The sequence below is a fragment of the Asaccharospora irregularis DSM 2635 genome (genome assembly GCF_900129815.1).
Classification (GTDB): domain Bacteria; phylum Bacillota; class Clostridia; order Peptostreptococcales; family Peptostreptococcaceae; genus Asaccharospora; species Asaccharospora irregularis.
Map to the genome: position 1 here is coordinate 1 of NZ_FQWX01000009.1, position 57671 is coordinate 57671.

Genomic DNA, 57671 nt, shown 5'->3' on the forward strand with positions numbered 1-57671 from the left:
TCAAAGGATTTAAAAGACTGTCCTTCATGCTTTAGAACAAGCCTTAAATCTTTGAAGGATAAAAAACAGTACGTATTAAATGCACTAATTACAAAATATACAAATGCTAGAGTTGAGGGTAAGAATAATACCATTAAAGTACTCAAAAGAGTATCCTTTGGATTTAGAAGTTTTAAAAATTTAAGATTAAGAGTATTACTAAGAGAAAAAATACAAGTAATTTAAAAACAGCATCTATACATGAAAACTGTATTAGATGCTGCCTTTAAAAATTAAATATTGACTTCATCAACGTTATTTGACAAAGAGCCTTAAATTATACAACTTTAGAGCAATACTTTTAATATTTAAAATCATAAAATAAATCCCCCTATATCTTTTTATATAAAAGTTATAGGGGGTAAAATAATCCTATTTATATTCCTCTGATTCATAATTATTTACAATATTAACAAAGTCAGTTATAGTAATATCTTTTTCACTATTATCCTCTAACTTATGATAATACCAGTTTGCAAACTCTGAATCTGCTAATTTAGCATTCATTTTTTCAAAATCCAAATTATTTTGATCTAAATTGTTATCCATTCCTATCACTCCTTAAATTAAACTTATTATTTATCATATAAGTATAATTTATACTAAGATCAAGCCATTCCCAAATTTTATATTACTTGTTTATCTCAACTTGGTTAGATTTAAGGTCAATTGATACTTTTACCTTTTCATCTGGGTTATCATAAGAATATCCTACAATTTCAACCTTGTCAGCCTCACTTGAACTAATTATATCTATATTCTCTTCTTCCGATGGTTTCAATACCTCATAAAAAGGTATATGATTTATCATTATATATTCTCCAGATTCGTTTAACTCTGCAACCTTTAATACTACATTTCCTAGTTCTTTTGGAAGTAAATTTTTAATCTTAACTGTATATGCATTACCTTCGTTGGATTCATTGACTTGCTTTACATCTGAAATAGCCAAAGCTTCATATGTTTTACTATCGTCCACTTCAATATTCTTATCTTTTATTTCTATAGTATCTTTATTTAAATTTACTATTACTATTTTTCCTCCTACCCTATATTGGTATCCTGTTACTGAAGCACTGGTAGCATATTTTTGATGAGACATATCTATGTAAGCTACTTCCCCTGGAGATAAGGTTACATCTAAAAAGGATTTTGATTTAAATATAACATTTTTATTTTTATCAAGCTCATCATAGTGTATATATATATTGGATGTATTAAAGTTAGAAGTATTTTCAACCTTAGTTATAGTATTTAGCTTTCCATTGTCTTTGCTTGTATCTTCTGGTTTCCCTATATTTAAAGCCTTCGCATTTTTTTCATTTATTTTAATTTCCTTTTTTATCAACGGAACTCGTTGTTGTATTTTTTCTCTTTTATTGGTTACACAACCTACTAAAACAAGTGTGGTTGATAGAATTACAATTAAAAGTAGATCTGACTTCCTTAGTAGTTTATTCATATTAACACCTCATAATAATTAATGTATAGTAAATATAGTTAATGTTATATTAAGTTTTTATATTCTTTCATAAAGTCTTTCAAGGCCTGTGTTATTATTTGTTGCTTGTTAAAAGTTGAATTACTGCATAGCCTCTCAAAATCCTCCCAAGTCTTCTTATCTACTCTTATATTTATAGATTTTAGGTCTTTTAAGTTTTCATCTTCTAGTAAAATATCTTTTTTTCTAGTAGACTTTTTAGGTTTCATATTTTTAAAATCTTTGACTTGCAAATACCAATCGTATACTTCACATAATTTGTCCAAATCTTCTTCGGTTATGTTTATTTTTCTATCTCTTTTAGGTTTTACATTTTTTTGGGATTTTTTAGTGCTTTTTTTATCATCTTTATTATCAATTTTGCGGTCAATAACTTTGTTATTTTCTTTTTTAAAATTATTTTCCTTTTTTAATATGTACTTTCCATTTTGCGATTTATAGCCTTTTCTATTTAAAAAATTTCTCAGAGTTCCTGGAGTTATACTTAATTTTTTAGCTATTTGATTAAAGTTAAATCCTTCATCTTGAAATTTTAAAAAATCTTCAATTCTTTTATTACTATTCATCTATATTCCTCCGTCAATTTCTATATTAGCCTTTTCTTTTCATGCTTCTTATAAGATCTTTAGTATCTTTATCTACTCTATTAGATTCTATTATCTTTTGTAAAGCCTTATTATAAGTAAAGTTGTCCAATTCATTACTAATTAAGTATATCATAGTTTTTTCCTCAAACTTGACAAAGCATACAGAGATTAACCAAGCTATAGCCATTTTTACATAGTATTCATCACTATCTATATCATTACAATACTTAAAAATTTCATCTATATAATCATCATCTACAAAATATTCCAGCATCATAACTACAGAAAATCTTACTTCCCATGGATTTTTTGAATATAAATATTGTTTTAGAAACTCAAACATATTTTCCTTATATTTCTTTGTTTGTTTTAGTCCTGAGCAAAATGTATCACAGATACTCCAATTATTTATTTTAGGTACAAATTTTCTTATATAACCTTCGAGTTCAAAAAACTCCACCTTCATATTGCCAATTACCATTCCTTGTAGAACAATTTCTTCAAAATAATCATCCCTGGATATTTCCAAGTAATCACGCCAGTTTCCCTTTGATATATCCTTTGATATTTTTCTTAGATATGGAATTCTTACACCTATCAAGTCCTTTACTCCTGGTATAATTTTTTCCTGAAAACCTATATATTTAATATCTTTAAGAGATTTGATGTAATTTATTAATTCAAAATAATCTTCATCATCCCAACTTTCTTTAATAAGTATCATCTCGTATCTCCTTATAATTACAAAATATAAAATTTAATAGTCTTGTTATTTATTGTATCATAATTTTAGTAAAAAAAAAGGTTCAGTGAATAATCGGACATACTAGTATATAGATATAATTTTATTGTATGTAAATACGCTGTAGCATATAACTATTTAAATCCATAAATTATAAAAAACTCTCATTTTCTATGTATATATATAAATTTAAACTTAAGTTGCATTTTTTGTCTAAATTAAGGAAAATATATTTAATATTAACTTAAAAGAATAATTTTTTTATAAATTTTTTTAAATTTGTATTTACTTTTTTATTTGTTTATTTTATAATCATAAGTATTCTAATCATTCTTATAAAATTATGTAGTCGGGGAAAACAATACCCTTTAAGTCTGCATAAAATTTTTACATCTAGGAGGAAATAAGACATGGTACAGATTTTAACAGGTACTGCATTACTATTAGTAGTACTGGCATTATTCACATTATTTAGTTACAAAGCACCACAAGGTATGAAGGCAATGGGTGCACTTGCAAGTGCTGCTTGTGCAAGTTTCTTAGTTGAAGCTTTCCACTTTTCATTCTTTGGTGAAGTATTCGGAATCAAATTTTTAGAACAAGTTGGTGGAGCAAACGGTTCTATGGGTGGAGTTGCAGCCGCTATATTAGTTCCACTTGCACTTGGTGTTTCTCCAGTATATGCTGTATTAGTTGGTTTAGCATGTTCTGGTTTTGGTATACTTCCAGGATTTATCGCTGGTTACATAACAGCATTTGTTGTTAAATTCTTAGAGAAAAAAGTTCCAGCTGGACTTGATTTAATAGTTATAATAATAGTAGGTGCTCCTTTAGCAAGAGCTATAGCTATGGGAATGGATCCAATAGTTAAAGGTACTTTATTACAAATAGGACAAGTTTTAATACAAGCTGCTGATGCATCTCCTATAGTTATGGGTCTTATACTTGGTGGTTTAATAACAGTTGTTGCAACTGCTCCACTTAGTTCAATGGCTTTAACATCTATAATAGGTTTAACTGGTATTCCAATGGCAGTAGGTGCTTTATCAGTATTCGGTTCTTCTTTCATGAACTACGTATTCTTCTCAAAGATGAAGTTTGGTTCTAAGAAAGATACAATATCTGTTGCTATCGAACCTTTAACTCAATCAGATATAATATCAGCTAATCCAATACCAGTATATGTTACTAACTTTATCGGTGGGGCTATGTCTGGTATAATAGTAGCTATGATGGGTCTTGAAGTAAGTACTCCAGGTACTGCTACACCAATAGCAGGATTTGCTATATCTTTAGCTCAAAACGGTACTCCAGCACTAGTTGCAGCTGCAGGATGCGTTGTTGTGAGTGTATTAGCAGGATTTATAGGATATGCAATATTCAAAAATACTAAGATAAAGACTGCAGCAGAAATACGTGGTATAAACCCTGAAAACGACGCTGCTTAATTACAAAGTATTTTAAAAAACTTTATATATAAAAAAATATATAAAAAATAAACTCGATATCTTCTAATGGTACCGGGTTTATTTTTTATATTAACTATAATTATTTTAGTATTAATTAATTTTTTTCATTTTTATTAAATATTATTATCCTTTTTATTAAAAAGTCTAGAAAATAATGTTATAAATATATATAATATACTTGTATACTAATATACATATAAAACTAGGGAGGTATTAACATGAGTGAATTCAAAAATGTAACAGCTGTAAAAAAGGCAAACGTATACTTTGATGGAAAAGTAAGTAGTAGAGTAGTTATTTTCCCAGATGGAGAAAGAAAAACATTAGGATTAATGCTACCAGGAGAATATACTTTCTCAACTAAAGAAAAAGAAATAATGGAAATGTTAGCTGGAAGTATGGATGTGAAATTACCTGGAAGCAATGAATTTGTTACATTCAAAGCTGGAGAACAATTTATAGTTCCTAGTAACTCAAGTTTCGACTTAAAAGTTAATGAAGTGGTAGATTACTGCTGTTCATATATAAATGAATAATTATACTATCTAAATATCTTTAGACTTTATTTCAATAAAATTAATCTAAGAAAACTATGTTTATAGATTTAAAAAATAACCTAACTCATATCGAGTGAGTTAGGTTATCACTTATTATCAATTCAACTTATATTTTACTGTCTTTGACTCCAAGTTAATATAGGTTTTTTAACTGCTCTAGCATCATCTACTCTTCTTACTATAGTATTATGAGGAGCTGATTTCAATAGTTCTGGGTTATCTTTAGCCTCTTTTGCTATAGTCTTCATTACACTTATAAATTTATCAAGTGTTTCTATACTTTCAGTTTCAGTAGGCTCTATCATAAGAGCTTCATGTATTATTAATGGGAAGTAAATTGTAGGTGGATGATATCCATAATCCAACAATCTTTTAGCTATATCCATAGTTTTTATATTAGCTTCTCCTCTTGGAAGTCCTCCTAATACAAACTCATGTTTACATACAGTGTCTATTGGTAGTATATAATCTTCCCTTAAATTTTCTTTTATATAATTAGCATTAAGTACTGCCATTTGACTTGCTTCCTTTAATCCTTCTTTTCCCATAGTTAATATATAAGAATAAGCCCTTACCAAAATTCCAAAGTTTCCATAGAAATTTTTAACTTTTCCAATGGTCTCTGGTCTATCATAATTTAATATATATCCTTCTTCTTGTTTTTCAATAACTGGAACCGGCAAGAACTGAGCTAGTTGTTTTTTAACTCCAACCGGACCACTTCCTGGTCCTCCACCACCATGAGGAGTTGAAAAAGTCTTATGAAGATTTAAATGTACTACATCAAATCCCATATCTCCTGGTCTTGTTACACCCATTATTGCATTCATATTTGCTCCATCATAGTATAAAAGACCCCCAGCTTCATGAACCAACTCTGCAATTTCTTTTATATTTTCTTCAAACAAACCAAGTGTGCTCGGGTTTGTAAGCATAAGTGCTGCTATTTCATCACTTAAAACTTGTTTTAATTTATCTAAGTCAACCGCACCATATTCATTAGATTCTATCTGAACTATATCAAAGTCTGCCATAGCCGCACTCGCAGGATTCGTCCCATGAGCTGAGTCCGGAACAATAACCTTTGTTCTTTTAAAATCTCCTCTGCTTTCATGATAAGCTCTTATTAACATAAGTCCAGTAAATTCACCATGAGAACCAGCAGATGGTTGTAAAGTAACTTTATCCATTCCTGTTATCTCTGAAAGTTGCTCTGATAAGTTGTACATAAGTGCTAGAGATCCTTGGGCAGTGTTCTCTGGTTGATATGGGTGCATCCCTGTAAAGTGCGGTATAGATGCCATGTCCTCATTAATTTTTGGGTTGTACTTCATTGTACATGAGCCTAGAGGATAAAATCCTGTATCTACACCAAAATTTTTATTTGACAATAGAGTATAGTGTCTAACTAATTCTAACTCACTTACTTCTGGCAAATTTAAATCACTTTTTCTTATCATATTTTCATCTATCATATCATTTATTTTTATGTCTTCTACATCTAGTTTTGGAAGTGAATAAGCTTTTCTGCCCTTTTTAGATATTTCTATTAGTAAACTATTATACTCTCTCATTATATCCCCTCCATAATCCCAACTAACTTATCTATCTCGTCCTTGCTTCTCTTTTCAGTCACACAAAGTAAAGTTGCATTTTCAAGTTCATTATAATTATTGTGTAAATCGTACCCTCCTAGTATATTTTCATCTAGAAGCTTGTTATTTAATTTTTCTACGCTTAAACTACCCTTAACTGCAAATTCCTTGAAGAACTTTCCTTTAAATACTGGTTTATACTTTCCTGTAGCTATAAGTTTATTGTAAGCATAGTGTGCCTTTTTCATTGATTGTTCTGCAACTTCTTTAAGTCCCTCTTTACCCATAGTTGCCATATATATAGAAGCAGTAAGCGCATTTAAAGCTTGGTTTGAGCAAATATTAGAAGTAGCCTTTTCTCTTCTTACATGTTGTTCTCTAGTTTGTAGCGTTAGCACATATGCTCTCTTTCCATCTACATCTAAAGTTTCTCCAACTATTCTTCCTGGCATTTTTCTTGTATATTTAGATTTACTTGCCATAAATCCTACATAAGGTCCCCCATAATTTAATGGATTTCCTAGTGATTGAGCTTCCCCTACAACTATATCTGCCCCTAATTCTCCTGGAGTTTTAATCACCCCTAAAGATATCGGATCTACGCTCATAACTAACATTGCTTTGTTTTCATGAACTATTTTTTCTATTTCCTCCATACTCTCTATTACTCCAAAGAAGTTAGGGTTTTGTATAAGAACGCATGCAGTATCTTTATCCACTGCACTTTTTAGTTTTTCTATATCAGTTATACCGTACTCGTTGCAAAAGTCCACTTCCACTATTTCACACTGCTTAAACTTCATATATGTTTTAAGTACCATTATTGTTTCTGGATGAGTAGTTCGTGATACTACTACCTTACTTTTCTTAGTTTGATTCATTGCCATTATACAAGCTTCTACTGCAGCTGTTGCACCATCATACATAGATGCATTGGCTATCTCCATACCCGTCAGTTCTGCTATCATTGACTGGAACTCAAATACTACTTGAAGTGTTCCTTGACTTATTTCTGCTTGATATGGTGTATAAGCTGTGTAGAATTCAGATCTAGAAGTTATATGTTTTATAAGTGATGGTATATAATGATCATAAGCACCTGCTCCAAGAAAACAAGTCAATTCATCTAAATTAACATTTTCATTAGCCAACCCTTTTACAATCTTAGATACTTCTAATTCTGATTTACTACTCTCTAAGTTTAGCTGTCTATTTAACTTTAAATCTTTCGGTATATCTAAAAATAAATCTTCTACAGAATTAACTCCTATAGCCTTTAACATTTTTTCTTTATCATCAGAAGTAGCTGGTATATATGAGAATTCATTGTTCATATCTTTAGATACCTTTTTTTCATCTTTTTTATATTGTTTTTTATAAAAAGGTTTTTTGATTATTTGTGCTTTAACCAATTTTTTTCTTATCGCTATGTCTATTTCCGTTCCAACTACAGCGTATTCTGCATCAACTATAGCCATACCAAGAATTTTACCTAATGTTGGGGATGCCAGCCCTGTAGTCACAACCCCAACAACCTTATCTCCTACTTTTACCTCGTATCCTTGTCTTGCTATTCCCTTTCCTATCATTTCAAACCCGACTAATTTTTTCTTTAATCCCTCTTCTTTAGCCTTAGCTAAAACTTCTCTTCCTATAAATTTTTCTTTATTTATTTTAACAAAGAAGGAAAGACCTGCATCTAGAGGAGATATATCCTCTGTTATTTCATGACCATAAAGAGGCAAACTAGCCTCAAATCTTAAAGAATCTCTAGCTCCTAAACCTGCAGGTTTTACTTCCTTATATTTTAGAAGTTCATCCCATATTTTAACTACATATTCATTGTTGCAATATATTTCAAACCCATCTTCCCCTGTGTACCCTGTTCTTGAAACCAAACATTCTAAGCCACATACCTTTACACTAGGATTTGCCTTATAAAATTTAATTTCCTCTAAATTTGTATCCGTCAACCTTTGCAGAACTTCCTGAGCCTTAGGTCCTTGTAGTGCTAATTGAGAAATTTCCCCTGACGTATTTTTTATATCGACATCATATCCTTTACTATTTCCAATTATCCATTCTACGTCTTTGTCTATATTCCCAGCATTTATCACCAATAAAAAATAATCTTTCCCCAATTTATATATTAATAAGTCATCTACTACTCCTCCATTTTCATAACACATAGGCGTATATATAATATCATTTATATTAAGAGCACTAATGTCATTGGTAATCAGATATTGAATAAACTTTTCAGCCTCTGCACCTCTTATTTCAACTTCCCCCATGTGAGATACATCGAATAGCCCCGCACTTGATCTGACTGCTTCGTGTTCTTTATTCATTCCTTCGTACTCTAGTGGCATGTCCCACCCTGCAAATCCACAAAATTTAGCATTAAGTTTTTTGTGAGCGTCATACAGAGTTGTTCTTTTTAATTCATTCATCAAATACCCCTCCCTATTAAAAGTGAAATCGAAGCTTTTTAATCTGTTTTATATAAAAAAAAGAATACACTGGGTCTATATAATCCTAGCCAATATATTCTCTGTTTCTATACTAAAAGAACTATTACTTCATGATGATTTCTCTAATATCAACTGGTAAATATTCTATTTTTCAATTCAATTGTATGAATTTTCATTCAAAATGTCAACAATAATTATAAATTTATTTTATGTATAAAAAATTATAGTCTGATACCATATTAATATTTAGTATTATTAAAAATATTTTTTAACGAAATAATTAAATCTAAGTGGTGCTTTATTTTATCATAAATACTATTTCACTAATTTTTTGGAATAAAATAAGCTTTTTCTAACTATTTAAGCAACTAAATTCTGAATATATATACTTTTTTATGTATTATAATAGTTGTTTGCATTTGTATATGAGTTTCATTTTATGATATTTTATTCTCAAACTGACTTCGTAAATATTATATAAATCCACTTTATTTTTTGTATAAAGCTTTAAATAAAAATTATTTTTAACAATCTAAAACAGCAAGAAATAATTTATTTCTTGCTGTTTTAGATTTTACTATACAATTTTAAATTATCTAACTATTTTTCTAGTTAATGTTCCTATACCAACTCCCATCATTAATATACCTATCAGCATTTCAATGTTTGAAAGCATATAACTAGATTCAGTTGGCTTAGCAGTATTAAACCCTACGCCTCCAAACATACCTACACTTAAATTTATAGTCTCATTCAAATCTCTCAAAAGTCTACCTATATTCAAATTTCCTATGGTCTTAAAATTATACATCACTATTTCATTATTTATATCTATACCAGAAAATAAGTATAATACGGCAAATATAATAATTATTGAAATTGATGATAAAAGTGCATACTCTGGTCTTTCACCATATCCACAGGTTATAAAGTATATTCCTGATAATATTTTTTGAAAAAATGGTACACACTTTCGCTGGGTACACTTACATAAATAATAGTACTCGCCGAAGTTGTTATTCAGGCTATTTTCTTTAAACTTATCCGCTATTGCTTGGTATATCATATATATACCTTCATATTCCTCTCTAGTTTTTGTTTTTATTGGTATTTTATCAAAGTATGTTTTTTCATCGAATTTTGTACAATTTTTATCATTAAACTCCATGTTTTCTATATAGGTATTTATAACTTTTAGCCCACAAAAGTCACTATCTTCCACTGTAATCATTTTCAGATAACTATCAGCTATTATTACATTTCTCATGCTGCTTTCTTCAAAATATGTATCTTTTATACTACAGTTATTAAACATGCAAAAAGATATATCTGAACCCAAAAATTTAGCATATATATTACAATCATTAAATTCACAAGAAAGGTTGTCTTTTCTATTTAACGACGGTAATTTTTCACTGTCTTCTTTAATCATTATACAATTTTCAAAGACAACTCCACCTGCACCAAATGAGCATCCCTCAAAAATACAAGCTACAAAACGACAATGAGTAAATTTTACATTATTAAACTTACAATTTGTAAACTTACTACATACTATATCCTCATTTTTTATTTCATAAAAATTATTTTCGTCCAAAACACCCTTTTTCCCTATTTCAGCGTCTACTACATCTAAATAACTATATTTTTTACTTGGAGTATACCCTTCTAGATTGTATCTATTTTTCATAAGCTCTATATATAATTTTGTATTGTTTTTTTTTCTTATTTCTATTTGTTTTCGTGTTACAGTATTCTCTTCTTTAAAATTTATATAAGGCATAAAGTCCTCCTTTTATAATTACATATAAATCACTAAGTTTAGATATAATTTAACTTTTCATAATAAAGTATAAATCTCTATTATCTTTTCCTTATGTATTTAATATTATCCATAAATTTATAAAACAAAAACGCACTTATAAGAAAGTGCGTTTTTGTTTTATAAATTTATGGACTCTCTATCTAAACCTCTACATCTTCTACTTTCTTTCCAAGTATTTGAACTCCTATAAATATAGCTAGTAATGAAATTGGAAGAACTATATATATAGGCAATCCAAAGCCCGCTGGTATATATCCAAATACTACAGTTATAACTGCTACAAACAATGCATAAGGCATTTGGGTATTAACGTGGTCTATATGATCACATCCAGCTCCCATAGATGACAATATTGTTGTATCCGATATTGGCGAACAGTGATCTCCAAATATTGCCCCAGTTAAAACTGCACTCGTACTAACTATTACATAAGACATTTCTGGGTTTGTTGAATGTGCAAGTGGTATCGCAAGAGGCATAAGTATCCCCATTGTTCCATAAGCTGTTCCAGTTGCAAAAGACATTATAGCACCCAATACAAATATTAAGCTTGGTAAAAGGAATGGCGGTAATGAACCTGATAGTAATTTTATTATATATTTAGCTGTTCCAAGCTCCTTTATAACTGAGCTTAATGACCATGCAAGTATTAATATTACTCCTGTCATTATTAGACCCTTCATACCATCTATCCATACTTCCACAGCTTCTGAAACCGTGAATATTTTTTTAGCTACTCCCATAAATATTCCAACTATACTTGCAAATAAAGCTGACTGGAATAACGCTACAGATGCATCAGAAGCACTAAAAGCCTCTTTTATTGCCTCGAATGATAATGGAGAGTTATTAAATAATTGTATTAAAGCTTGATCATCTCCCCCCATAATTGATGAATATCCACTGTAATAAAATGATACTAAAGCCGCCATTATTAATGTACCTATTGGTATAATAGCATTCCATACACTTAACTCTACACCTTCTTTGGGAGCTAAATCATCTGCTTCCTTGAATCCTCCTAGTGCTACTTCTGAACCCTCACTATTTCTAGCTCTTAGTTCTGCATTTCTCATAGGACCAAAGTCTTTTAGTAAAATTGTTGTTATCAATATAAACGCTAATATTAGGATATTATAAAATCTATAAGGTATTGTATTTAAAAATACACCAAATGCATCAACTTCTACTCCTATTGACCCAAATGCATCATGTATTAATCCAACTTCTAGACCTATCCATGTAGATATTATAGCAAGACCCGCTATTGGTGCTGCTGTAGCATCTATTATAAATGCTAATTTTTCTCTAGATATCTTCATTTTATCTGCAACAGGTCTCATTATAGGACCTACTATTAATGAGTTAGCATAATCATCAAAGAATACTAATATACCTAATAGCCAAGTTATAAGTTGTGTTCCTCTAGAAGTCTTTGCTTTTTTTGCAAGTGTTTCAGCTATAGCCTTTGCACCTCCCATTTTCGCAACAAGATTTATAACCCCTCCTATAGCCAAAACTTGAAGAATTATACCTGCATTCCATGGATCTGCCAAAGACCCTAATGCTCTACTTACTAAATCTAAAAATGATTGTATAAAAGCTGATAATACATTTGCCCCAGATATATTTATTATAAATCCTCCAGATAAAATTCCTATAAATAATGAAACTACAACATTTTTAGTTATAAAAGCAAGAATTATTGCAACTAATGGTGGAATTAAAGTTAACATTCCAAACTTTTCAGAGTTTACAATTGCAGGATCTATCTCTTCTGCAAACGTGAGCATCGTCGACATAACAAATATTATACTTGTAATAAAAATTATGTTGATAGTATTTTTTTTCATATAAAGTCCCCCTTTTTATTAGTGAATATTATTAGGGTGATACAAAAAAGCCTTGAGTTAACACTCAAGGCCTGATAAACAAAGCATATTAATATATATAATAAATTTAATATACTACAATAATTCCTTAAATGATAGCTCTTCACAAACTAGTGACAGTGATACACATATTCTATGCACCCCCAGCTATATAACCTTAAAGCATCGGTTATACACTTCGGCAATATTTCCTTTCCTAGTAAGTCAACGTGCTTACCTCGTTACTAGTATTAATAAATACTGCGCCTCTACCCTTTTAATTATTCACTTTTTGATTATTAACTTAGATTATATATCACATATATAAATTTTGCAATCTATTTTTTACGTATAAGGAAATTATAGTTAATCTTAAACTTTGAATAACTTATACAACTTAGATACTTCAATATACTGGTCTTGCAAGTGAAAAAAATTTTGAGCAACGGACGAAGTCGTTGGCGACATGAGCGAATAGTATATCTTCTAACTTAAATAAAAACATATAATTTTTCAAAAATTCAGTATTTTTATATATCATCTTATAGCATTTAACGTTATAATATAATTGTAGTAAATATTGTTATTATTACTATACAATTTTATAGTCAAAAATATGAATGGGGGACTAATATGTTACTAATTTACAACGAAAAAACAAATCCATATTTTAACTTGGCAATGGAAGAATATCTATTAAAGAACTTTGACGAGGATATGTTTATATTATGGAGAAATGAACCATCCATAATAGTCGGAAAAAATCAAAACACACTGTCTGAAATAAATTTAGAATATATTAAAGAACACTCCATCCCTGTTGTAAGAAGACAATCTGGAGGTGGCGCTGTTTTTCATGACTTGGGCAATATAAATTTCACTTTTATAGCTTGTAATAATAATAGTTTTAGTGACTTTAGAAGATTTACTCAACCTATAATAGACTTATTGAATACCCTAGATATTAACGCTGAATTTTCTGGTAGAAATGATTTACTAATTGACGGTAAAAAATTCTCAGGAAATGCACAGTATAATTATAAAAATAAGGTTATGCATCATGGTACTCTTTTATTTTCTTCTGAAATAACTAATTTATCAAATGCACTAAAGGTAAAACCTATAAAATTTGAAGGAAAAGGAGTTAAATCCGTAAAATCTCGTGTTACAAATATAAACGATCATTTAAAGCAACCTATGGATATTTTGGAATTTAAAGATTCTATTATGGAATACCTGTCAAAAACTGATACTAGTAATACATATTATTCTCTAAGCGAAAAAGATATAGATGGAATAAATAGATTATCTGAGGAAAAATATAAAACCTGGGAATGGAACTTTGGAAACTCTCCTGAGTACGCCCTTTCAAGTGAACTAAAATATCCTGGTGGCAACGTAGAGTTTAATATTAATGTAGAAAAGGGAATCATTAAGAAAATAAAATTCTTTGGAGATTTCTTCGGTAAATGTGATGTTTCTTATGTAGAAGATGCTCTAATTGGGGTTAAACACGAAGAAATAAGCCTAAGAAAAGTTCTTGATTCTATAGATATAAATGACTATTTCTTGGGTGCAAATGTAGATATCTTATTATCTGGAATTCTAGGAGTTACAAATAAATAACTTATTTATAAAACATATAAAAATGTCTGCCTAAAATACACAAAGCGTGAATTTAATCAGACATTTTTATTTTTCCTATAAGTTCATCACTACTGTTGAGCTGTTCTCATTTAGTATTTCAAATAGTATTTCTTCTGTTGCTTTCATTCCTTCCTTAGCACTTACTTTTAAGCCACTAATATCTATATCTTGATTTTGATTTAATAATTCTCCATGTTTTAGAATATATCCGGTATCTGCAGACTTAAGCATTCCATAATCCATAGATGAATCGCCTATTGCAAAAAAATCACTTATTCCCATCTCATTTACAACATGGTTTATAGCATTTTCCTTGTTTATACCTTTAGGTAGAAAATAAATCTTCCTACCACTTATATACATTTTCCAATTATTACTGTCTAAATCTTTTATATACTCCTCGATCATATCAATATTAAATTCAAAATAGTCAACTACTATATAAAAAAATAAATCTTCTGCAATTTTAAATGACTTAATTCCTGGTAAATCTTTGTACTTTTCAAACTTTTCTACCATAGACTCTATATCTTCAGATTTTTTAACTATATCTTTTATTTTTTTTTGCCAACTCTCTAAAACTTTATTGTCCTTTAATATTACTCCACCGTTTGAGGTTATCGCCCAAGGAAAGAATATCTTGTTTTCACAAAACCTTATTCTACTGAACTGTTCTTTTGTTCTTGTTGTCGTTGGTATAAACATTCCTCTTTCCTGTATTTTTTTGATCAACTTCAGCGTATCTAGTGATATATAAGAAATCTGCTTACCATTATAGATTTCTATGTTTTTATACTGAGTCTTTGTATCCAAAAATTTATTAGAGTATATAATACTTCTATCTAAATCTGAAAAAATAACCATCTACTAACTCCTCTATTTTTATAAATCCACAATATATCTAACCTATATATTTAGGATTTTTATTTTTGTATTTTTACACATCCTTCATACTCTTTATAACTCCACAGCATCTATATGCACCTAGATTTGTCTGCTCAACTATAACATTTTTTTCATTGGCTAAAACAAATATATGCTGTAGAGATTTATCATTTAAGTCTCTAACTAAAATTTTATCAGGCACTCTCCTAATTAAAACTCTTGTAGTTTCACCTACCCCAGGCTTTATAAAATTTATATCCCTGACATTATATCTTTCTTTAATATTAAATACATCCTTATCTCCGTCTCTAGTTATCAAATCTTCAGACCAATTTATAATACTATCATCTATATGTTTGTACTGACATTCAAAACAAGCTTCTATAGTCTTTATGTAATTCATAGATTCATCTTTATCCTTAAGATGACTATAAAACTTAGCCCCATGAAAATCATTTTCTCCTATTATATCATCGCTTAAAACAGTTCTGCTTATAAGACCAGATACTGTAGAATTTAGACATGCACTAGGAATTAAAAAATCTTCTCTTACACCATATAGACTAGAGTATCCACCTGGATCTGCTAGTACTGCCAGTGTAGAATCAAATTTCTTATCAAACCTTCTTTCTAATTCTAAACAAGCCTTATCCAATTCTCTTGATATTGTTCCTTTGCCAGTCCATCCATCTATAAATTGTATTATAGATGTAGGATGATTCTTGACTATATATCTCATAGCATTCATATCGATTCCCTTGTCTCTGATTATCGATACTGTATAATGCTTTAGATTTAGGTTATATCTTTTTTTCAAATATCTTTTGGCCAAAATTCCTATTGGTGTACCAGCTCTTGCAAGAGATACTAATACAACATCTCTCCCATTTTTCTTGATTATTTTTTCACACATAAGGCCTATTGCAAAAGCTAGCCTTTCTTTTGTTTCATTTAGTTTTTTATAATATAAACTTAAATACTGTTCACTTACTTCATATTCTATTGGTATCATCTCTGAATAATGTCTACCATTTTGAATTTTAATCTCACGCTCTTTGTTACCTTCCTCTTTAATCAAATCAGAAATATCCTTTAATAAAAAAACTACATCATCCTTACAATATGTACTAAATTCTTTATTTTGACTACAACATACTATATTTAGCTTCTTTATTGAAGTTTGCTTAAATATATCTATTATCTGAGAGTAATCTTCTTTTTTGTTGTTAAGTTCTACAAATAAAAAACACTCTGAAAAATCACTTTTATCTATGTTATAAACATAGTTTACTACATCATTATTATAAAAACTATTTAGTGTAAACTTAGATTTTATAGGATAATCTTCTCTACAAGATTCTATAATTGGACTTCTCGTAGTTGAGTGATAATACACTTCTCCTAAATTCTCTTTTTCCTTTGCAAACAGCATGGGTATATACATAAACTCTTCCGTCCCTAAAAATAAGGTTTTTCCACTTACTTTAAGCTTTGAACTCTCTCTTTTTACAATCTCTTTTAATTTTTGTTGTTCATTTTTATCAACTCCCCAGGCACCTGTGTATTTAACATAACCTTTATTTCCAACATACTCATCCATATCTACGCTTATATAATTTATTTCCAATTCATTTGCTATTAGTTTGTCCTTTTTTTCAGGATTTTGTTTTTCAATATTCAACCTATTTTCAGTGCTCTTTATGCTACATTCGTCTATACTAAATTTAAAATCACCCTTAAAAAGATAAATAAAGTCTATTATGCAATCTAATTCCTGTTCAACACCTCTAATTTTTTCTAAATCTTCTTTGCTTACCCAGTTAAATACAGAACATATTGTATATTTTTTTTTAGGGTAAATATTTTGTATTTCTTTAATAAGATTTATACAAGTATTTGCAGTTGTTATTTCATCATCTACTAGTATTACTTCTTCTTTATTTTCTATATTCTTTAAATTCTCAAAATATAGGTTGTGATTAGTTGCATGAGAATGTGTCTCTAAAAAATCTAAACTTCTAAGACCTTCAAGTTCTTCCCTAGTTGTGTGTATAAATTCATAGTCACCATTTAGATAATCGAATACACTATGCCCTATGCAAGTTGCAGTTTCTGCAAATGATATAACAGTCCCGCCTTTTAGGTCTAAATTTTTATTACTATAAATACTAGCTATCATTTTGCCTAAATCATCTACATCAGTAGGTCTACAGGCTAGGTGTTTTCCAAGTGTTTTTGATATAAAAAGAAATCTCCTTTTAGGATTGTTTCTTACTGCTACTTCTAAAAAATCGTCAATATTTAAATCTAGTGGATTATCATTGATATTTATATCACATTTAAAATTTAAGTAATTCATTGTAGTCTATCCCTTCATTTAAAACACCGTATATATTAGATAGTGTTAATACTCTCTTTGCCCATAAAAGATGTGGATTTATTTCATTCATCCTCTCTTTAGATACACTCTTATTAACACCATACTTGCCATCTATGTTTGCTATAATATTCTGAGCATCTATAAAATCTTCGTAATTGATAGTGCATAATGCTTGTGTTATTGGAATTTGAGATGGATGGATTACAGTTTTCCCTATAAATCCATTAAATTTATCCAAAAGTATTTCCTCTGTATACTTACTTTTTATTTCTTCATCTTTCATATTAAAAAACTCTGATACTCCTCCGCTTATAGGTACATCAAGTTCTTTTTTATTTAAATATCCTATGGTATCTCTCATAAAATCTGTACATATTAAGTTATCATATATAGAAAATTTCTTGCTTCTTCTAATACTGTAAATACCTAATATATCAGTAATACCTATTCTTATGCTCAATATTCTTTTTTTATTTTTAAGAAGAACCTTATATAAGTTCTCAAATGCCTCTTTTTTACTTTCAATATTTATAAACTCTGCACTCTCAATTATAGTTATTATATACATAGAAAATAGTCCCATAGAATTTAGAGTTTCTACATATTTTTCAACCAACACACTATTTGCCTTTGGGATCAATATGCCTACGATTATGTCTTTATTTTCTACTATTATATCTTTAATTTTATTCAACTGTTCTACATTTCTAACTCTCAAAAAAATAAGTGGTATGTTATCTATATTAACTCTAAGATCAGTCCTTATGTCCCTAAATATTGACCTTAAGTTATTAATTGCCTCATCTTCTCCTTTGGCTCCTATAGCATCCTCTAAACATATTGCCAAAGGCCTAACTCCTTTTACCTCCCCTATAATACTTTTGTATATCATATTATATTGTGTGGCAGGAACATATAAAAAAGCTCCCAAAGCATACTTTAGCATATCTTTATCAGTATCTTTATTAAACTCACATGGTCTCTTAAAGAAAATTCGATTTAGATTTTCTTCGTCTATATAATCAAAATATCTCAATTTTACCCTCCTTTCAAACTACTTTATTCTATTTTCTATGTATATAATTTCCTATGAATCATAAAAAATCTCAAAATTAATTTACATAGATATTATAACTGATGATAAGCTATGAACCATTAATTTTGAGATATAAATTTTAATTATTTATTGTAAATTATCTTTGTATTTAATTCTTCTAACCTCTTAGTATTATCCTTTATAGACGCTCTACTATTTTCTTCTATTCTCATAGTCTCTTCTATTCCAGTTTTTATTATATTGTATGTCTTTTCCAGAGTTTCAATCTGAATAGAACTAGAGTTTGCCATTTTTGCTATTCTAGCACCCTGTGTACTTACATTTTGTGCATTTCTGATTAAAAGTTCATTTGTCTTATCATCAAGTGCTTGTAAAGACTGTGCTTGTAACTCCTGTTTTTTGATCAATATGGCTTGTGATAGACATTGCTTGAACACAGGTAATGTTACAACAAATGCACTATTTATTTTTCTAACTAAACCATAGTTATTGTGCTGCATCCCACGAAGCATTGGTATAGTTTGAATTGCTATATTCTCTGCTATTTTTAAATCATAAACCCTTTGATTTAGCATATCATATACTTTTAAAAGTTCTTGATAGTTAACTATGTCAAGCTGATCCCCTGTAGTCTCAGATTTTTCCTTAAAGAATGGTAGTATTTCATTGTCCATTTCCTCTACAGCCATCTCTCCAGCTACAATGTATTTTTGAAGCTCATTATAAAAATTAAAGTTTTCATTTAACATCGCTGATATTTGTTTGTTAGATGCTTGTATATCTCTTTCATATTTTTCAAGTTCTATTTGAATCTTCTCAACTTCGCCACCTAATGTTTCGTATTTTTTAAACATTAAATCAAGTGCATTATTTGCTTTTTTGAATATTTTTTGCATTAATGTAGGCTCTTTAGCCTTTTGAAAATCATCTAAATCAAATTTGTCCATTATTTTAGTTAATTGAACTAGCATCTTAGAATTTTCTTCATTTCTATTTAACTTTATCGTATTTAGTAAATTGTCTGAAATTTTTGCTACACCCTCTGATGCACTACGACCAAATTGAAGTATAGTATTTGGATTTTCTACCTCTATAAGAGATGTTAATGCCTCTACTTCCTTTGACTGTCTAAGCTCATTTTTTTTATTATTGGTATATTCTACAATATCAAAATTTTCTTCTTTAATCGAAGGTATATCATCTACAACTTCTACATTATTATTTTTAGATAATCCATTAACGTTTATCCCCATTTAAATCCGCTCCTTTTGCCAAAAATCTTCTTAAATATTGAAGTATCTTCCTCTATAGGTAATAACTTAAAATCATAAACCATTTTATCTAGTCTATGTACATCAAGCAATTGGGTATTTATTACATTTTCTATGCAATTAGCCCCTGCTGGAGATAGTATAACTATATCAAATCCAACCTTACTTAACAATAATATCAAAAAACTTAGTTCTTTCTCTATAACTAAACTCTCATTCATATAGATTATAAGTTTAGGATTTATAAGAGAATAGTCAAAACTATTTATTAGATGTACTAATCTTTTATCCATATTGAGTACGGTATATAGCCCTCTTATAACATCTTCTCTGTTTAGTCCTCCTACAAACATGTCTCCAGCTATAACTTCTTCTATTTTTTCCAAAATCATAGTCTGCTGACTTTCACTTAAGGTAGATATAGGATAAATCTTTTCATCTAAAATTAGTTTTTTGTCTATTATTCCATTGGAATTTATTGCAAAAGACAAGCTAAATGCATCCTTTGTAAACTCCTTTGAAATCTTTCTAAAGTCTCCATCGTATTCTATAAAAAATGCGTTTTCTACATCTCTAAGTAAACGAATAAAATCAAAATATTCTCTACTATCGGAATATACCCCATTTATCTTTGATAAAAATACAGGTGTTTCAACAATATTATTGTCAAATTTAAATCCCGGTCTTAATTTAAGGGGTTGTTTCCAATATATAGATATTTCATCTATTGTTGAACTTAAAAGTACGCTTTTCAATTTTCTATCTTGTAATTGCCAAGGCTTTATAAATCCAGCATCATTTAATAGTTCCTCGCTTATTCTCTTTGATGCCTCTGCACCTACTGTAAAAGCTTTTTTTACAGAAGCTTTATCTATCTTTTCTCCAAGTACTACTCTTTCCTCAAATGTTATTATATCTTCTGCTGTATCATTTTCTATTAACTCTATTTTGTATTTTTCTATATCTATTTTTTCTATTATACTCTTAGAATTAGGGTTAAGATACAAAATATCAAATCCAGCTAGGTAAAGAGATAGTAATAGGTATATCTCATGCTTTTTTATATCTCCATAAAATATTACCTTTGGTGTGTCATTTTTATCTATCTTTAAAGGATCTATATACGTACTTATCCATGACATAATTTTGATTATAAAGTTAAGCTTAACCCTTTCATTGGAAAATTCTTTTCCCTCTTGTTTCAAAACTATATCTAATCCTTCTTTTATTTTATCATTTAAGCTGTGATTTTTCACTATAGATATGTCCAAGTCTTTAATCCCTTTTTCACAAGAACCTAACTTACTCTTAAAATAATTTATAGTATCAAAATCACTAGGATTTGGTATATTCTCAGTAAATAAAGCCGTGTCTTCTCTATTTTCAAAATTGCATTTTAATTTAAATATTTCAAGGTTGTAAAGACCTTCCTCTTCTACTCCTATATAGGAACAAAAATAATTTAAACATTCATTATATAAAGTTGTATTTCCTCTATCATATTGACTGGAGAATATTTTTTCAAATACATATGAGTCTTTCATACTTATCCTCCTTTTAAAACTATATCCCTGTATAGTTTATATTTTTATTATATATATTTTTAGGGCTGTCTAGATTAAAATAAATTTAGACAGCCTCATAAAAAAATTATGCCTCTTGTTTAGATTTTTTATTAGGTTTAAACATTCTTAATATCAGTTTCACAATCTCATTTACTAAAATTACTGAAGCTGAAACTGCCAGTATCTTTAACCACATTCCTACACCTAAAGCTACTGAATTAAAGAAAGTCTGAAATACTTGCGTAAATATTATTTGAGCTACACCTGTTACCCCAATAATTTTTAATGCTAGATCATTCTTAAAGAAGTTTGGAATTATACTATCAGAGTTAAATTCTCTACAGTTAAATGCATTAAACAAAGCACTAAACGCAAATAGTGAGAACATAACAGTTTCATTTTGTTCTGGTGTTGCATTTAATATATTAAATGTCGATTGTATCATCAGTATAGCTGTTATAAATAGCGCATTTCCTATTATCGTTATTACCATCGATTTAGATATAATATTCGCATTTCTATTTACAGGTTTTCTACTAAGAACATGGTCTCTAACAGGCTCTAAGCCCAATGCCAATGCTGGAGGCCCATCCATTATTATATTTACCCATAGCAACTGAATTGTTGTAAATGGCATTTCTTGTCCTACTAATTGAGAGATTATAGCAACTAAAAAGGCTATTACGTTTACCGTTAATTGGAACTGAACAAATCTCTGGAAGTTGTCATAAATTCCCCTTCCCCATTTAATTCCTTTAACTATTGTAGAGAAACTATCGTCAGTTAATATAATATCAGCTGCATTTTTAGAAACTTCTGTACCAGATATTCCCATAGCTACACCAACGTCAGCTTTGCTAAGGGCAGGAGCATCGTTTATTCCGTCCCCCGTAACAGCTACAACCTCTCCATCTGCTTGAAGAGCTTGAACTATTCTCATTTTACTATCTGGCTTACTTCTTGCAACTATTCCTATAGTTTTAATTTCTTCTTTTAACTCTTCATCTGTTAAAGTATCTATAAATGATGCTTCAACTGCTCTCTTATTATCTTTTAATAATCCTAATTCTGCCCCTATAGCCCTTGCCGTATTTATATTATCTCCTGTAAGCATTTTTACAGAAACCCCAGCTTTACTAGCTATAGCAACAGACTCTATTACATCTGGTCTTAATGGATCTCTAATTCCAACAAATCCACTAAATACTAGGTTATTTTCTTCTTTATTTATATCTATCGCTTCATTTTCCAAAGTAACAGCGGCCTCTGACTCTTCACCGCTTAGAATAATTTCCTTATATGCAAATCCCAATGCTCTCATGGATTTAACTTGTAATTTTTCTATTTCGGATAAGATTTCAGTTTTTATTTCTTCAGTTATTGGAACTATTCCTTCTGGTCTTTGTACATGTGAACATAGTTCAAGTATAACTTCAGGTGCACCTTTTGATAAAAGTACATAACCATTGTTATTTTCTATAACTGAAGTCATTCTCTTTGTATTAGATGTAAACTGGTTTTGTGCAACTACACTTGATGATTTTCTTATATTTCTATAATCTTCATTTTTGTTATAAAGTAGTAATGCACATTCTGTAGCACTTCCTAAATAGTTGACTCCACATTCGTTGACTTCTATATCTGCAGTGGAGTTTATCAAACAGTTTTCTTTAAAATAACTACTTGTTTTTTCGCTACTATCTTCAATATATCTTCCATCTATATAAGCAACTTCTACTGTCATTCTATTTTGTGTTAATGTACCAGTTTTATCTGAACAGATTACAGAAACAGATCCTATTGTCTCACAAGCTTCCTTTTTAGTTACTAATGCATTTATTTTTGCCATCTTTTGCATCGTTATTGCAAGTGTCATATTTATCATAGTAGGAAGTCCCTCTGGAACTGCTGCAACTATTAATGCAACACATACAGTAAATGCTGTTTTAACAGGTCCTATCGAGTTTAAAAATGGAATAATCCCAGATGTATCTAAATTTAATACACCTGTAGTTACCATTTTAAATATCATAAATATAAATAGTAAGCCTGCAACTGCTGAAGATACCCTAGCTATTGTAGCTCCAAGGTTTCCAAGTTTTACCTGTAGAGGGGTTTGTTCATCTGCATCAGTTAGATTCTTAGCTATTTCACCCATCTCTGTATTATCTCCTATTGAGGTAACTACCATAGTACCTCTTCCATAGGCTACTAAAGTTCCACCAAATACCATGTTTATCTGTTTTGCAGGTATTGGCTCTTGCTCTAGAACTTGTCCTTTTGACTCTATTTTTTCCATAGAGATTATTACATCAGCCTTTTTAGATACATCATCAGATTCACCTGTTAACATATCTTCTCTTACCTTTAGGTTTACACTATCTATAAGTCTACCATCTGCAGGGATCATATCTCCTGTCTCAATATATACTATATCCCCAGGAAGCAATTCATTTTTTGATACTTGATGAACCTCTCCATTTCTAAGAACCTTGACTTCTATATTCTCTGTAAGTTTAGATAGAGCATCTGCTGCTTTTTTGGATTTCCCCTCTGTTATCATACCTATTGCTATTCCTATTGCTATAGCACATACTATACCTATAGCATCATGTAACTCACCTACAACAGCACTTATTACAGCCGCTGCTATTAGTATAAGAATCATCGGCTCACTTAAACTATCTTTTAATTCATCCCAAAAGCTTCCTTCTTCTTGGGGAGTAAATTCATTTAATCCATATTTTTCTCGTCTAACACTTACTTCATCACATGAAAGACCTTTGTCTATTTCCACGGATAATTCTTTTAGCACTTCTTCTTTTTCTACATTATAATATCTCATTTTCACTATACTCCATATGCACATTCTATTTGAGCCAAGTTTGTCATTATATCTTTAAGCCCAGTATCTCTTGTTCCTTCTCCTATAGCACTAAACTTCCACGTATCATTGTATCTATATATAGTTCCTACTATAAGAGCTGTCTTTTCTGAATAGTCATCAGTTAAATTATACTTAGCTATTTCTTTTCCATTGTTATTATCCACAACCCTTATAAAAGCATTTTTTATCATTCCAAAATGCTGTTTTCTTTGTACACAATTGTATATGTTCACAACAAATAATAATTTACTTATATTGCTTGGTACCTTATCTAAATTAACTAAAATTTGTTCGTCATCTCCATCTCCATCACCAGTCAAATTATCACCTGTGTGTATAACTGAATTGCAACGATCTCTTAAGTTTCCAAAGTAAATTAAATTATTTACTCCATCTAGTTTTCCTTGTTCATTTAACATGAAAACTGATGCATCACAATCTATATTTGAATTTCCGCCCCCAAGTAGTGATTTGAGAAAACCACCTCCTGAAGTCGGTGCAGCATCCCATCCTAATCCTACCATTATATTATTTAATCCTGGGTTAGACTTTTTTAGGTCTATCTTTTGACCTTTTTGTAAGTTAATTGACATTGCTTTCCCTCCCATATTTTTATATTAAACACTTAATCCATAATTTCTACAAAGAGCTTCTAATCCACCTTCAAACCCTGAACCTAGCGCATTAAATTTCCATTCTCCATTGTGTCTATATATTTCAGCTACCACTACTGCTGTTTCTATACTAAAATCTTCACCTAATTCATACTTTATTAACTCTTCATTAGTATCCTTATTTAATACTCTTATATATGAGTTACTAACTTGTCCAAAATTTTGTCTTCTTTCTAAAGCCTCGTGAATAGTAACAGTGAACGCAACTTTATTTATATTTGATGGTATTTTTGATAAATCCACTAATATCTGTTCATCATCTCCATCGCCTTCTCCAGTTCTATTATCACCCAAATGTTCAACCGATCCTGATGAGTGTTTTAAGTTATTATAAAATACAAAGTCTAAATCATTAGTAACTTTCCCATTTTCATCAGTTAAGAATGCTGCTGTATCTAAGTCAAAATCAAATCCTCCGTCATACTTGTTAGTATCCCACCCTAAACCTATCAATATATTTTTAAGTCCTGGATTTCCTTTTGTTAAGCTAACTTTTTGTCCTTTAGCTAATGTTATCCCCATATACAATCACTCCTTATATATATTTTTTTTACACTTTTTATTCTTAATTTTGTGTAAGTTTATTATAACACTTTTTTATTGTATTAACTTGAATTTTGTGTGTTTTTGATACACACATACTGTAAAGAGTATTATATCATAATTTTTTATACTTCCCCACAACAAAATCTTTAACTTAAAGTTAAGTTTTCGCTTATATTTTCTAATTTTAAAAGCATACTAATTTTGAGGTGATTATTTTATGAAAAAAAGAATAATAGCAATAATACTAACTGTTTTTTGCTTATTTTTTCAATCTTTAAGTTCTCATGGCTTTGCTTTTAGATATCAAAAATATCAAGTTAAAGAGCTCCCTTATCAATACGATTCATTAGAGCCATACATAGATGAAGAAACTATGATTCTTCATCACGATAAACACTATCAGACTTATGTAAACAATCTGAACACAGCTTTGGATAAACACCCAGAGTTATATGAATATAGCTTAGCAGATTTATTAAAAGATACGGATTCCTTGCCTAAAGATATATCTGATGCTGTTATAAACAATGGTGGAGGCGTATATAATCATGAGTTTTTCTTTGACATAATGACACCTAAAAAAACCAATCTTTCTGGTAATTTAAAATCTGCAATTACCAGAGACTTTGGCTCGCTTGATAACTTCAAATCAGAATTTTCAAAGGCAGCCTTAAGTGTTTTTGGCTCAGGTTGGGCATGGCTTGTATCTGACTCAGATGGCAAATTATCAATAATAACTACTAAAAATCAGGATAATCCCATTTCTTTAAACCTTAAGCCTATAATAGGTATTGATGTTTGGGAACATGCTTATTATTTAAAGTATAAAAACGAAAGAAGTAAATATATTGATAACTGGTTTAACTTGATAAACTGGGACAAAGCATTGACAAATTACAGTGAGAACCCAAAGTAAACAGTAAAATCGCAATTTTTCTAATTCAAAATGCACCAATAATAAGTTATATAAAAAGTCATGTGTTTATTTTACAGACCAACATAAACACATGACTTTTTTAATCTTATACTATCATACTATGATATAATTTATTAAAGAACATACTAAGAGGCAATCTTTGATTAATCTCTACCATTGACACTTAATACATACATCTTAGGAGGAAACATGACAAAAGAAACACATGCACGCGGAGGCACAATATTTTCCTTGATACTTCTTCCGTTTATTAGTAATCAAATTCTAACTAATTACAATATTATATATAAATTAATCTTAATTATAATTTATATATACTTTTCATATTTAGGTTCTTTATTTCCAGATATAGATATGAAGGGGTCTTATATAAGTAAAAAGTTTGGATATTTACACAAATTATTTGGAAAGCACTTTAGGCATAGAGGATTTACACATAGCCTGCTTTTTTTAATATTACTAAATATCCTACAAAACTTTCTATTAAATTACTCTGAAAATAATATAGTTTTTATACTTTTATCCAAAGGATTTATAATTGGGTATTCCTCACACATACTTTTAGATTTGATCACTAAAGAGGGAGTTGAGCTTATCTACCCAATTCAAATAAACTTTTCTCTTCTTCCAATAAAAACCAGTTCAAAAACCGAAAAATTGATTTACAAAACATTTAATTTTTTTATAGTATTTCTACTGGGGTATAGGTTTTTCATACTCTTTCAATAAAATATACAAACAAATTAAAAGGTTGATATTTTATAATCTTAACCTTTTAATTTGTTATAACTGTTTCTAACCTAAATATCCTCATGTTCTTCTATATTTTTATTTATCTTACTTCCTATTTTCCACGATAATGCAACTAAAACAGAGAACACCAATATTTTAACCGGATTTTTTATAAAACCTATTATATCGCTTCCAATATAGCTTACTACCAAAAACATTACAAATTTACCTGCCAACATAGCTGGTATAAAATGGTTTAATTTTCTCTTACAAAACGCAGATGCTACCGTGACTAAGCAACCCGGCATGAATGGACATGCATATGCTATAAATAATAATTTAAAGCCTTTTTTCTCTGTCCAGCTTACAACTTTTTCAGTCTTTTCATTCCTTAACTTATCGAATAGTTTATTATCATTAAATTTGCTTATTATCAAGAATACAGATATAGTTCCAAGACCTGATCCTATCCATGATAGTAAAAGTCCTCCAAACAATCCAAATATAGCTGCATTTGCTGTCACTATAGCCACAAGTGGCAATACAGGCAAAAAACTTTCAATAAAAGTACTAAATAATCCAACCAATAAAGTAAGGATCCAGTAATTCTGCGCTAATTTATATAACTCTTGAATATACTCCACTAATCTCGTCTCCTTTGGTCAATATAAATCCCTCATCTTGTATAAGTAATAATCTGACTCATTTACTTTATTATATACGAAAATGCCCTATAAAATAATTTTTTTGTTCTTTTATAGGGCAAATTTCTATTATTTATCTATATTTGTTTTTTTAAGTTCCTTTAAATGTAAATCCATCTGCGGATAAGGAATTCTTATCTCTTCTTCATCAAATCTTACCTTCACCTCTTCTAGTAAATCAAAGTAAATAGTCCAGTAATCCTCTGTTTTACACCACACTCTAACAGCGAAGTTAACAGAACTGCTTCCATGTTCACAAATTCCTACAAAAGGCTCTGGATAATTTATTATTAATTTATGATTTTTAACTATTTCCTTTAAAACCCTTCTAACATGGAGTATATCCGCCTCATATCCCACTCCAAATGTTAAATCTACTCTCCTAGTATCTTTGGCTGAATAGTTTGTTAAACTTCCATTTGATAGTATGCCATTTGGTATTAATATAACTTTATTGTCAGGAGTAGCCAAGTGTGTGTAAAATACTCCTATTTGCTCAACTGCACCGTTATACCCAGCAGCCTCTATATAATCTCCTACTTTAAACGGTCTTAGGATAAGGATTATAAACCCACCAGCAAAATTTGATAAACTTCCTTGAAGTGCCAATCCTATTGCAACCCCTGCAGATGCAATTATAGTTGCAACTCCTGATAGCTCCATTCCCCAGTAGCCAAATACAAGTACTACTAGTATTACTTTAAGTGCACCTATAGTAAATGATTTTAAAAACTTAATTAAAGTAACATCTACTTGTCTTTTTTCTAAAAACGCTATAAAATGTTTAACTATCTTCTTTATGACCTTAAATCCGATAGAAATAACTATAAGCCCTATAACAAGCTTAAATCCATTTGTCATTGCCCAATCTATAAATTTCTCAGACAAACTAGTAACGTCTAACTTGCTTACGTCTACATTTTTAAGATCCATTTGTAAAGCCTCCAACCTAATTATTTTTAAAAGTCACCGAAATCTCAGTACATATCCTTTTAATTATAACATTAAAAGTCAATATATTTCTTATTTCTATAATTAATACCATAATTTTATAATATAATTATAAAAATTAAGACGTTCTAAATGCATAATCTAGTTTAAGAGTAATTATAACTTCCTTATACGTAAAAAAGATTACAGAGATATCTGCAATCTTTTTAATATTATACTAATTATACCTTTTATATAAAAAAATTTTCTATCTAAAATCTTTAAAGGATAATTTTTTTGAAATGCATATACGAAAATTATATTTATCAAAAGTCTGAAAATGAATATAATTTCCTATGCATTATAAAATATAACTACTCTAAATTCAGTTTTTTCTCTAAAATATAAGTTGTTCCTAAGAAAAACAATACAGCAAGTACTACTTCTAGTAATAACACCCAAATGCTAAAACTATCAAGAACAATGCTACTAAAGTTCATATATAGTTGGTCTCCAAGTATATTTTTTCTTGTTGTCATATTCTGTACCAAGGCTTCTAGCCCTGATCTTAGCGCATTTATTATAAAATATGTTATAAAACCTACTAAAACTCTATGATTATTAAACTTTTGAATCTGCCCCATAGATATAGATAAATATAAAAGCAGTATAAATGTAATATTTGATATAAATAACATAAACATAAAATACATCAATGCCCAGAAGTTATCATGGTTAGAAATATATCCTATTAAATCTCTATACCCAGATAAAATTTCTTGTCCATTGCTAAATGATAATACAATAATATTAAACGATATTATCGAAATTATTACACTTAAAGTAGTATATATAATTGATGCTATTAGCTTAGAAACAACAATATTTTTTACACTTACTGGAAGTGTGAAAGTTAGATAACCTTCATCTCCTAAAAGATTTTTATTAAACCTTTGTATTATAATTACTATTGTAAAAACAAATAATCCTATGATAAGTGCAACTAATAGCCCAAGAACAATCCCCCTTACGTTCATAAGACTTTCATTTGTAAACAGGCATTGCCCTAAAGACATTACTAAAATAGCAATATATATCGGCAAAAATAGTCTAGCAGTTGACTTTATCTCATATTTTAATAATTTCCCTAACATTTAAATTCCTCCCTAAATAATACATCTATAGATTTACCTTTTTTCTCTCTAATGCTATCTACTTCCCCTTGTAAGATTACTTCTCCATTAGATATAAATATAACTTCATCACAAATATTTTCAATTTCACTTATTAAGTGAGTAGCTATTAATAGTGTAGAATCTTCATTGTAGTTTTTTAATATGGTTTTTAGTATATAACTTCTAGCAGCAGGATCAACTCCCCCTATAGGTTCATCTAAAATGTATAATTTAGCCTTTCTCGACATTACTAAAATCAACTGTACTTTTTCCTTTGTACCCTTAGACATAGTTTTTAGCCTTTGATTTTCGCTAATTTGTAGACTCTTGAGCATATCCTCTGCTTTATCCCTATCGAAATCTTCATAGAACTCTGAAAAGAATTGTATTATATCTTTTACTTTCATCCAGTCATTAAGATATGTTCTTTCTGGTAGATATGATATATGTTTTTTTGTTTCTACAGACGGTCTTATTCCATCTATAAGTACCTCTCCGCTACTAGGTTGTAGCAATCCATTCATAATCTTAATCATTGTACTCTTACCACTTCCATTAGGTCCTAAAAGTCCAATTATTTTCCCCTTTGGAATTTTTAAATCGATGCCTTTTAAGGCACATTTTTTTCCATAATTTTTTTCCAGATTATTAAACTCCACTATATTATCCTGCATTATATATCCCTCCTCAAGTTTTGATTTATAAGTTCAATTAATTCATCCTCACTATACCCTAGTTTGAGTAGTACATCTCTTAAGTTACTAATTTCTAATGTTGCTATCTCCTTACGTATAAGGTTTATTTTTTCAATATCCTCAGTGACAAACCTACCTCTAGTTCTTTGAGTATAAACAAGGCCTAATCTTTCCAGTTCTGCTAAGGCCCTTTGCATAGTATTTGGATTTACCTCTACTTCCTCTGCCATAGATCTTACTGAATCAACCTTTGATCCAGATGGCATCTCTCCAGATACTATTTTTAATCTTAAATGGTCTACTAACTGAGTGTATATGGGTTTACTATTGTCAAATTCCACTTTCATTTTATCACCCTCTATCATTGTATTAATACTTTAATACAATGATAGACTTTTAAAAATAATATTTCAAGTATTTTTATGTTATTTAAAATCAAATAGACCAGCAATATAATCGCTGGTCTATAAACAAATTAATTTTAAATGAAATTTTATAAAGTATTCTATACTTACTTATAAGCTTATTATCTACTATAACTGCTTGTCTATTATAACTTATTCTAGTCTATTGTTTTGTAAGATTTAAATTCTCTTTCAACTACTAAAGCAGTTATTACTACAGCTATAATATCTGATACTGGTTGAGCAAGCCATACCCCATTTAATCCAAAATAATTAGGCAATACAATTATCATAGGAACTAGCAATATAACTTGTCTTAAAAGACTTAAAAATATAGAAACTTTCGCCTTCCCTATAGATTGCATATAATTTGAACCTACTATAGAAGTTGATACTAAAGGTAGGAAAAGCCCGTATATTCTAATACCTTTTACAGATATTTCCATAAGTTTATCGCCCTTATTAAATAGTCCAACAACCGCTTCTGGGAATACCTGGATTATAAATGCTCCTACTAAAAATATAATAGTTGATGCTATAACTGATAATCTGTATGTTTTTTTTGCCCTATCATACTGTTTCTTACCATAATTAAATCCAATTATAGGCTGTGCTCCTTGAACTATTCCAAAAGTAGGCATTAAAAATACCATCATAATAGAAGATATTGCAGCCATCGCTCCTATGGCTAAGTCTCCTCCATAAGTTCTTAGTGCATTATTGTTTATTACCTGTACAAGACTTGTTGCCAACTGCATTGAAAATGGTGATAAACCTATAGAGAATATAGTTTTTATTATATTTTTATCAAGTTTTAAGTTTGCAACTTTAAATACCAAGTTTGAATTTCCTCTTACATAATATAAAATTCCACATACAGCTGTTACCATTTGAGAAATTACAGTCGCTATAGCAGCCCCTTGTATTCCCATGTTGAATACAAATATAAATAATGCATCCAAAACTATGTTTATTAAACATCCAACAATCATTATGATAGCTGATAGTCTTGGGTTTCCATCACCTCTAATAGTACTGTTTAAAACAAACGCCATTATACTAAATACCGATCCAAATAAAATAATACTTACATATGATTTAGCATAGTAAAGTGTTTCATTACTTGCTCCGAATGCCTTTAATATACTATCTTCAAAAAGTAGACCTATTACAGTCAATATTACTCCAACCACTAGAGATAGAGTTATAGCATTTCCTATAATTTTCTCTGCCTCTTCCTTTTTACCTTGCCCTAATTTTATAGATATATTAGTTGTAGCACCTATTCCTATAAGCATTGAAAATGCTAATAGTATAGTTATAATAGGCATTGTAATTCCTAAACCTGTTATAGCTAACGAACCTACACTTGGAATATTTCCTATAAAAATCCTATCCACTATATTATAAAGTGCATTAACCATCATACCAATTATCGCAGGAATCGAATACTTTAGAAGTAATTTCCCTATAGATAATTGGCCCAATGTTTCTTCTGTCCTATTCATATATGTCCTCCCTCATAATTTATCTTTTGTTACTTATATAAAGCTAAATTCATCTTAAAATGAATTTAAAATATATTTTTAGTCAATCTATTAATTATACCACTTTTTTATATTTTTTCAAGTATTATTTTTCTATTATTTCCTAACCCCTGATTCATTTAAGATTATATTTTATTATATAAAAATCAATAAATTTATTTCTATTCTTTATAATATGGCTCAATATGAACTATAACCTGAGCACTTTTATTAATTTTTTCTCTTATTAGATTCTCTATATCATGATTTAGCATATGCGACCCTTCAACTGTTACATTAGGATCAAGCATAATATGCATATCTATATATACATTATTTTCACTTCCCCTACTTCTTATCTTATGAACACTCTTTATAATTTCAAATTCTTTAAGAACTTCTTTTATATCATCTTCATCTATTATTGCTTTATCTACCAGCACGTCAATAGTTGGTTTAAATATTTCATAAGATGCATGAAGTATAAAACCTGCAACAACTAATGATGCTACTGGATCAATAATAGCAGGAAGCCCTAGTTTTACACCTACTAATGTCATTAAAACCCCTATAGATACAAATACATCGCTCTTTGTATGAAGAGAATCTGAAACAAGTATATAACTATTGAGTTTTTTCCCAATCCTATGCTCATAAGTACATACAAGTATATTAATCAACAATGTAATAACTAAGACTATTAAACTAGTCATAGTTATATTTGGAACAACTGGAGTTTTAAATCTTAAAAATGACTCTATAATTATTTTAAAACTTAAAAATAAAAGCATTCCGCCAATAAATAGACCTGATATAACTTCAAATTTATTATGCCCATATGGATGTTCTTTATCTACTGGCTTTGATGCCAATAAAATCCCTATAATTCCTACTATATTAGATGTTCCATCTGATATAGAGTGAAATCCGTCGGCAGTCATGCTTGCACTTTTAATAGACGTACCTATTGTAATTTTTAATAATGCCACCCCTAAATTTGCAAATAATATTCCCCATAAAACTTGATTTACTTTTTTGTAATTAGTATTTCTCATAATCTCCCTCCTAAAATTAAAATATAAAAATCCATGGAAAAGTTATTTAAACTATCCCATGGATTTTTATTCCATTGCTACTAGAGCCCGGTAATAAAGCTATTACCTGATTAAATTATTATATTCCCTTTTTAGTATTAAGTTTCATTTTATCAATGAAATTTAACATTGTCAATATATATTAATTTTAGCCCGTAATCTTAACTTATTTCTCAAAATACCTATTTAATAATCCTAAAAATACCTTTCCGTGTCTAGCCTCATCTTTACACATTTCATGAACAGTATCATGTATAGCATCAAGACCTAACTCTTTTGCTCTCTTGGCTAATTTCAATTTTCCCTCTGCCGCACCATACTCTGCCTCTACTCTTGCTTTTAGATTTTGTTTTGTACTTGGTTCAACTACCTCACCTAATATTTCTGCGAATTTAGCAGCATGTTCAGCCTCTTCAAATGCTATCCTTGTATATGCTTCCCCTACTTCAGGGTGTCCTTCTCTATCCGCTTGACGGGCCATTGCAAGATACATTCCTACCTCACTACACTCAGCTAGGAAATTTGCTCTTAAAGCCTCTAAAACATCATCCTCCAGCCCTTTGCCTATACCTATTCTATGTTCATCAGCCCAGACCATTTCACCTTTTACTTCCTCAAATTTATCTGCCCCTACATTACATATAGGACATTTTTCAGGTGGTTGATCTCCCTCATGAATATAACCACAAACTGTACATACAAATTTTTTCATTACTATATCCTCCTATTTATACTTAAACTAGTTGTAATAACTTATGTCCACTTCGCATATTTATAGTATACCTATACTAAATTTATTTATTCCTTAATTTTGAAGTTAATGATTATATTTGAATTGCTATGAATATTTTGTATATAATAAATGTACACTATTTTTATGTAAGTTTTTATATAGGATAACTAAGGAGGATACAATATGAATTTTGTCAGTATTTTTTTTACTTCCCTTGCCCTTGCAATGGATGCATTTGCAGTCTCACTTACCAAGGGTATGACTCTAAAAGAAATAAATTATAAGATAGCAACAAAAATAGCTCTATTCTTTGGATTATTTCAAGGTATTATGCCTGTTATAGGATGGTTTCTAGGCGTTAGATTTGAAGGTTACATAAAATCAATAGATCATTGGATTGCTTTTTCACTTTTAGGATTTATAGGCATTAAAATGATATTAGGATCAAATGAAAAAGAAGATAGATGCGATTTTTTAATAACCAACAAAGAATTGCTGATATTATCAATTGCCACCAGCATAGATGCTTTAGCAGTCGGTGTTAGTTTCGCCTTCTTGAGTATACCAATAGCACCCATATCTACATCTATCGCGGTAATAACTTTTTTATTTTGCTTTATCGGAGTACTTTTGGGTAGAAAAATTGGGCCTATATTTAAGAGTTACTCTCAAATAATAGGCGGCATAATATTAATATTAATCGGTATAAATATTCTAAATGAACATACTTCAATAATATCCAACATATTATCATAAATCTAATATACTTTCTGTAAAATTATATAGGGATATCTAATCTTATAGATATCCGTATATAATTTATCTTCATGTCATTTTTACTAAAAATCTTTATTTGATGATGCTTTTTTATTAAATATCAAAGATACCGCTCCTAAACTCAGTAATATTGAAAAAACAATTGTTATTACTTTTAGATGTTTCATAATGTATAATCCCCCTTCGATATTAATATGCAATTTGAACTTTGTATCGTTTGTAGATAGTATATTACAATTTTCAGCTTTTGTCTTTATTTTTTTGTATTTTTCAAAATATTTCGTATTTAATTTATCATGTAATAATTAAAGATACTTATCTGTAATTTATTTTATATATAAAAAGGATTGGGGGTTTCCCAATCCTCTTAAAATTATAGTAAATAATGTTATGCTTACTTTTATCATTTTTTAGTTATTCAATATTATTTTCCTTAACATTTTTATCTTCATATATTCTTTTCATCATATATATCAACACTGTTAATGCAAATAATACTAACAAACCTGTAACCATAAGTTTAGCCCCACCAGTTAACATTCCACCTACATAAGAATAAACTATAGTCGCAGGCAATTGCCCAATCCCTGTAGCTACAAAGAATGACATAAAACTCATAGATGTCAAGCCAGCTGCATAACTTACAATATCGAAAGATATAAATGGAAGTAGTCTAGCTATTAATATAGTGTGCTTTCCATATTTATCAAAAAACTCGTCTATACTTTCTAGTGCAAACTTACTTGTAAGTTTTATTGCGACATCTCTTCCTAAAAATCTTGATATATAAAAACATAACGCTGCTCCTGCCATAGCACTACTCCAAGATAAAATAGCACCTTTTACCCATCCAAATAATGCTGCATTTGAAAATGTAATTAAAAATGCAGGTAATGGCGCTGCTACAGATTGAAGGAGCATAAGCAAAAATGATATCACAGGTGCCCATATTCCAAATGATAGTATATACTGTTTTATAGACTCTATATCCAACATACTCAAATAAAATATCATTTGATTTATATTTCTATTAATTGGTGGTACAAACAAATAAATTGCAAGTACTCCTATAACCACCGCTATTTTTAATAGTAGCGACTTCTTTTTTATTTCTATTTTAATCACTCCTATAGTCTATTTTTCAACTTGGTTGCTTTCATCTCCTGCCCATTCGTAGTATGATGCATCGTAGTTTCTAACGTTTTCATAACCTGCATTTTTAAGAACCAAAGCCATGTGTGCAGATCTTATTCCAGCTGTACAATATGTAACTATATTATCAGATTTTTCTACCCCAGCCTCTTTCATAACCTTGTCTATCTCTTCATTTGACTTTATAGTTCCATCTTCATTATAAAGTTTTGTAAAAGGAATATTTATGGCATCTGGTAAGTGTCCTCCTCTAGCTTCACCAAAATTAGTTGCGCCCTTGTACTCATCCTCGCCTCTAACATCGATTATTTTAAGTTCCTTATATTCTTTCTTTAAATCATCTGTACTTATATTTAAATCTGGTTTTATACTATCTAATTTCAAATCACTTTTAGCTATCTCTTTTGGTTCATCTTTAGTTACTTCTTTTTGTTCTGATGACCATAAATCAAATCCACCATTTAACATTCTCGCATCTATTCCAGCCCTTTGTAAGCACCAAACTATTCTTCCATCGTCTCCCCATCCATCTTTATTAGCATAAACTACAACTTGACTTTCTTTTTTTATTCCTAGTTTGCTTAAATTATCTGATAGAGCTTCTTTATCCTGTAAAGTTCCCCAATCTTTTTCTCCTGCTTTACCCTCAACTTTTGCTAGGCTTTGCCAAGCCACATTAATAGCACCAGGTATATGTCCTGCCTTATATTCCTTTTCCGCCCTTGCATCTATTATTAATAACTTATCATTTTTATCCATGTTTTCTTCCAGCCATGATAAACTTGTAAAGTAATCATTGTTGTCAAAATTATAATCATCCTTAGTTGTAGCCTCTGTTTTTTGATCTACCGCTTCTTCCTTTTTAGTATTCTCCTTGTTGCTTTGAGAATCATCTTTGTTTGCACATCCAGCAAACATACTTCCAACCATCACCATAGACAATAAAATTGCTATTTTCTTATTAACTTTCATATTTCATCCCCCTTATCATCTTTTTAAAACATATAAACCCCGCTTAATAAATTATAACACAGCAATTTATACTATGATACAGCAGGTATTTTCATATTATTTATATAAATAGATATTTTCTATATACTTCTTTATTACATGACTTTGAAATATTTTATAATACAAATTCCCCTTATAATATTAAGTGATTTATAATATTATAAGGGGATTATATAGAAAAACAGCCTTTTAATTAGCTTTTATACATTACTTTTTTAAGTCCTCTTCATACTCTTCGTACTCATCATACTTGTCACCATAGTTATTTTCTATAGTAACTTCGTCTTTATCACTTTCGGCAGTATTTAAATAATGTTGCATCTCTTCATTAGAAACATGTTCACAGTTATCATGACTTATTCTTTTTGAATTAAATTCGTTAACTTTGTCTACTAAATCACTTTTATATCCTGATGAATTATCCATTGTTTTATCATCATCTAAGTTAGCACCATTGTTTCCAAAACTGCTATTATTTAGATATGTGTCTTCATTCATATTACACTTGGAATTTCTTTTTTTTATTACCCTATAGGACATATATGCACCTGCCCCAGTTAATGCCAAGCCAGTGTAAGCCATAATCTTCTTATTATCCATTTTGTTCTTTTTTTTCATTTGTCTTTTTACTAGATATGTTAGCATAAAAATTCTCCTTTGTTATTATAGTATTTTTATGCTATTAGTATTTGTATTATTCAAATAAAAATTATAGTATTTGCATATTGTATATTTTTACTAGGCAAACCTTTTTAATCCATATGAACCTCTATCATTTATAGATCAGATAATTCCAATTGTACTTTTTGATTTAATTGGTCAAATTCCAGAACCTGATCTTGACATCCTCTTTTTTCTGACTTAGGAAGATTTACTATCATAGTAGTTCCCTCATTTTCTTTGCTAATTACATCTATACTTCCATTTAGTTTTTCTATCATATTTTTTACTATATTAAGCCCTATTCCACTACCTTCTTTATGTCTTAACACTTCTCTATCTATCCTATCAAATCTATTAAATAGTTTGCTTAATTTACTTTCTGGTATACCTATTCCTGTATCCTTTACACAAATACTTATAAATTCATTGTGATTTTCAATAAACACATCTATACTTCCACTATCACTATTATACTTTATAGCATTAGAAAGGAGGTTTAGCATTATTCTCTCCATAAAGTCTATATCAACATCACAAAACACTTCTTCCTCATCTGTATCAAAAATCAAGCTTATGTCTTTGTCCTCTGCAAAAGGCAATACAGACATAGTTATATCTTCAACCAATCTAACTATATTAATACATTTTTTGTTCATCTTGAGGTTGTCATTATCAATTCTACTGGAGTCAATAAAATTATTTATCAGCCTCAACAATCTATTACAGTTTTGTTTTACAATTCCGTTAAATTCTGCTATTTGATCGAACTTTTCTTTTTTTATATTTAAATCTTGCATTTGAATTGCTGAATAAATTACATTTACCGGAGTTTTAAAATCATGGGATATATTCGATAAAATTTCTTGTCTAGCTTTTTCCATAGTTTTCTTTATTTCTAATTCATTTTCAACTTTTTTTAGTTTTATAATAGAATCTATGTTTTTTATAATTATTATAAACAAGACTTCTCCTCCTATATCCTTTCTAAATATTGTGATTTCTCCATTAAACTTAGTATTATTAAAACAAAATTTCCTTTGCAAACCTTTTACCAAATCACCTCTATTGTCGCTAATAATACCTTGTTCAAATGGCTCTAATTCATAGATATTATAATCAAACTCTTCATCTAAAATATCATCCAGTGATTTTCCAAGTAGTGCATCCGGTGAATCCAACTTAAAGAATTCTCCGATTTTATTGTTTGCAAAAACTATTTCCATACCTTCGTAAATTAAAACACCATCCGGAAGACTTACGAGTAGTTGTTCATATTTTTCATTATAACATTCCAAATCCATTTTTATACTTTCTAACTTGTATATACTTTCTCTTAATCGATTTTTCTCCATTATTAATTGCCTAAATAATGTTTTATTTGGTCTTTTTATTATATCTATTATACATATCTTTAATATATAATAAGTATCAAAAAACCTCAAAATAACTGCTAATAAAAATACAGTATCTATTATTCCATTCCTATTTACATCAAATATAGAGTATAAATTATCATATGTTGTTATCATAATTATATTTGTGACCCTCAACATTATGTAAATCTTTAAATCCCTTATAGTTCTACCGCAAATATTTTTTCTGTTTTTCTTAAGCAATCTAAGGGCATATACATATAAGATAATATGGATATATTGCATTATATCTCTGATATTATAGGGTCCTTCATATATACTTAGAAATACATCTGTATAGATTGCAGCCCCTAAAATTAAAAATACAAAAACTATTCTTGAGAGTATATGTTTTTTGATACTTATTTCTCTGTTAACATATCTAGATGAAAAAACAAGCGATAAAGCCTCAAACCCACTAGAAATAAAGTTTAATTGCGTACTCTTGCTGACAGAAGCAGCACCAAACAACTTACTGACAATAATAAACATAGAAATCAAATTTATCATTCCTGCAAAAGCAAAAGTAATAGCTATATATTTATAAAAACTACTTTTACCTATATCTACCGAAACCATACAAATTAGTAAGCTTGCAATGCCAATAAGACTAGAATTAAAAATAGCCACATAATATACTAAACTCATACTAATTTCGCCAAGCAAAATGGCCATTATTAATATAGAAAAGATATACGCTGCCAAAAGTCCTAAAAATTCTTTTGAAACTTTTTTAGACTTTTCCATATTTACTATCCCCCTCATTGATAACGATAGACTACCCCCTTAGTATACTGAAAATTGTAAACATTTTAAATATATAAAGAAATATATTTTTTTACAAATATATTGCAGTATATTTTCTTTATAAAACTCTTAAGAAAAATTCACCTAATCTATCACTACCTAGAATTCCTTTAAAATATAGTTTTATACCATAGTATTTTTATAATTTGTCTCCCTGGTACACTTATATATTTCGTTTTGCTATATAAAAACTAATTTTTCCCCTTTTTATTCATTCAATAAAAATATCCAATATCCTTCTATCTTTCTACATTTTATACAAATATAATTTTATTTAAAAGTAAATTCCTTTTATATTTCACATTAATTTGAATATTCATGGGTTTTATAATACATTGAATTTATAGGTAAAATTTAAGTTACCCCAAAACAATAAAGCCAATTATTTTGAGGTAACTTAAATTTCACTTATATACTTTTACTTCGCTCTTGCATAGCTAGTTCTTTTTATTGAGATATCTACCACCTTGAATAAGAATAGTCCTGCCACTAAGTTTATTACTATAGCAGGAGCCACAGCTACTAAAAACAATGCCTTGAATGTTCCTGGAAGACCTACTAGTATCTGAGCTGCAAATAAAAATGTACATCCACTTACAAGAGTCCCTAATGACATTAATACAGCTGTAATAACCATATCTTGCTTCTTAGAATTTAATTTATTTAAAATTGGTAATTTGTACATAACATACATCATGATATACATTATATTAACTGTAACAATTTTGTCTATAATATTTGGAAATTGTCCTCCTGGAAATTTAGTAGTCAATGCTGTAAATATACCCGTTATTATACCTGCTACCAAACAAGTTTTATAATCTTCTTTATTTAACACCATTATGGTAAATAGCATCGCCAGTGCCATATCCGGCTGCATCGGCAAACCTAGTGCCGGTGTTACTTGATGTAGTAGTAATCCTATGGCTAATAGTATTGAATTTAAAGCTAACTTTCTCGTATTTGTTTTCATGATAAAACCCCCTAATATTTTCTAAATTATATAATCTATTTTCTTCAAAATTTTCCTCTGTCCAATGTTCAAATTCATCCTTTCATACCATAGTTTTCACCACCTCTCATAATTAGACCCTATATTCAAAATGAATTTCTATATTTAATGGTTCGTATATCCATTTTTGAAATTAAAAAACTCCGTCCTAAATTAATAGGACGGAGTAAATCCGCGTTGCCACCTAAATTGTGTATAACAAAATTATACACCTCTCTACAAGTACTATCATACTCTGCTCGCTATAACGCGCGACTCGCGGTAAAGTCTACTCTCATAAAATGATTTCAATTTACTCCTCTAAGGCCCATTCATCGAATTTCTTCTTGCCAAGATTCCACCATCCTCAGCTCTCTATATTGAAGCTAAACTCAACTACTTTCCCTTGTCATAGGATTTATACAATTTATATATATTAATAATATTCTAGTAACCATTTATTGTCAACCACTTTTTAAGACTTCCTAATTATATAAACTGATTAGTTTAATTCTCTAATATAATTGTGGCTAATTGGTTAATTTCAGCTAATAATTTATATCTAATCTTTCAAATACTATTACAGTATTATTCGAATAAATTTTTAATACCTTTCTTAGATATTATATTATTTTAAATGGGTTCAAATTTATATCACTTTTTATAATTTCTAAGTCTACGATATTATTTAGGAAATTAGCCATAACATCTTTAAATATATCTTCACTTTCAAAGTGTCCAATATCTATTATATTCATGCCCATATCTATTGCATCTTGAGCATCATGATATTTAATATCTCCAGTAATAATCACTTGTGCACCAGATTTTTTAGCAACCTTTACCATATCTGCACCAGAGCCTGTAACTACTGCTAACCTTTTTATATTAGAGTCGATATCACCAACCACTCTAATATATTTCATTCCAAACTTTTCTTTTATTGTATTAGAAAGTTGTTTTAAAGTTAAAGGTTTTTCCAAACAACTTATCCTCCCTAAACCATAGCTTTTTCCTTTATTCTCTAATCTATATATATCATATGCAACTTCTTCATAAGGGTGAGCCTCAAGCATACTATCTATTACATTTTTTAAATTATTCTTAGCAACAATAGTTTCAATTTTAACCTCATCAGTGTATTCAACTTCTCCTAAAGTCCCTAAAAAAGGATTACTACCCTCTAAGGGCTTAAATGTACCTACCCCTTGACTATTGAAAGTGCAGTGACTGTAGTTGCCTATATAACCTGCTCCAGATCTTCCTAATGCATCTCTAACTAAAGATATATGGCTATTGGGAACATATACCACAACCTTGTATAAAACCTCTACATCAGTAGCCTCTAGTACTTGTTTGCTGTCAAATCCCATAATTTCCATGAAGTAATCATTTAATCCATCAAATGCTATGTCAAAGTTAGTATGCATGGAATAGATTGATATTCCATTTTTTATAAGTTTATGTATTAGTTTACCTTTTAAATCATCAGTATTTACCTTATTTATTTTACCAAATATAAAAGGATGATGAGTTACAATTAAATCAACCTTTTTTTGTATAGCCTCTTGTACTACCTTTTCATTAGCCTCAAGTACAACTAATACTTTTTTTATATCTGATTCAAAGTCCCCTACTATAAGCCCTACATTATCCCAGCTATAAGCTAAGTTTAGAGGATATTTTTCTTCTATTTTTCCTATAAGTCTCTCTAATTTCATACCACCAACTCCTTACTAAATTATACTAATTTCCTAATATACACTTAAGTTTTTCTATTGATTTAGTAATACATTTTTTCTTTTTTTCTATTTCATAGCCAGTTTTCCCTTCTATATTTTTTAATATAGAAGTGTACGAACTTATTTTTCTATCTACAAACTCTTTAAGTAGTACATCTTTGTTTTCTATAAGTTTACTTCCAACTTCATAATATACTTCATCTTCTACAACAGTATTTTCTCCAGTGTATTTAGCTATAATTATCTCATATAATCTAAAATCCTCTTTTACTAATACCTCATCAAGTATTTCATATCCATTATTTAAAAGATATTTCCTAAGTTCATTTTGAGCTTGCATAGGTTGAAGTATTAATTTTTGAGCATTGTGGGATACTTCCTGCTTGGCATCCAATATTTCACTAATTAAAATCCCACCCATTCCAGCTATTATAATCTCATCTACTTCTCCTTTTTTTAAGACTTCTATCCCCGATCCAAGTCTTAAATCAACCTTATCTAGAAGATTATTTTGTATAACTTCTTTTCTAGCATTATCAAGAGGACCTTTATTGACATCAGATAATACTGCATATGATACATAACCTTTCTTTAATAAATACACCGGTATATAACCATGATCTGTCCCTATGTCGGCTATCTTTTTATCCTTAGTTACTAAATGTGATATTTTTAATAGTCTATCTGTTAATCTCAAACTTGCCATTCCTTTCAAAAAAATTCGCCCTATATAAAGGCGAATTTTTATTATATATTTTAGTCTAAGTAATCTCTAAGTTTTTTAGATCTGCTTGGATGTCTTAATTTTCTTAGTGCTTTTGCTTCTATTTGTCTTATTCTTTCCCTAGTTACATCAAACTCTTTTCCAACTTCTTCAAGGGTTCTAGCTCTTCCATCCTCTAATCCGAATCTTAGTTTTAGTACTTTTTGCTCTCTATCGTTTAAAGATCCTAATACATCTTCTATTTGTTCCTTTAATAGTGAGTATGCAGCTGCCTCTGCTGGTGCTGGTGCATCGTCATCCGGTATAAAATCTCCTAGATGACTATCTTCTTCTTCTCCTATTGGTGTTTCAAGAGAAACAGGATCTTGAGCTATTTTCATTATTTCTCTAACTTTATCTTCAGTCATTTCCATTTCTTTTGCTATCTCTTCTGGCTTTGGATCCCTACCAAGCTCTTGAAGTAACTGTCTAGATACTCTTATTAGTTTATTTATAGTTTCAACCATATGAACAGGTATTCTTATAGTTCTAGCTTGATCTGCTATTGCCCTAGTTATCGCCTGTCTTATCCACCAAGTAGCATAAGTACTGAACTTGTACCCTTTTGTATAATCAAACTTTTCAACAGCTTTTATAAGACCTAAATTTCCCTCTTGTATTAAATCCAAGAAAAGCATACCTCTTCCTACATATCTCTTAGCTATACTTACAACCAGTCTAAGGTTAGCCTCTACAAGTCTTTGCTTTGCTATTTCGTCTCCTTCATGCATTCTCTTAGCAAACTCAACCTCTTCATGCGGCTTAAGTAACGGAATCTTACCAATTTCCTTTAGGTACATCCTAACTGGGTCATCTATACTTATACCTTTTGGTAGAGATAAATCTATAACCTCTATATTGGTATCACTAGATTCTTTTTCTGAATCATCTACTAATGTATCATCTATATTATGAATATCTAGTTCATCATCATTAGATGAAAAATCTATGTCTACTTTGTTATTTTTACTCTCTGTTACTTCTATACCTAAGTTTCCTAAAGTCTCATATAAGTTTTCTATTTGATCTTTATCCAGTTCATTTTCCGAAAAAGCTTCCATTATTTCAGAAAGTGTAAGCGAACCTTGCTTTTTTCCTTTTTCAATTAAAGTTTTTGCAGTAACCTTCTTTGTCTCTTTTTTATTATTATTTTGAACTTCCACACTCAAACCTCCTTTCCTATAGGCTATTTACTTTTTTTTGTCTATCTAGTATCTCTTGACTAATTCTAATTTTAGCAATTTCCATATTCTCAAAATCTACCTCTTTCATGTCATTATTATGCTGCTTCGATTCCATTTCTTGTAATTCTTCTAGTAATTTATCTATTTCATGTTGTATTTTATTCTTTTTAACATTTTTGACTATCTCATCTATTTGTTTAATATTCCCTAAATTTATACTATCTAAAGATATATTTTCAAAACTTTGGAGATATTCTTCGGGTATGTTTAAACATTTTATTTTGTCAATAGTTATTTTGTCCAATTCTTTATTTTTAATTATGTAATTTAAAATTTCCTTATTTTCTCTTATTAAGAAATCAGACTCATCTACCCTTAAAAGAACTACCTCTCTTATTTTTTTGTCATACATAATTGCCTTTAAAAGTGTTTTTTCAATAAATGTTGTTCCATTTGTTATCGCTTTAGGCTTTTCGATTACCTTCTCTTCTTTTGACGCTTTATATTTATTTGTGTAAGATTTATTATAATCTTTTCCATATACTTCTCTTTTGATTGAATCAACTCCTATATCTGTTTGGTTACTTAAGTACTTTGTGTAGTAATCAACTTCTACAGGACTTTTTAACTTTTTAATTATTTTAGATGATTCTTTTACAAATTTTATTTTATGTTCATCTTTTTCAAAGTTAAACTCTCTCTTTAAGCAGTTTATTTTAAATTTTACGTAATGTATTGAATTTTCTATAGCTTCATTATATTTATTAAGCCCATAATTTCTAACAAATTCATCTGGGTCCTTACACTCTTTTAGATCCAATACTTTAACATTAATATTTAAATTAGTAAGTACATCTATAGCCCTTAATGTTGCATTTATTCCTGCTTCATCCGAATCATATGATATTATTACAGTATCTACATATCTTTTTAGTAATTTTCCTTGTTCCTGTGTCAAGGCCGTCCCTAATGTAGCAACTACATTCTTTATACCATATTGATAAAGGGATATTAAATCCATGTATCCTTCGACTAATACTACATTTCTATCTTTTAGATTTTTTCTAGCAAAATTTAAGCCGTATAAGTTTTGTCTCTTGTTGAAAATAATAGTTTCTGGAGAGTTTAAATACTTAGGTAAAGAGTCATCTAATACTCTTCCTCCAAAACCAATTACATTTCCTCTATAATCAAAAATTGGAAACATTACTCTATTTCTAAACTTATCATAGAAGTGAGTTTTGCTATCATTTTGATTTACAAGACCACAATTAAATAAATCTAATTTTGAGTATCCTTTCTTTACCAAATAATCACTAAGCGATTGCCATGAATCTAGTGAAAATCCAAGACCAAATTTTCTTATAGTCTTGTCGTCAAGACCTCTCTTCATTAGATATTCATACCCTTGATTTTTGCTACCTACCAAATTAGAAAAATAAAATCTAGCTGCTTCAACATGTATATCCTGAAATTTTTTTATATTTTCCAGTTTTATTTTAGCTTCTTTACTCATATTGGTATTTATTTCTAAACCACACTTATTAGCTAAAATTTTCACCGCATCCATAAACTCTAAGTTTTCCATTTTCATTACAAACCTTATTACATCTCCACCTTCACCACATCCAAAGCATTTATACATTTGCTTTGATGTACTTATGTAAAAAGATGGCGTTTTTTCACCATGAAATGGACACAGACCTTTATAATTGTTTCCAGATTGCTTAATGTTCATGTATTCAGAAATTATACTTGCTATGTCGCATCTAGACTTAATTTCTTCTATAATGTCTTTTATATCATCCATATTATCACCTTCTGGTGTACTTTTTTGTATTAACATTTCTATTTTACACGATATTGTAAATTTGTCAAACACTCATTGTACAGAATTCGACTTTTTCTGTTCATTTCCTTCTTTTAAATTAAAATTTTTTATATTATTTGTAATAATTTATTTTTAAAAGTGTTTGGGGGTTGACTTTTTTATAAAAAAAAGGTTATAAAGTTAATGTTTCCTGTTTTTGTGAAATTTAATACATTTTTTCTATAAAATTTAAAAAGAGGCAACTGCCTCTTTTTTATAATGCATAGAAAATTATATTCATTTTCATAATGCAAATAAGTATACTTATTTATAATTTGCTATCGAATTAATCAAATCATCAAACTCATCAAAGTGAAGTGATTGCATCCCATCTGAAAGTGCATTTTCTGGTTCTGGATGAACTTCTACCATTATTCCATCTGCACCACATGCCAAAGCTGCCAAACTCATCGGCTTAATTAAATATCTAACTCCTGTCCCATGGCTAGGGTCCACAACTACAGAAAGCCCTGTTTCCTTTTTTATAATTGGAACAGCAGCTAAATCCAATGTATTTCTAGTGTAATCATTATAAGTTCTTATACCTCTTTCACACATTATAATGTTGTAATTGCCTTCTTTTGCTATATATTCAGCTGCCCCAATCCACTCAGTTATTGTAGAGGCTATCCCTCTTTTTAGCATAATTGGTTTATCTTGTTTACCAACCTCACTTAACAGTGTAAAATTTTGCATGTTTCTAGATCCTATTTGAATTATATCAGCTACATCATATATTTTTTTTAGATCACGTACATCCATTAATTCTGTAATAACAGGTAAACCTGTTTTTTCTTTTACAGCCTTTAATATTCTAAGACCTTCTTCTTTTAGACCTTGAAATGAGTCAGGTGAAGTTCTCGGTTTATAGGCTCCACCTCTTAAAACATTTGCACCTTTTTCCTTTACAAACTCTGCAGTTTTCAAAAGTTGTTCATAACTCTCTATTGCACAAGGTCCTGCTATAATAATTTTATCTTCTTTTGAAACCACATCTTTATTTTTATATATTTTTTCTATATTTTTTCTATCGTCAAATAGGTTGTTTATCATAACCTAAGTACTCCTTTACCTCTTGTTTTTCCTCATTAGTTAATAAATTTAAGTGCTCTTTGATGCTTTTATCTTTTATGGCAAGTTCTTTATTCAAATCCATAAGAGGTATCAAAACAAAAGCTCTTTCTGTTATTCTCGGATGAGGTATTAATAATTTTTCAGATTTTAATTGTAAATCATTAAAAAATAATATATCTACATCTATTGTTCTAGGCCCCCATCTTATTATTCTTTTCCTATTTAACTTTTCTTCTATTCCCTGACAAAAATTTAAAAGATCCTCTGGAGATAGGTTTGTTTGTATTTCAACACACATATTTAAGAAATCATCTTGATTCTTATATCCCCAGGCCTTAGTTTCGTAAATCTTTGATTCTTTTATTATATTTATGTTATTGCTTTCTCTCAATATATCACAAGCTTGCTTTAAATATCCAAGTCTATCTCCTATGTTAGTTCCTAAACCTAAGTAGGCTCTATTCATATCTCATTCTCCTTATTTCCACTCCAAAATAATCATAAATACCTCTAACTGGAGCCTCTGGCTTTTTAACTCTTATGCTCAAACCTTCTATAAGTTGAAATCTATCTAATACCTCTTTGGCTATATTTTCAGCTAATGCTTCTATTAAGTTAAATTGTTTATTCTCTGTTATATCCTTTACCAATTCATATACATCTGCATAACTAACAGATTTATTCATATCATCACTTAATCCAGCTTCTTTTGTTTCTAAATAAAGCTCCATATCTATAAAAAACTTTTGTCCCAATGTATTTTCTTCTTTTAGTACCCCATGATATCCATAAAACCCCAAGTTATTCAATAATATCTTGTCCATTTTTATCCTACTTTCTACATATAGCATCTGCCATTTTTGCTGCATTTAGATTTTGGGCTACATCATGCACTCTAACTATGTCTACCCCAGATTTTATACCTAAGACTGTTGTAGCTATAGTTCCTTCAATTCTTTTTTTAGGCTCTACATTTAATACATTTCCAATAACAGATTTTCTAGAAGTTCCAAGCAATATAGGATATCCTAATTCTTGCAGTTCACTCAATCTATCTAAAACCTCAAGGTTTTGTTCAAATGTTTTTCCAAAACCTATCCCTGGGTCTAAAACTATATTTTCCTTTTTTATTCCTGCCTCAATAGCTATAGATATACTCTCTCTTAAAAAGTCTTTTATAGATTCCATTATATCCTTACTATATTCTGTGCCTTCCTGATTATGCATTATACATACTTTTGCATTATACTTTCCAATGACTTTTGCCATGTTATTATCTTTTCTTAGACCCCATATATCATTTATCATTTCAACGCCTAGCTTTAAGGCTTCCTCTGCTACTTCTGATTTATATGTGTCAACTGATATAGGTATATCTATTTCTTCTTTAAGTCTTTTTACCACTGGTACTGTCCTTCTTATTTCTTCTTTTATATCAACATAATTGTGTCCAGGACGAGTCGATTCTCCTCCTAAATCTATTATATCAGCACCTTCATTTATCATTTCTTTTGCATGTTCTACTGCAGCTTCTACATTTTCGAAATCTCCCCCATCAGAAAAGCTATCTGGGGTAACATTTAAAATTCCCATTATATAAGTTCTCTTGCCATAATCAAACATACTAATACTCCTAATTTAAATTTTATTTTTAGATATTTATCTCATATTTATTAAACTCATAGCTTCAGATCTAGTTGCTATTTCAGTTTCAAATACACCTCTAACAGCTGATGTTATCGTCTTTGAACCCGGCTTTTTAACACCTCTCATTGTCATGCACATATGTTCTGCCTCGACAACAACAATAACCCCATAAGGCTTAAGCTCTTGCATTAAAATCTCTGCAGCCTCTTTTGTAATTCTTTCTTGAAGTTGAGGCCTTTTTGCCAAAGTTTCTATAACACGAGCCAGTTTTGATAAACCTGTAAGTCTTCCATCTTTCGGAATGTATGCAATATGAGCTTTCCCAAAAAATGGTACTAGATGATGTTCACAACATGAATGAAATGGAATATCCTTAACCAACACCATTTCCTCATGCTTTTCATCCTGAAAAATAACCTTTAAATGCTCTCTAGGATCTTGGTTAATCCCTGAATAGATTTCTTCATACATCCTAGCAACTCTGGCTGGAGTTTCTAGCAGTCCCTCTCTATCTGGATTCTCTCCTATAGCTTCTAATATATCCCTCACTGCATTTTTTATTTTTTCCTTATCTACATTATTCATCATCGTTTAGCCCCCTTACTAGTAAGTAATCTTTATGCTTTTTGTATACTTTATTTCTTTAAAAATATGATTGTATAGTTGTAGCAAAAGGTTATAATCATATTCTTCATGGATCTCTTCTATAAAATTAAAAAGCTCTTTATTTTCTTTTTTTAATTCTTTTAGCAAGTTTTTATCCTTTGGTACCCACTTGTCATTTATCTTAAAGTACCCTATTATTATATCTTTTAAATATAAATTCGTCAAAAATTTATATTCAAAATTTTCAAATTTTTCTTTATATTTCAATCTTAGTATTTTAGATTCCACATCAATTTTTATAAATTGTTTTTCACTGTATGATAGTTTTTTAGGACCCTCTAAATAACTTCTTCTACATAGTTCTTTTATATGAATAGCAGTATTATTTTTATCATATATAACTTGAGCATCTTTCATTTCCTTCAAAAAGAAGTATTCTTTATTATTTACTAAGTATTTTAATCCATTTCTCGAGAAATAATTTATATCAAACTCTATATCATTTATATATTTAATTACTCTTTCTTGAATTTCTCCTTGATTTACAAAAACAAAAATATCAATGTCATTTAATTTCAAATTAGTTTCTCTTAAATCTAATCCTTTACTAGAGCCAACTAGGAATATCGCTATAGTATTGGAACTTTTTTTTATTTTTTCCAACTCCGTTTCATAAGTTTCATAAATACTGTTTGTCATATTACTTCTCCACTAACATATTTTTAATATAGGCAATCTAGAATTTTATCAAATAAATAATTTTTTCTATTATAAAATATTCCATCTATTTCTGTTACTCTCATTAACTCCATAAGACTATTGGTAATAAATACAAAATCAAATTTATCTAATTCTTCTAATTTTATAACATCCTCTCGTAAATCTATAGAAGTGTCGTTACATATGTTTAGAACTTTTTGTTTCATAGTTCCATTTAATATTGGCAAATCTGATTTAGGTGTATATATAGTATTTCCTCTGATAAAAAATATATTACTCATAGAACATTCTAAAACCATCCCATTTAAGTCCAAAAATATTCCATCATCAAACCCTTTTTTATTTGCATAATTCTTAGTATAAATACTTTCAAAATAATTCGTTGTTTTGTGTCTATATATTATACTATCTCCTCTCTTTATTGGAGATATATTCAACCTAAAACCCCTTTTATACGAGCTCTCATCATAAGGTATATCCCTTACGGAAATATTATACCCATCATCGAATATAGTCAACCTAAGGGCCTTGTTTACTATCTGTTCTTGTTTTATATATTCTAAGATTTTTTGTTCTAAAAAAGATCTCATACATATTAAATATTGTAAACTAGATCTATCCTCTGATTTAATGTTCTCATTTTCCAAATCTATATCTTCACATCTTATATTTATGCTTAAGTCCAACTCACTTATTGATTTAAACATTCTATCCATATGCAAGTCTAAATCCTTTACTTCCCCATTTTTAACTTTTATAGTTTCGAACAGCCCTATTCCAAATTTATTTAATGTACTGTTAAAAGATGTGCTATTCTTCATAATATCCCCTCAATGCTTTGATAATAGACTGAGCTTTATCCAAAGTCTCTTGATATTCATCATCTGGATTAGAGTCCCATGTCATTCCCCCTCCAACTTGGAAATATACATTTTCATCTTGTTTAATTATAGTTCTAATTGCTATATTAAAATCCATATCTCCATTAAAACCTATATAACCTATTGATCCTGTATATATATTTCTTTGAGTCGGTTCTAATTCATCTATAATTTCCATAGCTCGAATTTTAGGTGCCCCTGTTATAGATCCCCCTGGAAAAGTAGCTTTAATTACATCAATTGCATCCTTGTCATCTTCTAGTTGACCTACTACTGTAGAAACTAAATGATTTACATTTGCATACTTTTCTATTACAAATAATTCTGGGACTTTTACGCTTCCTACCTTGGAGATTTTTCCGATATCATTTCTCTCTAAATCTACTATCATAAGTAATTCAGCCCTATCTTTCTCACTTTCTAATAACTCATTTTGAAGCCTTAAATCTTCTTCTTTAGTCTTTCCTCTAGGTCTAGTACCTTTTATAGGTCTAGTTTCTACTATTTTGTTTGTACATTTTATAAATCTCTCTGGTGAGTTTGAAAGTACATGAGTTTTTTCAAAATTTAAAAATGCACCAAAAGGCGCTGGGCTAAATCTCCTCAAATCTCTATAAATTTCATAACTAGAAACCTTCGTTTTTCCACTAAATCTTTGTGTTAGATTTGCCTGATAGATATCTCCCTGAACTATATAATCTCTTATTTTTTGAACAGAATCTTTAAATTCTTGTTTTTTAAAGTTCGAGCTAAGCTTTATTTTTTCAATTTTATCTTCTCTATAACAAATGCCATCTATTCCCTTTTTCTCTGCCTCTTCTATTTTTGCTTCTATGTTTGAAATTAATTTTCTTTCTATATGTATATCTAAGTCTGGAGTAGCTATATAAGTCTTTTCTTCTAGATGGTCAAATACTATTACGTAGTTATATAATCCGAAATACAAATCATATACACCAGTATCATCTATAGCTGTTTTTTTTATATTCTCTATATAATTTCCCAGGTCATAAGACAAATAACCTACCGCCCCACCTATAAAAGGTAGATTTGTTTTATTCTCTACTTTATATTTTTTTAATTCAGCTTTTAATGTATCTAATGGATTCTTTTCACTATTTTTAAACTTAAGCACTTTGAATGGGTTGCTACTTACAAAAGAGTATCTCCCTAGTTTATTTTTATCCATGGCACTATCTAATATAAAACTATTATCATCGTCTTTAAATATAGTAAATATCTCAAAAGAGTTTAATTTAGTATTTAGCTGCTTTATCATTTTATAATATTATCCTTTCTCTAGCCTCTTTTATAAAGTTATTAAGCATTTCATGTCCCTGTTCTGACAAAATAGCCTCAGGATGGAATTGAACTCCCTCTATCAAATAATCTCTATGCCTTATTCCCATTACTTCATTTTTGTTGGTTAAAGCTGTTACTTCCAACTCCTCTGGTATATCTTCCAATATAAGAGAGTGATATCTAGTTACATTTAATGGGTTTTTTAGACCTCTAAATACCCCTTTATCATTATGTGTTATTAAATGTACTTTTCCATGAACCGGCTTGTCTGCTTTTATAACTTTAGCACCAAATGCATATCCTATAGTTTGATGACCTAAACAAATTCCGAGTATTGGCTTTATACCTTTGAAATATTTTACAATATCTATACAAATACCAGCCTCTAGTGGCGAGCAAGGACCTGGAGACAAAACAATTATCTCAGGATTTAATTTTTCTATGTCATCTATACTTATTTTGTCATTTCTTTTTACTACTACCTCTTCTCCTAGTTGTCCAATAAACTGAACTAAATTATAAACAAATGAATCATAGTTGTCTATCATAAGAATCATCTATAATCCCTCCTTTGAAATATATTTATACAATTGTCTTATCTTTGTGAGTTTATATAGTTGATTATATAGTTTCATAGAAATTTATGTCAAGATAGTTAAACTCTCAAAACAATTAAACAGTATAATTATTTGTTTTATACAAAAACTATAGAAGTATCTCCCTAAGTATATTTTTAGGGAGTTCGTTTAAAATATTTTTACCTGGAGGTTTTTTAATGAACAATTACATAATTATAAGGTCAGATAACAAATCTATATCACCTCCCATGTCAAAACATGAGGCTGTAAAAAAACTTAGAGAATACGATAAAGAAGGAATCTCTAGTTACTTAATCTATAGAAACGACTACCTAGAGTTTGATTATGTTAACAGGTTAAATGTCTACGAGGAATATCATTAAATTCATACCTTTTTTTAAAAACTAAAAAGGAGCTAAATGCTCCTTTTTGATAGCTTATAACCAGGATTATAATACTTTTCTTTCTTGCCTTTTTGTTCTCTAGTTTCTATTAATTGTTTTATCTTATAAATATAATCTTCGTCTTCACTTAACCTTATTAAGCTTGTGAGATAATATACATCTGTACTTTTTGGAATTTTTTTGTTTATCACTAAATCTATAGCAGTTTTTGCTGGTTCAAAATGTTTTAGGTGTGTATGACCCTCTTGAAAACTCTTTTTAGTATTATAAGCTATATATCCTTCTTTAACTTGAAATACTATAAAACCTTTTTTTTCATAAACTTTATTGTACATAAAATCAATTCCTTTTCAAGATAGTCTTACTAATATAATATGAACCTTTGCAAAAATAGTTTATATTTTTACAAAGGTTCATATTATTTTATATATATTAATCTTAAAAACTTATTAAATCAATTTAATCAATCAATTCTGAAACTGTTACAAACTCAAAGCCTCTGCTTTTCATCTCAGGTATTAATATATCTAGGGCTTCTACCGTATCTTTTGTTGCATAGTCATGCAATAAAATTATATCTCCATTTTTTGCATTTTTGATTATTGTATCAGATATACTTTTAGCTCCTGGGTTTTTCCAATCCTTTGCATCCAAAGTAGTCCACAACACTATCTTATAATCCAGTTTCTTAGCTATTTTTGCAAGAGATTCTTCTTTGTAGCTTCCATATGGAGGTCTAAATAAATTCGGTTTTTTACCCGTCAATTCTACTAGTGTTTTCTCGCATTTTAATATCTCATCTTCTATCTGAGAACTACTTAAGTTTGTTATATCAGGGTGATTAAATGTATGATTTCCAATCTCATGACCTTCTTTACTAGCTCTAATTAAAGGTTCTTTGTACCAATTCGCATGTTTTCCTGCTATAAAAAAAGTGGCCTTTACTTTGTGTTTATTTAATACATCTAAAACCTCGTTAGTTTCTTTTGGATGAGGTCCATCATCAAAGGTTAGTGCTATTAATTTCTTTTCCCTAGATCCATTTTTTATAAATATATCTCCTCCTAATTTTGCGTATGAACTAGGAGTGAATACAAAAATTAATGATAAGACTATAATACATGATAATATAATATTTTTGCATTTCATATTTAAACTTCCTTTCAAATATTTTATATTATATCCCACTATAGAAATTTTGAGTATAATATGTTTTATACGATCCTCCAAATACTACTCCAACTCCTATATTATTATAATCTCCTAAAATATTTTTTCTATGTCCTAAAGAATTCATCAAAGCCTCATGTGCGTATATAGAATTTACCTGACCAGCTGCTATGTTTTCTCCTGCTTTAGAATATAAAATCCCTTCTTTTTGCATTCTATCAAAAGGTGTTTCATTTTTTTTATTTATATGATCAAAAAAATTGCTTACCATCATATCATTACTATGATTTCTTGAACTTTGAGTAGCTGCCTCACTATATTCTAGTGATATAAGACCCCTTTTTAACCTAACACTATTTACAAGATCTACCATCTCTAGTTCAAAACTTTTTTTGATTTCTTCACTTTCTTCTGGATATATACCATTAAAATGATTTTCTATATATTCATCTACTATTAAATAAGAACATACTCTATTTTCATCGTGGATATCATAAAAAACAGTAATATATTTTTTCCCTTTATTTATTATGTCATACTCATCCTTAGAGTTTATCATATATCTGGTATTTCCTTTTTCCTTGTACTCAATTGGAGAATAATTACTTCTTATATACTCTCTATTTTGGTTTAATTGTATTCCTTCAGTTTCATAAGAATTCATAGAATTACTATAAAACGCTACTACAGCATCGTTTTCAATGCCTACCATAACAAATTTTTCCCCGTACTGATTGTATACGTACCAATCAAATGAATATTCACTTTTATCTATTCTCGAAGGTTCTCCTATAAATGACTTTACCGTTTGTGTACTATCGCCAATCCTTATATTTTCGTAATTATTTATATCCTGATTTACAGAGTTCTGCTCAATACTCTCACTTTGGATATCCTCTACTGCATTACTATGTTCTTCATTATAGTGCCTTTCAAATAGTGAATCCTTTAGTTTGTATCCAAAATCTAAAATATCTGAACCATAAAATACAAAAATTACTATAATTAAAATTATAGATACTATTTTTTTCAATTTTTCACTCTCCTAGGTAAAAATTAAGCTTTCAAGGAAAATATCTCATCTAAACTCATATTAAAAATAGAAGGTTTATCAAACTTCCAAGTTCCTTGATATACAAGTTCACCATTTATATAAAACGTTCCCTGACCATGTTTTTTACCATGTTTAAATTCACCCTCATACTTTTTACTCTCATCCCAGATATATATACCCTTCCCATGTATCAAGTTGTTTTTCCATTCACCGTCGTATATCACATTACCATAATTATCATAACAGGTTCCACTACCTTCCATCTTGCTACTTTTAAAATCTCCTATGTACATCCATCCATTTTTCCATCTGTATATACCAATTCCATCTTTTTGTCCGTCCTTCCAATTTCCTATATATTCATCCCCACTTGAGTATATCATCTGTCCTATACCATCTAGTCTGTCATCTTTAAAAAATCCTGTGTATATATCTCCTTCTCTAAAGGTAAACTCCCCTTTCCCGTCTTTCATGTTGTTAGAGAAATTTCCTATATAACACATTGAATCTTCCTCATTATCACTTTGCTTTTCTTTATTTAATTCCTCTTTTTCTGCGAAAATATAAACACCTTTTCCTTCCATTTTATTTTCAAAAATATGACCTATATATGTATCTCCATTAGAAAATTTATATATCTTTCTAATATTCTTCTTAGAATTTAGTTCAGCATTATCATCTATCTCATTTGACTCTATATTTAAAATTTCTTTTTCTGTTGCATATACACCTTTTTTTATGGCTTTTCTTCTTATATTTTGTATATATTTAACTTCTTTTTTTACTTCATTTATATTTTTTAAATATTGATTGTATATATCAATGTATTCATTAGGTATATTCATAATTCGTTCCTCCAATTAGTTAACAATTGTAGTATTTCTACTAAATTCATTATATATTAATAAGCAAGGTTATTTCTATATATTGAATAAATTTGTAGGCTAAAATACAAATAATTTTTTATACATTAGAAAAAAGGGTAAGCTCATCAAGTTTACCCTTTTTCTTCTATATAAATATTTTTTATAAATATTTTTCTTTAAATCCTCTTCCCTTTACTTCATTGACATCGTTTACTGATATAAATGCCTTATTATCATATTTAAGGGCAATTTCCTTTATTTTAGGAATCTCAGTAGATGAAACTATACAATATATAATTTTTTTCTTTTCATGAGTGTAAGCTCCCTCAGCATCTAAAAAAGTAACTCCTCTTATAAGTGTTTTCATTATGTCTTTAGCTATTAAATCACTTTCCCTTGATATAACCATAACAGATTTTTGACAGTTCATAGCATCTTTCATAAAGTTCATGGAATAAGCATTTATAAATAATGCTAATAGAGTATATAAAGCTA

55 protein-coding genes, 1 riboswitch and 1 other annotated feature (1 of these 57 running past the window's edge) are annotated in these 57671 nt (G+C 29.2%); of the genes, 8 read left to right on the forward strand and 47 right to left on the reverse strand.

Annotated features, from left to right (window positions below; translation table 11 throughout):
• On the forward strand, positions 1-225 hold a 225-nt coding region (locus BUB34_RS05470; RefSeq protein WP_143153323.1), incomplete at its 5' end, for a transposase.
• Between the two features lie 186 nt (positions 226-411).
• Here BUB34_RS05470 and BUB34_RS13220 read toward each other — a convergent pair.
• The 4 genes from BUB34_RS13220 to BUB34_RS05485 form a co-directional block, all read right to left on the reverse strand.
• Complete coding sequence (locus BUB34_RS13220; protein ID WP_159430052.1) at positions 412-588, reverse strand: hypothetical protein; 177 nt, start codon at positions 586-588, stop codon at positions 412-414.
• An 82-nt stretch (positions 589-670) separates the two neighbouring features.
• The gene (locus BUB34_RS05475; protein WP_073125086.1) at positions 671-1501 is read right to left on the reverse strand and encodes a hypothetical protein; all 831 of its coding nucleotides are present in this window, start codon (positions 1499-1501) and stop codon (positions 671-673) included.
• 44 nt (positions 1502-1545) lie between these two features.
• Entirely contained in the window at positions 1546-2106 is a 561-nt protein-coding gene (locus BUB34_RS05480; protein WP_073125089.1) for a hypothetical protein, read from the reverse strand.
• 25 nt (positions 2107-2131) lie between these two features.
• Positions 2132-2851 carry a DNA alkylation repair protein gene (locus BUB34_RS05485; RefSeq protein ID WP_073125091.1) on the reverse strand — a complete coding sequence of 240 codons (720 nt, stop codon included), beginning with the start codon at positions 2849-2851 and terminating at the stop codon, positions 2132-2134.
• Positions 2852-3279: 428 nt separating this feature from the next.
• Between BUB34_RS05485 and BUB34_RS05490 the strand changes: the two genes are divergently transcribed.
• Positions 3280-4317, forward strand: coding sequence for a PTS sugar transporter subunit IIC (locus BUB34_RS05490; RefSeq protein ID WP_073125093.1), 1038 nt, complete (start codon positions 3280-3282; stop codon positions 4315-4317).
• Between the two features lie 239 nt (positions 4318-4556).
• Complete coding sequence (gene ppnP / locus BUB34_RS05495) at positions 4557-4874, forward strand: pyrimidine/purine nucleoside phosphorylase (RefSeq protein WP_073125095.1); 318 nt, start codon at positions 4557-4559, stop codon at positions 4872-4874.
• A gap of 134 nt (positions 4875-5008) precedes the next feature.
• Here ppnP and gcvPB read toward each other — a convergent pair whose 3' ends face one another.
• From gcvPB to BUB34_RS05515, 4 genes are all read right to left on the reverse strand, one after another.
• Complete coding sequence (gene gcvPB / locus BUB34_RS05500) at positions 5009-6469, reverse strand: aminomethyl-transferring glycine dehydrogenase subunit GcvPB (protein ID WP_073125098.1); 1461 nt, start codon at positions 6467-6469, stop codon at positions 5009-5011.
• Positions 6469-8943, reverse strand: coding sequence for an aminomethyl-transferring glycine dehydrogenase subunit GcvPA (gcvPA, locus tag BUB34_RS13875; RefSeq protein ID WP_073125101.1), 2475 nt, complete (start codon positions 8941-8943; stop codon positions 6469-6471). The genes gcvPB and gcvPA overlap by 1 nt, the downstream gene beginning before the upstream one ends.
• Before the next feature lie 613 nt (positions 8944-9556).
• Positions 9557-10747 (reverse strand): pentapeptide repeat-containing protein, encoded by a 1191-nt coding sequence (locus BUB34_RS05510; protein WP_073125103.1) that lies wholly within the window; start codon positions 10745-10747, stop codon positions 9557-9559.
• 182 nt (positions 10748-10929) lie between these two features.
• Positions 10930-12642: a Na+/H+ antiporter NhaC family protein gene (locus tag BUB34_RS05515; protein ID WP_073125105.1), complete on the reverse strand. Its 1713-nt coding sequence runs from the start codon at positions 12640-12642 to the stop codon at positions 10930-10932.
• A gap of 127 nt (positions 12643-12769) precedes the next feature.
• Positions 12770-12940, reverse strand: a riboswitch (Lysine riboswitch).
• Between the two features lie 353 nt (positions 12941-13293).
• Between BUB34_RS05515 and BUB34_RS05520 the strand changes: the two genes are divergently transcribed.
• Positions 13294-14286, forward strand: coding sequence for a lipoate--protein ligase (locus BUB34_RS05520; protein WP_073125107.1), 993 nt, complete (start codon positions 13294-13296; stop codon positions 14284-14286).
• A 75-nt stretch (positions 14287-14361) separates the two neighbouring features.
• Here BUB34_RS05520 and BUB34_RS05525 read toward each other — a convergent pair whose 3' ends face one another.
• From BUB34_RS05525 to BUB34_RS05570, 8 genes are all read right to left on the reverse strand, one after another.
• Positions 14362-15171 carry an HAD family hydrolase gene (locus BUB34_RS05525; RefSeq protein ID WP_073125110.1) on the reverse strand — a complete coding sequence of 270 codons (810 nt, stop codon included), beginning with the start codon at positions 15169-15171 and terminating at the stop codon, positions 14362-14364.
• 73 nt (positions 15172-15244) lie between these two features.
• Positions 15245-17551, reverse strand: a complete 2307-nt coding sequence (locus BUB34_RS13880) for a phosphoribosyltransferase (RefSeq protein ID WP_200787867.1) — start codon at positions 17549-17551, stop codon at positions 15245-15247.
• Positions 17532-18608 carry an HpcH/HpaI aldolase/citrate lyase family protein gene (locus BUB34_RS05545; protein ID WP_073125113.1) on the reverse strand — a complete coding sequence of 359 codons (1077 nt, stop codon included), beginning with the start codon at positions 18606-18608 and terminating at the stop codon, positions 17532-17534. The genes BUB34_RS13880 and BUB34_RS05545 overlap by 20 nt, the downstream gene beginning before the upstream one ends.
• Before the next feature lie 143 nt (positions 18609-18751).
• Positions 18752-19882 (reverse strand): toxic anion resistance protein, encoded by a 1131-nt coding sequence (locus BUB34_RS05550; protein WP_073125116.1) that lies wholly within the window; start codon positions 19880-19882, stop codon positions 18752-18754.
• Positions 19873-21444, reverse strand: a complete 1572-nt coding sequence (locus BUB34_RS05555; RefSeq protein ID WP_073125119.1) for a YceG family protein — start codon at positions 21442-21444, stop codon at positions 19873-19875. Before BUB34_RS05555 ends, BUB34_RS05550 begins: the two co-directional genes overlap by 10 nt.
• 106 nt (positions 21445-21550) lie before the next feature.
• A complete protein-coding gene (locus BUB34_RS05560; RefSeq protein WP_073125120.1) occupies positions 21551-24310 on the reverse strand; it encodes a calcium-translocating P-type ATPase, PMCA-type in 2760 nt (919 codons plus the stop codon).
• Between the two features lie 5 nt (positions 24311-24315).
• Positions 24316-24945, reverse strand: a complete 630-nt coding sequence (locus BUB34_RS05565) for a TerD family protein (protein WP_073125124.1) — start codon at positions 24943-24945, stop codon at positions 24316-24318.
• 24 nt (positions 24946-24969) lie between these two features.
• Positions 24970-25548, reverse strand: a complete 579-nt coding sequence (locus BUB34_RS05570; RefSeq protein ID WP_073125126.1) for a TerD family protein — start codon at positions 25546-25548, stop codon at positions 24970-24972.
• Positions 25549-25789: 241 nt separating this feature from the next.
• Between BUB34_RS05570 and BUB34_RS05575 the strand changes: the two genes are divergently transcribed.
• Together BUB34_RS05575 and BUB34_RS05580 are read left to right on the forward strand one after the other, a co-directional pair.
• On the forward strand, positions 25790-26488 hold the full coding sequence (locus BUB34_RS05575; protein ID WP_073125129.1) for a superoxide dismutase: 699 nt from the start codon (positions 25790-25792) through the stop codon (positions 26486-26488).
• 210 nt (positions 26489-26698) lie between these two features.
• A complete protein-coding gene (locus tag BUB34_RS05580) occupies positions 26699-27238 on the forward strand; it encodes a metal-dependent hydrolase (RefSeq protein ID WP_073125131.1) in 540 nt (179 codons plus the stop codon).
• A 71-nt stretch (positions 27239-27309) separates the two neighbouring features.
• Here BUB34_RS05580 and BUB34_RS05585 read toward each other — a convergent pair whose 3' ends face one another.
• The 8 genes from BUB34_RS05585 to BUB34_RS05620 all read right to left on the reverse strand — a co-directional run bounded on the left by BUB34_RS05585 (position 27310) and on the right by BUB34_RS05620 (position 34481).
• Positions 27310-27885, reverse strand: a complete 576-nt coding sequence (locus BUB34_RS05585; RefSeq protein WP_073125133.1) for a TVP38/TMEM64 family protein — start codon at positions 27883-27885, stop codon at positions 27310-27312.
• A 129-nt stretch (positions 27886-28014) separates the two neighbouring features.
• The gene (locus BUB34_RS05590) at positions 28015-28878 is read right to left on the reverse strand and encodes a mechanosensitive ion channel family protein (RefSeq protein ID WP_073125135.1); all 864 of its coding nucleotides are present in this window, start codon (positions 28876-28878) and stop codon (positions 28015-28017) included.
• A 371-nt stretch (positions 28879-29249) separates the two neighbouring features.
• Positions 29250-30029 (reverse strand): hypothetical protein, encoded by a 780-nt coding sequence (locus BUB34_RS05595; protein WP_073125139.1) that lies wholly within the window; start codon positions 30027-30029, stop codon positions 29250-29252.
• On the reverse strand, positions 30023-30724 hold the full coding sequence (locus BUB34_RS05600; RefSeq protein WP_073125141.1) for an ABC transporter ATP-binding protein: 702 nt from the start codon (positions 30722-30724) through the stop codon (positions 30023-30025). Before BUB34_RS05600 ends, BUB34_RS05595 begins: the two co-directional genes overlap by 7 nt.
• Positions 30724-31092 (reverse strand): GntR family transcriptional regulator, encoded by a 369-nt coding sequence (locus tag BUB34_RS05605; protein ID WP_073125143.1) that lies wholly within the window; start codon positions 31090-31092, stop codon positions 30724-30726. Before BUB34_RS05605 ends, BUB34_RS05600 begins: the two co-directional genes overlap by 1 nt.
• Before the next feature lie 215 nt (positions 31093-31307).
• Positions 31308-32657, reverse strand: a complete 1350-nt coding sequence (locus tag BUB34_RS05610; protein ID WP_073125146.1) for an MATE family efflux transporter — start codon at positions 32655-32657, stop codon at positions 31308-31310.
• A 200-nt stretch (positions 32658-32857) separates the two neighbouring features.
• Positions 32858-33730, reverse strand: coding sequence for a cation diffusion facilitator family transporter (locus tag BUB34_RS05615; RefSeq protein WP_073125148.1), 873 nt, complete (start codon positions 33728-33730; stop codon positions 32858-32860).
• Between the two features lie 205 nt (positions 33731-33935).
• Positions 33936-34481: an NADH peroxidase gene (locus BUB34_RS05620; RefSeq protein WP_073125150.1), complete on the reverse strand. Its 546-nt coding sequence runs from the start codon at positions 34479-34481 to the stop codon at positions 33936-33938.
• A 204-nt stretch (positions 34482-34685) separates the two neighbouring features.
• On the opposite strand from BUB34_RS05620, the gene BUB34_RS05625 reads away from it, so the two are divergent.
• Positions 34686-35258: a manganese efflux pump MntP gene (locus BUB34_RS05625; protein WP_073125153.1), complete on the forward strand. Its 573-nt coding sequence runs from the start codon at positions 34686-34688 to the stop codon at positions 35256-35258.
• A gap of 435 nt (positions 35259-35693) precedes the next feature.
• Here BUB34_RS05625 and BUB34_RS05630 read toward each other — a convergent pair whose 3' ends face one another.
• From BUB34_RS05630 to BUB34_RS05710, 18 genes are all read right to left on the reverse strand, one after another.
• Complete coding sequence (locus BUB34_RS05630; protein WP_330392748.1) at positions 35694-36404, reverse strand: TVP38/TMEM64 family protein; 711 nt, start codon at positions 36402-36404, stop codon at positions 35694-35696.
• Positions 36405-36413: 9 nt separating this feature from the next.
• Positions 36414-37403 carry a sulfurtransferase gene (locus BUB34_RS05635; RefSeq protein ID WP_073125155.1) on the reverse strand — a complete coding sequence of 330 codons (990 nt, stop codon included), beginning with the start codon at positions 37401-37403 and terminating at the stop codon, positions 36414-36416.
• A 246-nt stretch (positions 37404-37649) separates the two neighbouring features.
• Positions 37650-38087, reverse strand: a complete 438-nt coding sequence (locus BUB34_RS13060) for a hypothetical protein (RefSeq protein WP_073125157.1) — start codon at positions 38085-38087, stop codon at positions 37650-37652.
• 131 nt (positions 38088-38218) lie between these two features.
• Entirely contained in the window at positions 38219-40264 is a 2046-nt protein-coding gene (locus BUB34_RS05645) for an ATP-binding protein (RefSeq protein WP_073125159.1), read from the reverse strand.
• Between the two features lie 478 nt (positions 40265-40742).
• Entirely contained in the window at positions 40743-41297 is a 555-nt protein-coding gene (locus BUB34_RS05650; RefSeq protein WP_073125161.1) for a tryptophan transporter, read from the reverse strand.
• Positions 41298-41490: 193 nt separating this feature from the next.
• Positions 41491-41737 (reverse strand) — a binding site (T-box leader).
• 201 nt (positions 41738-41938) lie between these two features.
• Positions 41939-43036, reverse strand: a complete 1098-nt coding sequence (locus tag BUB34_RS05655; protein WP_073125163.1) for a Nif3-like dinuclear metal center hexameric protein — start codon at positions 43034-43036, stop codon at positions 41939-41941.
• 25 nt (positions 43037-43061) lie between these two features.
• Positions 43062-43754: a tRNA (adenine(22)-N(1))-methyltransferase gene (locus tag BUB34_RS05660; RefSeq protein ID WP_073125246.1), complete on the reverse strand. Its 693-nt coding sequence runs from the start codon at positions 43752-43754 to the stop codon at positions 43062-43064.
• A gap of 59 nt (positions 43755-43813) precedes the next feature.
• Positions 43814-44989, reverse strand: a complete 1176-nt coding sequence (gene rpoD / locus BUB34_RS05665) for an RNA polymerase sigma factor RpoD (protein WP_143153324.1) — start codon at positions 44987-44989, stop codon at positions 43814-43816.
• Between the two features lie 10 nt (positions 44990-44999).
• The gene (gene dnaG, locus BUB34_RS05670; protein ID WP_073125249.1) at positions 45000-46814 is read right to left on the reverse strand and encodes a DNA primase; all 1815 of its coding nucleotides are present in this window, start codon (positions 46812-46814) and stop codon (positions 45000-45002) included.
• 324 nt (positions 46815-47138) lie between these two features.
• Positions 47139-47927 (reverse strand): 3-deoxy-7-phosphoheptulonate synthase, encoded by a 789-nt coding sequence (gene aroF, locus BUB34_RS05675; RefSeq protein ID WP_073125167.1) that lies wholly within the window; start codon positions 47925-47927, stop codon positions 47139-47141.
• Positions 47908-48414, reverse strand: coding sequence for a 2-amino-4-hydroxy-6-hydroxymethyldihydropteridine diphosphokinase (gene folK, locus BUB34_RS05680; RefSeq protein ID WP_073125169.1), 507 nt, complete (start codon positions 48412-48414; stop codon positions 47908-47910). The genes aroF and folK overlap by 20 nt, the downstream gene beginning before the upstream one ends.
• Entirely contained in the window at positions 48407-48772 is a 366-nt protein-coding gene (gene folB / locus BUB34_RS05685) for a dihydroneopterin aldolase (protein WP_073125171.1), read from the reverse strand. The genes folK and folB overlap by 8 nt, the downstream gene beginning before the upstream one ends.
• A gap of 7 nt (positions 48773-48779) precedes the next feature.
• Positions 48780-49571: a dihydropteroate synthase gene (gene folP / locus BUB34_RS13065; protein ID WP_143153325.1), complete on the reverse strand. Its 792-nt coding sequence runs from the start codon at positions 49569-49571 to the stop codon at positions 48780-48782.
• A gap of 36 nt (positions 49572-49607) precedes the next feature.
• Positions 49608-50183, reverse strand: a complete 576-nt coding sequence (folE, locus tag BUB34_RS13070) for a GTP cyclohydrolase I FolE (RefSeq protein WP_330392750.1) — start codon at positions 50181-50183, stop codon at positions 49608-49610.
• 15 nt (positions 50184-50198) lie between these two features.
• Positions 50199-50900 (reverse strand): hypothetical protein, encoded by a 702-nt coding sequence (locus BUB34_RS05695; RefSeq protein WP_073125173.1) that lies wholly within the window; start codon positions 50898-50900, stop codon positions 50199-50201.
• 23 nt (positions 50901-50923) lie between these two features.
• The gene (locus tag BUB34_RS05700) at positions 50924-51742 is read right to left on the reverse strand and encodes an aminotransferase class IV (protein WP_073125175.1); all 819 of its coding nucleotides are present in this window, start codon (positions 51740-51742) and stop codon (positions 50924-50926) included.
• Positions 51732-53081, reverse strand: a complete 1350-nt coding sequence (gene pabB, locus BUB34_RS05705) for an aminodeoxychorismate synthase component I (protein WP_073125177.1) — start codon at positions 53079-53081, stop codon at positions 51732-51734. Before pabB ends, BUB34_RS05700 begins: the two co-directional genes overlap by 11 nt.
• A 1-nt stretch (position 53082) precedes the next feature.
• The gene (locus BUB34_RS05710) at positions 53083-53661 is read right to left on the reverse strand and encodes an anthranilate synthase component II (protein WP_073125179.1); all 579 of its coding nucleotides are present in this window, start codon (positions 53659-53661) and stop codon (positions 53083-53085) included.
• Positions 53662-53879: 218 nt separating this feature from the next.
• On the opposite strand from BUB34_RS05710, the gene BUB34_RS05715 reads away from it, so the two are divergent.
• The gene (locus BUB34_RS05715) at positions 53880-54065 is read left to right on the forward strand and encodes a hypothetical protein (RefSeq protein WP_073125181.1); all 186 of its coding nucleotides are present in this window, start codon (positions 53880-53882) and stop codon (positions 54063-54065) included.
• Positions 54066-54097: 32 nt separating this feature from the next.
• On the opposite strand, the gene BUB34_RS05720 is transcribed toward BUB34_RS05715, so the two are convergent.
• The 5 genes from BUB34_RS05720 to BUB34_RS05740 form a co-directional block, all read right to left on the reverse strand.
• Entirely contained in the window at positions 54098-54421 is a 324-nt protein-coding gene (locus tag BUB34_RS05720; RefSeq protein ID WP_073125184.1) for a hypothetical protein, read from the reverse strand.
• Between the two features lie 124 nt (positions 54422-54545).
• Positions 54546-55235, reverse strand: coding sequence for a polysaccharide deacetylase family protein (locus BUB34_RS05725; protein WP_073125251.1), 690 nt, complete (start codon positions 55233-55235; stop codon positions 54546-54548).
• A gap of 28 nt (positions 55236-55263) precedes the next feature.
• The gene (locus BUB34_RS05730; RefSeq protein WP_073125186.1) at positions 55264-56289 is read right to left on the reverse strand and encodes a CAP domain-containing protein; all 1026 of its coding nucleotides are present in this window, start codon (positions 56287-56289) and stop codon (positions 55264-55266) included.
• A gap of 23 nt (positions 56290-56312) precedes the next feature.
• Positions 56313-57155, reverse strand: a complete 843-nt coding sequence (locus BUB34_RS05735) for an MORN repeat-containing protein (RefSeq protein WP_073125187.1) — start codon at positions 57153-57155, stop codon at positions 56313-56315.
• Positions 57156-57336: 181 nt separating this feature from the next.
• Positions 57337-57671: the 3' end of a YitT family protein gene (locus tag BUB34_RS05740; RefSeq protein ID WP_073125188.1), read on the reverse strand. 532 nt of this gene lie beyond the right edge of the window; the window shows 335 of its 867 coding nt (coding positions 533-867); its start codon lies off the right edge, out of view; the stop codon is at positions 57337-57339.

Coding starts and splice junctions, on each gene's coding strand:
- BUB34_RS13220 (WP_159430052.1), bottom strand. CDS start 588: ATGGATAACAATTTAGATCAAAATAATTTGGATTTTGAAAAAATGAAT.
- BUB34_RS05475 (WP_073125086.1), bottom strand. CDS start 1,501: ATGAATAAACTACTAAGGAAGTCAGATCTACTTTTAATTGTAATTCTA.
- BUB34_RS05480 (WP_073125089.1), bottom strand. CDS start 2,106: ATGAATAGTAATAAAAGAATTGAAGATTTTTTAAAATTTCAAGATGAA.
- BUB34_RS05485 (WP_073125091.1), bottom strand. CDS start 2,851: ATGATACTTATTAAAGAAAGTTGGGATGATGAAGATTATTTTGAATTA.
- BUB34_RS05490 (WP_073125093.1), top strand. CDS start 3,280: ATGGTACAGATTTTAACAGGTACTGCATTACTATTAGTAGTACTGGCA.
- ppnP (WP_073125095.1), top strand. CDS start 4,557: ATGAGTGAATTCAAAAATGTAACAGCTGTAAAAAAGGCAAACGTATAC.
- gcvPB (WP_073125098.1), bottom strand. CDS start 6,469: ATGAGAGAGTATAATAGTTTACTAATAGAAATATCTAAAAAGGGCAGA.
- gcvPA (WP_073125101.1), bottom strand. CDS start 8,943: ATGAATGAATTAAAAAGAACAACTCTGTATGACGCTCACAAAAAACTT.
- BUB34_RS05510 (WP_073125103.1), bottom strand. CDS start 10,747: ATGCCTTATATAAATTTTAAAGAAGAGAATACTGTAACACGAAAACAA.
- BUB34_RS05515 (WP_073125105.1), bottom strand. CDS start 12,642: ATGAAAAAAAATACTATCAACATAATTTTTATTACAAGTATAATATTT.
- BUB34_RS05520 (WP_073125107.1), top strand. CDS start 13,294: ATGTTACTAATTTACAACGAAAAAACAAATCCATATTTTAACTTGGCA.
- BUB34_RS05525 (WP_073125110.1), bottom strand. CDS start 15,171: ATGGTTATTTTTTCAGATTTAGATAGAAGTATTATATACTCTAATAAA.
- BUB34_RS13880 (WP_200787867.1), bottom strand. CDS start 17,551: ATGAATTACTTAAATTTTAAATGTGATATAAATATCAATGATAATCCA.
- BUB34_RS05550 (WP_073125116.1), bottom strand. CDS start 19,882: ATGGGGATAAACGTTAATGGATTATCTAAAAATAATAATGTAGAAGTT.
- BUB34_RS05555 (WP_073125119.1), bottom strand. CDS start 21,444: ATGAAAGACTCATATGTATTTGAAAAAATATTCTCCAGTCAATATGAT.
- BUB34_RS05560 (WP_073125120.1), bottom strand. CDS start 24,310: ATGAGATATTATAATGTAGAAAAAGAAGAAGTGCTAAAAGAATTATCC.
- BUB34_RS05565 (WP_073125124.1), bottom strand. CDS start 24,945: ATGTCAATTAACTTACAAAAAGGTCAAAAGATAGACCTAAAAAAGTCT.
- BUB34_RS05570 (WP_073125126.1), bottom strand. CDS start 25,548: ATGGGGATAACATTAGCTAAAGGACAAAAAGTTAGCTTAACAAAAGGA.
- BUB34_RS05575 (WP_073125129.1), top strand. CDS start 25,790: ATGAAAAAAAGAATAATAGCAATAATACTAACTGTTTTTTGCTTATTT.
- BUB34_RS05580 (WP_073125131.1), top strand. CDS start 26,699: ATGACAAAAGAAACACATGCACGCGGAGGCACAATATTTTCCTTGATA.
- BUB34_RS05590 (WP_073125135.1), bottom strand. CDS start 28,878: ATGGATCTTAAAAATGTAGACGTAAGCAAGTTAGACGTTACTAGTTTG.
- BUB34_RS05595 (WP_073125139.1), bottom strand. CDS start 30,029: ATGTTAGGGAAATTATTAAAATATGAGATAAAGTCAACTGCTAGACTA.
- BUB34_RS05600 (WP_073125141.1), bottom strand. CDS start 30,724: ATGCAGGATAATATAGTGGAGTTTAATAATCTGGAAAAAAATTATGGA.
- BUB34_RS05605 (WP_073125143.1), bottom strand. CDS start 31,092: ATGAAAGTGGAATTTGACAATAGTAAACCCATATACACTCAGTTAGTA.
- BUB34_RS05610 (WP_073125146.1), bottom strand. CDS start 32,657: ATGAATAGGACAGAAGAAACATTGGGCCAATTATCTATAGGGAAATTA.
- BUB34_RS05615 (WP_073125148.1), bottom strand. CDS start 33,730: ATGAGAAATACTAATTACAAAAAAGTAAATCAAGTTTTATGGGGAATA.
- BUB34_RS05620 (WP_073125150.1), bottom strand. CDS start 34,481: ATGAAAAAATTTGTATGTACAGTTTGTGGTTATATTCATGAGGGAGAT.
- BUB34_RS05625 (WP_073125153.1), top strand. CDS start 34,686: ATGAATTTTGTCAGTATTTTTTTTACTTCCCTTGCCCTTGCAATGGAT.
- BUB34_RS05635 (WP_073125155.1), bottom strand. CDS start 37,403: ATGAAAGTTAATAAGAAAATAGCAATTTTATTGTCTATGGTGATGGTT.
- BUB34_RS13060 (WP_073125157.1), bottom strand. CDS start 38,087: ATGCTAACATATCTAGTAAAAAGACAAATGAAAAAAAAGAACAAAATG.
- BUB34_RS05645 (WP_073125159.1), bottom strand. CDS start 40,264: ATGGAAAAGTCTAAAAAAGTTTCAAAAGAATTTTTAGGACTTTTGGCA.
- BUB34_RS05650 (WP_073125161.1), bottom strand. CDS start 41,297: ATGAAAACAAATACGAGAAAGTTAGCTTTAAATTCAATACTATTAGCC.
- BUB34_RS05655 (WP_073125163.1), bottom strand. CDS start 43,036: ATGAAATTAGAGAGACTTATAGGAAAAATAGAAGAAAAATATCCTCTA.
- dnaG (WP_073125249.1), bottom strand. CDS start 46,814: ATGGATGATATAAAAGACATTATAGAAGAAATTAAGTCTAGATGCGAC.
- aroF (WP_073125167.1), bottom strand. CDS start 47,927: ATGATAAACAACCTATTTGACGATAGAAAAAATATAGAAAAAATATAT.
- folK (WP_073125169.1), bottom strand. CDS start 48,414: ATGAATAGAGCCTACTTAGGTTTAGGAACTAACATAGGAGATAGACTT.
- folB (WP_073125171.1), bottom strand. CDS start 48,772: ATGGACAAGATATTATTGAATAACTTGGGGTTTTATGGATATCATGGG.
- folP (WP_143153325.1), bottom strand. CDS start 49,571: ATGTTTGATTATGGCAAGAGAACTTATATAATGGGAATTTTAAATGTT.
- folE (WP_330392750.1), bottom strand. CDS start 50,183: ATGATGAATAATGTAGATAAGGAAAAAATAAAAAATGCAGTGAGGGAT.
- BUB34_RS05695 (WP_073125173.1), bottom strand. CDS start 50,900: ATGACAAACAGTATTTATGAAACTTATGAAACGGAGTTGGAAAAAATA.
- BUB34_RS05700 (WP_073125175.1), bottom strand. CDS start 51,742: ATGAAGAATAGCACATCTTTTAACAGTACATTAAATAAATTTGGAATA.
- pabB (WP_073125177.1), bottom strand. CDS start 53,081: ATGATAAAGCAGCTAAATACTAAATTAAACTCTTTTGAGATATTTACT.
- BUB34_RS05710 (WP_073125179.1), bottom strand. CDS start 53,661: ATGATTCTTATGATAGACAACTATGATTCATTTGTTTATAATTTAGTT.
- BUB34_RS05715 (WP_073125181.1), top strand. CDS start 53,880: ATGAACAATTACATAATTATAAGGTCAGATAACAAATCTATATCACCT.
- BUB34_RS05720 (WP_073125184.1), bottom strand. CDS start 54,421: ATGTACAATAAAGTTTATGAAAAAAAAGGTTTTATAGTATTTCAAGTT.
- BUB34_RS05725 (WP_073125251.1), bottom strand. CDS start 55,235: ATGAAATGCAAAAATATTATATTATCATGTATTATAGTCTTATCATTA.
- BUB34_RS05735 (WP_073125187.1), bottom strand. CDS start 57,155: ATGAATATACCTAATGAATACATTGATATATACAATCAATATTTAAAA.